The organism is Rhodococcus sp. NPDC055024, assembly GCF_053608585.1.
Map to the genome: position 1 here is coordinate 55,011 of NZ_JBSGVT010000004.1, position 57,511 is coordinate 112,521.

The 57,511-nt window shown below is 63.7% G+C and carries 56 protein-coding genes and 1 riboswitch (2 of these 57 only partly in view); of the genes, 26 read left to right on the top strand and 30 right to left on the bottom strand.

What is annotated here, in order from left to right:
• Positions 1-752 carry the 5' portion of an alpha/beta hydrolase gene (locus ACWF6P_RS11010; RefSeq protein ID WP_452621046.1) on the bottom strand. It extends 190 nt beyond the left edge of the window, so 752 of the gene's 942 nt are visible here — the first part of the coding sequence; its start codon is at positions 750-752; its stop codon lies beyond the left edge, outside the window.
• Positions 753-867: 115 nt separating this feature from the next.
• On the opposite strand from ACWF6P_RS11010, the gene ACWF6P_RS11015 reads away from it, so the two are divergent.
• The 6 genes from ACWF6P_RS11015 (at position 868) to ACWF6P_RS11040 (ending at position 6,927) form a co-directional block, all read left to right on the top strand.
• Positions 868-1,575 (top strand): hypothetical protein, encoded by a 708-nt coding sequence (locus ACWF6P_RS11015; protein ID WP_452621047.1) that lies wholly within the window; start codon positions 868-870, stop codon positions 1,573-1,575.
• Positions 1,575-2,048, top strand: coding sequence for an RDD family protein (locus ACWF6P_RS11020; protein ID WP_283305840.1), 474 nt, complete (start codon positions 1,575-1,577; stop codon positions 2,046-2,048). The genes ACWF6P_RS11015 and ACWF6P_RS11020 overlap by 1 nt, the downstream gene beginning before the upstream one ends.
• Complete coding sequence (locus ACWF6P_RS11025) at positions 2,045-2,392, top strand: YidH family protein (RefSeq protein WP_230816265.1); 348 nt, start codon at positions 2,045-2,047, stop codon at positions 2,390-2,392. Before ACWF6P_RS11020 ends, ACWF6P_RS11025 begins: the two co-directional genes overlap by 4 nt.
• A gap of 94 nt (positions 2,393-2,486) precedes the next feature.
• On the top strand, positions 2,487-3,500 hold the full coding sequence (gene fgd / locus ACWF6P_RS11030) for a glucose-6-phosphate dehydrogenase (coenzyme-F420) (protein WP_003944371.1): 1,014 nt from the start codon (positions 2,487-2,489) through the stop codon (positions 3,498-3,500).
• A gap of 146 nt (positions 3,501-3,646) precedes the next feature.
• Complete coding sequence (gene pta / locus ACWF6P_RS11035; protein WP_317552592.1) at positions 3,647-5,725, top strand: phosphate acetyltransferase; 2,079 nt, start codon at positions 3,647-3,649, stop codon at positions 5,723-5,725.
• 2 nt (positions 5,726-5,727) lie between these two features.
• The gene (locus ACWF6P_RS11040; protein ID WP_378537304.1) at positions 5,728-6,927 is read left to right on the top strand and encodes an acetate kinase; all 1,200 of its coding nucleotides are present in this window, start codon (positions 5,728-5,730) and stop codon (positions 6,925-6,927) included.
• Positions 6,928-6,959: 32 nt separating this feature from the next.
• Here the strand turns inward: ACWF6P_RS11040 and ACWF6P_RS11045 are convergent, their stop codons facing one another.
• From ACWF6P_RS11045 to ACWF6P_RS11055, 3 genes are read right to left on the bottom strand one after another with little or no spacing between them, the layout of a single operon-like run.
• Complete coding sequence (locus ACWF6P_RS11045) at positions 6,960-9,287, bottom strand: tetratricopeptide repeat protein (RefSeq protein ID WP_452621048.1); 2,328 nt, start codon at positions 9,285-9,287, stop codon at positions 6,960-6,962.
• Between the two features lie 7 nt (positions 9,288-9,294).
• Entirely contained in the window at positions 9,295-10,299 is a 1,005-nt protein-coding gene (locus ACWF6P_RS11050) for a glutamate ABC transporter substrate-binding protein (RefSeq protein ID WP_452621049.1), read from the bottom strand.
• On the bottom strand, positions 10,296-11,657 hold the full coding sequence (locus ACWF6P_RS11055) for a hypothetical protein (protein WP_378447026.1): 1,362 nt from the start codon (positions 11,655-11,657) through the stop codon (positions 10,296-10,298). The genes ACWF6P_RS11050 and ACWF6P_RS11055 overlap by 4 nt, the downstream gene beginning before the upstream one ends.
• 161 nt (positions 11,658-11,818) lie before the next feature.
• On the opposite strand from ACWF6P_RS11055, the gene ACWF6P_RS11060 reads away from it, so the two are divergent.
• Positions 11,819-12,415: an NUDIX hydrolase gene (locus ACWF6P_RS11060; RefSeq protein WP_452621050.1), complete on the top strand. Its 597-nt coding sequence runs from the start codon at positions 11,819-11,821 to the stop codon at positions 12,413-12,415.
• Between the two features lie 92 nt (positions 12,416-12,507).
• On the opposite strand, the gene ACWF6P_RS11065 is transcribed toward ACWF6P_RS11060, so the two are convergent.
• Together ACWF6P_RS11065 and thiE are read right to left on the bottom strand one after the other, a co-directional pair.
• A complete protein-coding gene (locus tag ACWF6P_RS11065) occupies positions 12,508-12,639 on the bottom strand; it encodes a hypothetical protein (protein WP_003944354.1) in 132 nt (43 codons plus the stop codon).
• Between the two features lie 248 nt (positions 12,640-12,887).
• Positions 12,888-13,583, bottom strand: a complete 696-nt coding sequence (gene thiE, locus ACWF6P_RS11070) for a thiamine phosphate synthase (protein WP_003944422.1) — start codon at positions 13,581-13,583, stop codon at positions 12,888-12,890.
• Between the two features lie 26 nt (positions 13,584-13,609).
• Positions 13,610-13,756, top strand: a riboswitch (TPP riboswitch).
• Between thiE and thiO the strand changes: the two genes are divergently transcribed.
• From thiO to ACWF6P_RS11105, 7 genes are all read left to right on the top strand, one after another.
• Positions 13,756-14,835 carry a glycine oxidase ThiO gene (gene thiO, locus ACWF6P_RS11075; protein ID WP_452621051.1) on the top strand — a complete coding sequence of 360 codons (1,080 nt, stop codon included), beginning with the start codon at positions 13,756-13,758 and terminating at the stop codon, positions 14,833-14,835. It overlaps the preceding riboswitch by 1 nt.
• A complete protein-coding gene (gene thiS / locus ACWF6P_RS11080; protein WP_452621052.1) occupies positions 14,832-15,047 on the top strand; it encodes a sulfur carrier protein ThiS in 216 nt (71 codons plus the stop codon). The genes thiO and thiS overlap by 4 nt, the downstream gene beginning before the upstream one ends.
• Positions 15,040-15,792 carry a thiazole synthase gene (thiG, locus tag ACWF6P_RS11085; protein WP_007726857.1) on the top strand — a complete coding sequence of 251 codons (753 nt, stop codon included), beginning with the start codon at positions 15,040-15,042 and terminating at the stop codon, positions 15,790-15,792. Before thiS ends, thiG begins: the two co-directional genes overlap by 8 nt.
• A gap of 128 nt (positions 15,793-15,920) precedes the next feature.
• The gene (locus tag ACWF6P_RS11090) at positions 15,921-16,910 is read left to right on the top strand and encodes an ABC transporter ATP-binding protein (protein ID WP_378537322.1); all 990 of its coding nucleotides are present in this window, start codon (positions 15,921-15,923) and stop codon (positions 16,908-16,910) included.
• Positions 16,910-17,680, top strand: coding sequence for an ABC transporter permease (locus ACWF6P_RS11095; protein ID WP_378537325.1), 771 nt, complete (start codon positions 16,910-16,912; stop codon positions 17,678-17,680). Before ACWF6P_RS11090 ends, ACWF6P_RS11095 begins: the two co-directional genes overlap by 1 nt.
• 132 nt (positions 17,681-17,812) lie before the next feature.
• Complete coding sequence (locus tag ACWF6P_RS11100; RefSeq protein WP_452621053.1) at positions 17,813-19,264, top strand: M20/M25/M40 family metallo-hydrolase; 1,452 nt, start codon at positions 17,813-17,815, stop codon at positions 19,262-19,264.
• Positions 19,265-19,401: 137 nt separating this feature from the next.
• Complete coding sequence (locus ACWF6P_RS11105; RefSeq protein WP_452621054.1) at positions 19,402-20,253, top strand: adenylate/guanylate cyclase domain-containing protein; 852 nt, start codon at positions 19,402-19,404, stop codon at positions 20,251-20,253.
• A 17-nt stretch (positions 20,254-20,270) separates the two neighbouring features.
• On the opposite strand, the gene thiD is transcribed toward ACWF6P_RS11105, so the two are convergent.
• The gene (gene thiD / locus ACWF6P_RS11110) at positions 20,271-21,113 is read right to left on the bottom strand and encodes a bifunctional hydroxymethylpyrimidine kinase/phosphomethylpyrimidine kinase (RefSeq protein ID WP_003945044.1); all 843 of its coding nucleotides are present in this window, start codon (positions 21,111-21,113) and stop codon (positions 20,271-20,273) included.
• Between the two features lie 167 nt (positions 21,114-21,280).
• On the opposite strand from thiD, the gene ACWF6P_RS11115 reads away from it, so the two are divergent.
• Positions 21,281-21,712, top strand: coding sequence for a GNAT family N-acetyltransferase (locus ACWF6P_RS11115; RefSeq protein WP_317552580.1), 432 nt, complete (start codon positions 21,281-21,283; stop codon positions 21,710-21,712).
• A 44-nt stretch (positions 21,713-21,756) separates the two neighbouring features.
• Here ACWF6P_RS11115 and ACWF6P_RS11120 read toward each other — a convergent pair whose 3' ends face one another.
• Genes ACWF6P_RS11120 through ACWF6P_RS11130 form a run of 3 tightly spaced genes read right to left on the bottom strand, consistent with a single transcriptional unit; the run spans position 21,757 to position 24,125 of the window.
• Entirely contained in the window at positions 21,757-22,557 is an 801-nt protein-coding gene (locus ACWF6P_RS11120; RefSeq protein ID WP_452621055.1) for an exodeoxyribonuclease III, read from the bottom strand.
• 16 nt (positions 22,558-22,573) lie between these two features.
• Positions 22,574-23,515, bottom strand: coding sequence for an N-acetylglutamate synthase, CG3035 family (locus tag ACWF6P_RS11125; protein WP_452621234.1), 942 nt, complete (start codon positions 23,513-23,515; stop codon positions 22,574-22,576).
• Positions 23,516-23,525: 10 nt separating this feature from the next.
• Positions 23,526-24,125, bottom strand: coding sequence for a peptide deformylase (locus ACWF6P_RS11130; protein ID WP_230816827.1), 600 nt, complete (start codon positions 24,123-24,125; stop codon positions 23,526-23,528).
• Between the two features lie 244 nt (positions 24,126-24,369).
• Between ACWF6P_RS11130 and ACWF6P_RS11135 the strand changes: the two genes are divergently transcribed.
• The 5 genes from ACWF6P_RS11135 (at position 24,370) to ACWF6P_RS11155 (ending at position 28,856) form a co-directional block, all read left to right on the top strand.
• Positions 24,370-24,720, top strand: a complete 351-nt coding sequence (locus tag ACWF6P_RS11135) for a DUF3263 domain-containing protein (protein WP_378447035.1) — start codon at positions 24,370-24,372, stop codon at positions 24,718-24,720.
• Between the two features lie 53 nt (positions 24,721-24,773).
• Positions 24,774-25,370 carry a LytR C-terminal domain-containing protein gene (locus ACWF6P_RS11140; RefSeq protein WP_452621056.1) on the top strand — a complete coding sequence of 199 codons (597 nt, stop codon included), beginning with the start codon at positions 24,774-24,776 and terminating at the stop codon, positions 25,368-25,370.
• Positions 25,371-25,465: 95 nt separating this feature from the next.
• Positions 25,466-26,167, top strand: a complete 702-nt coding sequence (gene sodC, locus ACWF6P_RS11145) for a superoxide dismutase[Cu-Zn] (RefSeq protein WP_007730117.1) — start codon at positions 25,466-25,468, stop codon at positions 26,165-26,167.
• Between the two features lie 89 nt (positions 26,168-26,256).
• Positions 26,257-27,381 carry a glutamate--cysteine ligase gene (locus ACWF6P_RS11150; protein WP_452621057.1) on the top strand — a complete coding sequence of 375 codons (1,125 nt, stop codon included), beginning with the start codon at positions 26,257-26,259 and terminating at the stop codon, positions 27,379-27,381.
• Positions 27,382-27,488: 107 nt separating this feature from the next.
• Positions 27,489-28,856, top strand: coding sequence for a DUF5933 domain-containing protein (locus tag ACWF6P_RS11155; protein ID WP_452621058.1), 1,368 nt, complete (start codon positions 27,489-27,491; stop codon positions 28,854-28,856).
• Here ACWF6P_RS11155 and mnhG read toward each other — a convergent pair.
• The 6 genes from mnhG to ACWF6P_RS11185 are packed head-to-tail and all read right to left on the bottom strand — an operon-like array spanning position 28,822 to position 35,161.
• Complete coding sequence (mnhG, locus tag ACWF6P_RS11160; protein ID WP_452621059.1) at positions 28,822-29,166, bottom strand: monovalent cation/H(+) antiporter subunit G; 345 nt, start codon at positions 29,164-29,166, stop codon at positions 28,822-28,824. The two genes, ACWF6P_RS11155 and mnhG, sit on opposite strands and share 35 nt — an antisense overlap.
• Positions 29,163-29,432, bottom strand: a complete 270-nt coding sequence (locus ACWF6P_RS11165; protein WP_003945061.1) for a monovalent cation/H+ antiporter complex subunit F — start codon at positions 29,430-29,432, stop codon at positions 29,163-29,165. Before ACWF6P_RS11165 ends, mnhG begins: the two co-directional genes overlap by 4 nt.
• A complete protein-coding gene (locus ACWF6P_RS11170) occupies positions 29,429-30,001 on the bottom strand; it encodes a Na+/H+ antiporter subunit E (RefSeq protein WP_050655100.1) in 573 nt (190 codons plus the stop codon). The genes ACWF6P_RS11165 and ACWF6P_RS11170 overlap by 4 nt, the downstream gene beginning before the upstream one ends.
• The gene (locus tag ACWF6P_RS11175; RefSeq protein ID WP_452621060.1) at positions 29,998-31,698 is read right to left on the bottom strand and encodes a Na+/H+ antiporter subunit D; all 1,701 of its coding nucleotides are present in this window, start codon (positions 31,696-31,698) and stop codon (positions 29,998-30,000) included. Before ACWF6P_RS11175 ends, ACWF6P_RS11170 begins: the two co-directional genes overlap by 4 nt.
• On the bottom strand, positions 31,695-32,327 hold the full coding sequence (locus ACWF6P_RS11180) for a Na(+)/H(+) antiporter subunit C (RefSeq protein WP_452621061.1): 633 nt from the start codon (positions 32,325-32,327) through the stop codon (positions 31,695-31,697). Before ACWF6P_RS11180 ends, ACWF6P_RS11175 begins: the two co-directional genes overlap by 4 nt.
• Positions 32,324-35,161, bottom strand: coding sequence for a Na+/H+ antiporter subunit A (locus ACWF6P_RS11185; RefSeq protein ID WP_452621062.1), 2,838 nt, complete (start codon positions 35,159-35,161; stop codon positions 32,324-32,326). Before ACWF6P_RS11185 ends, ACWF6P_RS11180 begins: the two co-directional genes overlap by 4 nt.
• A gap of 190 nt (positions 35,162-35,351) precedes the next feature.
• Here ACWF6P_RS11185 and ACWF6P_RS11190 point away from each other — a divergent pair, with 190 nt between their 5' ends.
• Positions 35,352-35,777, top strand: coding sequence for an NUDIX hydrolase (locus ACWF6P_RS11190; RefSeq protein ID WP_452621063.1), 426 nt, complete (start codon positions 35,352-35,354; stop codon positions 35,775-35,777).
• Here the strand turns inward: ACWF6P_RS11190 and ACWF6P_RS11195 are convergent.
• The 4 genes from ACWF6P_RS11195 to ACWF6P_RS11210 are packed head-to-tail and all read right to left on the bottom strand — an operon-like array spanning position 35,734 to position 40,648.
• A complete protein-coding gene (locus ACWF6P_RS11195; protein ID WP_452621064.1) occupies positions 35,734-37,113 on the bottom strand; it encodes a hypothetical protein in 1,380 nt (459 codons plus the stop codon). The genes ACWF6P_RS11190 and ACWF6P_RS11195 overlap by 44 nt on opposite strands.
• 48 nt (positions 37,114-37,161) lie before the next feature.
• A complete protein-coding gene (locus tag ACWF6P_RS11200) occupies positions 37,162-38,574 on the bottom strand; it encodes a hypothetical protein (RefSeq protein WP_452621065.1) in 1,413 nt (470 codons plus the stop codon).
• A gap of 13 nt (positions 38,575-38,587) precedes the next feature.
• Positions 38,588-40,003 carry a hypothetical protein gene (locus ACWF6P_RS11205; protein ID WP_452621066.1) on the bottom strand — a complete coding sequence of 472 codons (1,416 nt, stop codon included), beginning with the start codon at positions 40,001-40,003 and terminating at the stop codon, positions 38,588-38,590.
• A gap of 9 nt (positions 40,004-40,012) precedes the next feature.
• Positions 40,013-40,648, bottom strand: a complete 636-nt coding sequence (locus ACWF6P_RS11210) for a TetR/AcrR family transcriptional regulator (protein ID WP_378537361.1) — start codon at positions 40,646-40,648, stop codon at positions 40,013-40,015.
• A gap of 128 nt (positions 40,649-40,776) precedes the next feature.
• Between ACWF6P_RS11210 and ACWF6P_RS11215 the strand changes: the two genes are divergently transcribed.
• The 3 genes from ACWF6P_RS11215 to ACWF6P_RS11225 are packed head-to-tail and all read left to right on the top strand — an operon-like array spanning position 40,777 to position 43,866.
• Positions 40,777-42,045: a cytochrome P450 gene (locus tag ACWF6P_RS11215; RefSeq protein WP_003945041.1), complete on the top strand. Its 1,269-nt coding sequence runs from the start codon at positions 40,777-40,779 to the stop codon at positions 42,043-42,045.
• 46 nt (positions 42,046-42,091) lie between these two features.
• The gene (locus tag ACWF6P_RS11220) at positions 42,092-42,844 is read left to right on the top strand and encodes an isocitrate lyase/PEP mutase family protein (protein WP_007730096.1); all 753 of its coding nucleotides are present in this window, start codon (positions 42,092-42,094) and stop codon (positions 42,842-42,844) included.
• Between the two features lie 2 nt (positions 42,845-42,846).
• Entirely contained in the window at positions 42,847-43,866 is a 1,020-nt protein-coding gene (locus tag ACWF6P_RS11225) for a DUF2804 domain-containing protein (protein ID WP_452621067.1), read from the top strand.
• An 89-nt stretch (positions 43,867-43,955) separates the two neighbouring features.
• Here the strand turns inward: ACWF6P_RS11225 and ACWF6P_RS11230 are convergent, their stop codons facing one another.
• Positions 43,956-45,194, bottom strand: coding sequence for a DUF222 domain-containing protein (locus ACWF6P_RS11230; protein WP_452621068.1), 1,239 nt, complete (start codon positions 45,192-45,194; stop codon positions 43,956-43,958).
• A gap of 178 nt (positions 45,195-45,372) precedes the next feature.
• Between ACWF6P_RS11230 and ACWF6P_RS11235 the strand changes: the two genes are divergently transcribed.
• Positions 45,373-46,281, top strand: coding sequence for an aminoglycoside phosphotransferase family protein (locus ACWF6P_RS11235; protein WP_452621069.1), 909 nt, complete (start codon positions 45,373-45,375; stop codon positions 46,279-46,281).
• An 82-nt stretch (positions 46,282-46,363) separates the two neighbouring features.
• Here the strand turns inward: ACWF6P_RS11235 and ACWF6P_RS11240 are convergent, their stop codons facing one another.
• From ACWF6P_RS11240 to ACWF6P_RS11270, 7 genes are all read right to left on the bottom strand, one after another.
• Positions 46,364-47,986 (bottom strand): amidohydrolase, encoded by a 1,623-nt coding sequence (locus tag ACWF6P_RS11240; RefSeq protein ID WP_452621070.1) that lies wholly within the window; start codon positions 47,984-47,986, stop codon positions 46,364-46,366.
• Positions 47,987-47,995: 9 nt separating this feature from the next.
• On the bottom strand, positions 47,996-50,173 hold the full coding sequence (locus ACWF6P_RS11245; protein ID WP_452621071.1) for an AAA family ATPase: 2,178 nt from the start codon (positions 50,171-50,173) through the stop codon (positions 47,996-47,998).
• A gap of 21 nt (positions 50,174-50,194) precedes the next feature.
• On the bottom strand, positions 50,195-51,025 hold the full coding sequence (locus ACWF6P_RS11250) for a CDP-alcohol phosphatidyltransferase family protein (protein WP_452621235.1): 831 nt from the start codon (positions 51,023-51,025) through the stop codon (positions 50,195-50,197).
• Positions 51,026-51,084: 59 nt separating this feature from the next.
• A complete protein-coding gene (locus ACWF6P_RS11255) occupies positions 51,085-51,798 on the bottom strand; it encodes a phosphatidylserine decarboxylase (RefSeq protein WP_003941540.1) in 714 nt (237 codons plus the stop codon).
• Between the two features lie 71 nt (positions 51,799-51,869).
• A complete protein-coding gene (locus tag ACWF6P_RS11260; RefSeq protein ID WP_452621072.1) occupies positions 51,870-52,889 on the bottom strand; it encodes a DNA polymerase III subunit beta family protein in 1,020 nt (339 codons plus the stop codon).
• On the bottom strand, positions 52,879-53,331 hold the full coding sequence (locus tag ACWF6P_RS11265) for a hypothetical protein (RefSeq protein ID WP_007733713.1): 453 nt from the start codon (positions 53,329-53,331) through the stop codon (positions 52,879-52,881). Before ACWF6P_RS11265 ends, ACWF6P_RS11260 begins: the two co-directional genes overlap by 11 nt.
• A 34-nt stretch (positions 53,332-53,365) precedes the next feature.
• Positions 53,366-53,836, bottom strand: coding sequence for an SRPBCC family protein (locus ACWF6P_RS11270; protein ID WP_003941500.1), 471 nt, complete (start codon positions 53,834-53,836; stop codon positions 53,366-53,368).
• A gap of 189 nt (positions 53,837-54,025) precedes the next feature.
• Between ACWF6P_RS11270 and ACWF6P_RS11275 the strand changes: the two genes are divergently transcribed.
• Positions 54,026-55,417: an amino acid permease gene (locus ACWF6P_RS11275; protein ID WP_452621073.1), complete on the top strand. Its 1,392-nt coding sequence runs from the start codon at positions 54,026-54,028 to the stop codon at positions 55,415-55,417.
• Here ACWF6P_RS11275 and ACWF6P_RS11280 read toward each other — a convergent pair.
• Complete coding sequence (locus ACWF6P_RS11280) at positions 55,389-56,642, bottom strand: NAD(P)/FAD-dependent oxidoreductase (protein ID WP_452621074.1); 1,254 nt, start codon at positions 56,640-56,642, stop codon at positions 55,389-55,391. The two genes, ACWF6P_RS11275 and ACWF6P_RS11280, sit on opposite strands and share 29 nt — an antisense overlap.
• Before the next feature lie 155 nt (positions 56,643-56,797).
• Positions 56,798-57,511, bottom strand: the 3' portion of a protein-coding gene (locus ACWF6P_RS11285) for a PucR family transcriptional regulator (protein ID WP_452621075.1). Its footprint extends 432 nt past the window's final position; 714 of the gene's 1,146 nt are visible here — the last part of the coding sequence; its start codon lies beyond the right edge, outside the window — the gene reads right to left on this strand; the stop codon is at positions 56,798-56,800.

Here is a 57,511-nt window from a genome sequence, read left to right on the forward strand (position 1 = left end):
GCAGCCATCGCCAGTGAGTTGATGCCGTCGACCGGGCCGGGCAGTCCGTTGCCGGTCGAGACGAACAGTGCGGTACCGCGCAGTTTTTCGGCGTTGATCAGCGGGTCGTGCGCAGCCCACTGCGGGCTACCCCACGGCCCCCACATGTTGCCTGCGTTACCGCCGCCGAGTATCTCGACCATCGAACGCACCGCTGCCTGACCGAGCGGGTCGCCGGCGCGCGGGCAGCCGCTGTACGAGCCGACGGCGCGGTAGGTGCCGGGCGACTGGATCGCGAGGTCCAGTACCGGCCCACCGGCCATCGACACACCACCGAGCGCGTTGATGCCGGTCGTGTTGTACCGAGCGTTGACTGCAGCCGGTAGTTCCTTGGTGAGGTACGTCTGCCATTTGTTGCGCCCGAGCACCGGATCGTCGGCGTTCCAATCGGTGTACATGCTGAACTTGCCGCCGACCGGCATGACCACGTTGACGTGCTTGTCGTTGAAGAAGTCACGAACTCCGGTGTTGTTGAACCACGAAATTCCGTCCTCACCGCCGCCGACGCCGGTCAACAGATAGAACGTCGGGGCAGCGCCGCCGCCGGCCGGGGAAATCACGTCATTGGCGATCCAACGGTCCATCGAGGGGGAGTAGACGTCGATGCGACTGACCACGGAATCCGCGCTCGCAGTCGGCGCAGTGAGGCCGAGAAAGCCGGAAGCCATGGCCACCGCCATTGTCAGCCGAACCGTGAAACGACGTGTCTTCATATTTCCCCCCAGGCGCAAGCCAGACAGCGTATTTGTGCCTTCCAACAGTGGCACAATGCGAAGAAGAGTGACGAATGTCCGGGTAACAGTCCGATAAGAAGATGGAGACAATTGCGTGGGATCGCAGTCGCATCACCCCGAATCCGACGTGATTCGGCTGGCCTTCGGGCTGGCTGCGATCACTGCTGGTGCGGCGCGCAGAACCGCTGGTCTCGCCCTTGATTCGGTGCAGCGGATCCCCGTGGTGGGCGGCACTCTCGACGACGCGATCACCCAGGTCACGGCCCGTGGCACCGAAGCGATTCGTTCGACCGCGGAGTTCGCCGACTCCACCTTGCGGACGGTGATCAAAGCTGTCGTCGACGCTGCTCTGGCCGAAGTCGACATCACGAAGATCGTCGTCGACCACGTGGACATCGACAGGATCGCCGAGAACATCGACGTGGACAAGATTGCCGAGCGGGTCTCGCTCGAACCGATCATCGACCGGGTCGACGTGGACGAGATCGCAAGTCGCCTCGACGTCAAGGCGGTGATCGATCGCCTCGACCTCGACGGGATAGTCGACACCGTCGACCTCGAACGCCAGGTCAACCGCATCGACCTCGTCAAGATCGCCGATCAGGTCATTGAGGGCGTCGACCTCCCGCAGATGATTCGTGAATCGACCGGCTCACTCTCCACGGAAGCCGTGCACGGAGCGCGGGTGCAGGGCATGCAGGCGGACGACGCCGTCGCGGGATTCGTCGGGCGACTGTTCGGCCGCGATAACGCAACACCCTCACACGAGACCGATCCGGACACGAACGCAGGCGAACGCTAGTGGCCCAGGAGAGTTCCGGCCCGGCCGGCATCGTCACCCGTGGACTTGCCGGACTGATCGATCTGGGCGTCGTCCTGCTCCTGATGGGTTCCGTGTACGTGGGCTTCGCCTTCGTCCGACTGCTCTTCTCACCGCAGAGTTTCACGTTCTCGGAACCGGGAATCTTTCTGTCCACGACGGCATTTCTCGGTGTCTCGGTGGCTTATCTGACTGCCTGCTGGGCGACCACCGGCCGAACCGTCGGCTCCCTCGTGATGGGGCTCAGGGTGATCACGTCCGGGCATCGCCTCGTGCGCTGGCCGTTGGCGTTCGTCCGCGCGGTGCTCTGCGTACTCTTCGCCTTCGGGTTGTTGTGGTCGGCGGTCGATCGACGACGACGATCGTTGCAGGACATCGTTCTGCGCACCGAGGTCGTCTACGACTGGCGTCAGGACCCGGATCTGGTGGCACCGCACGGAGGTGAGCACGCATGAGCGAACCCAACCGCCCGGACGAGCGCTTCACTCTCGCCAGTGAACGCACCTTTCTCGCCTGGATGCGTAGCTCACTTGCCTTGTTGGCGGGTGGCATCGCCGTCGTCCAGCTTGTGCCGGAGTGGAGCACCGGGTGGGTCCGCACGGCGCTCGGTCTGATCTTGATCGCACTCTCGGCGGCAGCAGCCTTGGTAGGTATGCGACGCTGGCTACAGGTGAAGAAGGCGCTCGAGGACGGAGCCGCGATGCCGGAACCGCACGCACTGTGGCTGTTTGCCCTGGCGTTGGCGGGGGTTGCCGTCGCAGCCGGTATCGCGACAGTGGTCACCAGCCTTGCTCGCTGAGATACGCAGAGAAGTCCTTGCGGTGTCTGGATAGTCTGCAAAGAACGAGAAGCATGTCAGAGAAGTAACGAAACAGACGACAAGGGAGTGCACGGTGGCGCAGGAACTCAAGCTCGGATACAAGGCTTCGGCTGAGCAATTCGGCCCTCGCGAACTGGTAGAGCTGGCAGTTCTGGCCGAGCAGCACGGCATGGATTCCGTTGCGGTGAGCGATCATTTCCAGCCGTGGCGCCACAACGGTGGACACGCGCCGTTCTCGCTCGCCTGGATGACGGCCGTCGGTGAGCGCACCGAGCGTGTGCAGATCGGCACGTCCGTGATGACGCCGACGTTCCGCTACAACCCGGCTGTCATCGCTCAGGCGTTCGCGACGATGGGATGTCTCTACCCGGGCCGCATCATGCTCGGCGTCGGCAGCGGCGAGGCTCTCAACGAAATCGCGACCGGCTTCCAGGGCGAGTGGCCCGAGTTCAAGGAACGGTTTGCGCGGCTGCGTGAGTCCGTGCGGTTGATGCGTGAGCTGTGGCTCGGCGATCGCGTCGACTTCGAAGGCGAATACTTCACCACTCGCGGCGCCTCGATCTACGACGTTCCCGAGGGCGGGATTCCCGTCTACATCGCGGCCGGTGGACCGGTTGTCGCCCGGTACGCGGGACGGGCCGGCGACGGCTTCATCTGCACCTCGGGCAAGGGCATGGAGCTCTACACCGAGAAGCTGCTTCCGGCAGTCGCCGAGGGTGCAGCCAAGGCCGAGCGCGACGTCGCAGACATCGACAAGATGATCGAGATCAAGATCAGCTACGACACCGACCCGGAGGCTGCGCTCGAGAACACGCGCTTCTGGGCGCCGCTGTCCCTGACACCGGAGCAGAAGCACAGCATCGAGGATCCGATCGAAATGGAAGCTGCTGCCGACGCTCTGCCCATCGAGCAGGTGGCCAAGCGCTGGATCGTCGCTTCCGATCCCGACGACGCTGTCGAGCAGGTCAAGGCCTACGTCGACGCCGGCCTGAACCACCTGGTGTTCCACGCACCGGGCCATGATCAGCGCCGCTTCCTCGAACTGTTCGAGCGCGACCTCGCGCCGCGCCTGCGCGCTCTGGGCTGATCCTCGAGATCAACTGAACGGTGTCTGCCACTCGACGTGTGGCGGGCACCGTTCGTCTTTCTCGTAGCTGCCGGTTGTCGGCACGAGCGTGAGCGTGGCCACGATCAGTGGCAGGGTGGGCGGCGGCCCACACTAGGCTGTTGGGCATGCCAGAAGCGCCCGCTGCCGTGTCGAGTGTCTACGTCGCCTCTCCTGAAGGTGACACCGGAAAATCCACCATCGCGCTCGGCGTGCTGCAGATGCTGTGTGCGACCGTCGCCCGGGTCGGTGTCTTCCGCCCGATCGCCCGCTCGACCGAGGAAACCGACTACATCCTCGAACTCCTGCTCGAGCACACCACCGCCGATCTCTCCTACGCCGACGCACTCGGCGTCACCTACGAGCAGGTTCACGCAGACCCTGAAGCTGCGCTGGCCGACATCGTCGCGAAGTACCACACCGTGGCCGAGCAGTGCGACGCCGTCGTCATCATCGGCAGTGACTACACCGACGTCGCCAGCCCCAGCGAACTGAGCTTCAACGCCCGCATCGCCGTGAACCTCGGCGCCCCGGTTCTATTGGCGGTACGCGGCGCTCGGCGCAGCGTCGAGGAGGTCGCTCAGCTCGCGCACCTGTGCGCTGCAGAGTTGGCCGCCAACCATGCTCATCTGCTCGCCGTCGTCGCCAACCGTTGCGATCCCGACAAGCTCGACGAGGTCACCGCAGCGCTGTCCGACATCGGTGTTCCGACGTGGAGCCTGCCGGAGATTCCGCTGCTCGTCTCACCCACGATGGCCGAGTTGATGGAGGCCACCGGCGGCGAGTTGTATTCGGGTGACCCGGAACTGCTGCACCGCGAGGCACTGAAGGTGATGGTGGGCGGCATGACCGCCGAGCACATCCTCGAGCGTCTCGTCGAGGGCATGGTCGTGATCGCACCGGGCGACCGCTCGGACGTCCTGCTCGCGTTGCTCAATGCGCATGAGGCGGAGGGATTTCCGTCGCTCGCGGGCATCATCATGAACGGCGGGATCACGCCGCACCCGGCCATCGCGGCGTTGATGGCCGGCCTCAAACAGCGTCTTCCCATCCTCACTACAACCCTCGGTACTTTCGACACCGCAAGCGCCGCAGCCCAAACCCGCGGACGCGTGGCCGTCGGTTCGCAGCGAAAGGTCGACACCGCGCTGAGCTTGATGGAACAGCGTGTCGACGCCGACGTCCTGATGGACCGACTGGCGCTGCCGATTCCGTCGGTCGTGACCCCACAGATGTTCGAGTACAAGCTGATCGACCGCGCTCGACGCGACCGCAAGCACATCGTCCTGCCGGAGGGTGACGACGACCGGATCCTGCGTGCTGCCGGTCGACTGCTTCAACGCCAGGTTGCCGATCTGACGATCCTCGGCGACGAACCGAGTGTGCGTCGACGCGCGGCGGAACTCGGCGTGGACATCAGTGGCGCACAGGTACTCGCACCGGCGCAGTCCGAGTACACCGAGCGCTTCGCACAGGAGTACACCGCGCTGCGTGCACACAAGGGCATGACCATCGAGCGGGCCCGCGAGGTGATCGCCGACATCTCGTACTTCGGAACGATGATGGTGCACTTGGGTATTGCCGACGGCATGGTCTCCGGCGCCGCCCACACCACCGCTCACACGATCCGGCCCTCCTTCGAGATCATCAAGACAGCCCCCGGCGTCTCGACGGTCTCGAGTATCTTCCTGATGTGCCTGGCCGACCGCGTTCTCTCCTACGGCGACTGCGCCGTGGTTCCAGATCCGACGTCGGAGCAGTTGGCGGACATCGCGATCTCGTCGGCACAGACGGCGTCGCAGTTCGGGATCGATCCGCGTATCGCGATGCTCTCGTACTCCACCGGCGATTCGGGTAGCGGAGCCGACGTCGACAAGGTTCGTAGCGCGACCGCTTTGGTGCGCGAGCGTCGCCCGGACCTGTTGGTGGAAGGGCCCATTCAGTACGACGCCGCTGTCGAGCAGAGTGTGGCCGACAAGAAGATGCCGGATTCGTTGGTGGCGGGCAAAGCAACGGTGTTCGTGTTCCCGGACCTGAACACCGGCAACAACACGTACAAGGCAGTGCAGCGTAGCGCCGGCGCAATCGCCGTCGGCCCGGTTCTACAGGGACTGAACAAGCCGGTCAACGACCTCTCGCGTGGTGCGTTGGTCCAGGACATCGTCAACACCGTGGCTATCACGGCAATTCAGGCACAGGGAGCGTAAGAGTGAGCGACGGCACCGTACTGGTCATCAATTCCGGCTCGTCATCCATCAAATTTCAACTCGTGCATCCGGATACGGCGGAATCGGTGGCGCACGGTCTCATCGAACGCATCGGCGAACCCGACGGACACATCGTCTACAACCACCGCACCGGAGTCGAAGACCGGAGCCTTCCGATCGCCGATCACCGCGCGGGCCTGAAGATGGTGCTCGACATCGTCGCCGAGGTCGGGCGGCCGCTCAGCGAGGCCGGAATCATCGCCGTCGGTCACCGCGTCGTGCACGGTGGTGACATCTTCTATTCGCCGACGCTCATCGACGACGGCGTCGTGAAAGCTATCGCGGATCTGTCGAACCTTGCGCCGCTGCACAATCCGGCCAACGTGATCGGTATCGAGGTGGCACGCGAAGAACTGCCCGACGTTCCGCACGTAGCCGTCTTCGACACCGCGTTCTTCCATACGCTGCCCGCGGCAGCATCGACCTACGCGATCGATCGGGACGTGGCCAAGGCCAACCAGATTCGCCGGTACGGCTTCCACGGGACCTCACACGAATACGTGTCGGGCCGCGTCGCGGACTTCCTCGGCAAGGATCCGGCCGAACTGAATCAGATAGTTCTGCACCTCGGAAACGGCGCTTCGGCCTCGGCGATCAAGGGCGGCAAGGCTATCGACACCACGATGGGCCTCACCCCGCTCGAGGGTCTTGTCATGGGCACTCGCAGCGGCGACATCGATCCAGGCATCATCTTGCACCTCAACCGCAACTCGGGAATGAAGGTCGACGAGATCGACGACCTCCTCAACCGTCGTTCCGGTTTGAAGGGACTCTCCGGAGTCAACGATTTCCGCGCTCTGCTCGCACTGATCGAGGGCGGCGACGAAGACGCAAAACTCGCGTATGACGTCTACGTGCATATGCTGCGTAAGTACATCGGTGCCTTCATCGTTCAACTCGGCGGCGTCGACGTCATCACCTTCACCGGCGGCGTCGGGGAGAACAACATCGACGTACGACGCGACAGCCTGGCCGGGCTTTCCCGTCTCGGTATCGAGGTTGATCCGGCTCTCAACGAGGCGAAGAGTCGCGACGAGCGTCGTATCTCCGCATCCTCGTCGGCCGTCGAGGTACTCGTGGTCCCCACGAACGAGGAATTGGCGATCGCCCGTGCGGCAGAGGCTTTGGTGGCCGCGCTGTAGGTCCGGCAACACTGTAGTTCTCGGGGCGTCCGTCAGAAATTGCTGCGGGGACGCACCGCATTCGCCCGGTCCACGAGGGCGTAGCGGTGCGTGCGGGAAGTCGTGGCGCGGGCGAGGGCGCGAAGGCAGGCCTCGGCTCCCGTACGCAGACCCTGCTCGGTGAAGGGTAGATCGAGGATGGGTTCGAGTTCGGTGTGCGAGCGGTTGCCGTAGCGAATCCAGTCGAGTGCCGTGCCCAACACCAGGGTTCGCATCTGCAGGCTTCGGCTCTCCTCGGCCGGTAGCGCCCGAACGCGACGGGCGGCTTCCCGCAGAGTCGATTCGTCGAGTTCGGCGATCGGAACCCCGGACAGCATCGTCAGAGCACTCGACATCCGTGCGACGTTGTAGTGCCGGGAGGATGTGGGCACTTCGTCGAGGGCGGCGATCGCGGCCTTCTTGTTGCCGTGATCGGCGAGTTGGCGAGCGAGCCCGAATGCAGCGCTCACGTAGTTCCGTTCGGTCCGCCAGACGGTGCGGTAGTACTTCTCGGAGAAGCGGCACCACTGGTCCGGGTCGTCGCTCTCCCAGTGCTGGAGAATCAGTTCTGCGGTCGCTGCCAACGCCAGCTTGGGTGCGGCCTCGCCGGGCAGCGCGGTGAGGACTGTCTCGAAGTGACTGAAAGCGGGCTCGAATCGGTCCAGTTGTAACGCTGCAAGTCCTCGGTACCACTCGATCTTCCAGTGGTCCCCGATGTTCTGCTGGAGTTCACCCAGAACAGTCAGTGCGGTTTCCGGATCACCGAGATCGAGATGAGCCTTGGCCTCGGCCAGTCGAACCTCGCCCGAGAGGGAGGCCGCGGGTGTGCCGGATGTTCGGTCGATTCCGTTCTCGCGGGCGTGTTTCAACGCGTCGAGAGTCTGCGACGGCTCACTGTGAACGGCTGCCGCCAGCAACGGCGCACTTGGATCGGTGGGGTCGACCAGCGGAATAGGAAGGGCGTGCGCGACTTCGCGCGGATCGAGAGCGGCGTCGTGGCTGACACCGTCGACGTACACATCGGTTTGCCCGACCAACTCGTCGGTGCCGAAAGACGTTCGCTGCCTACTGAACACGAGCGAGAGTCCAGGATTCTCCTGCCCGGTCTGCTCCGCGAGGATTTCTCGCAGAACACCGGTGAGCTGGCCCGCGATCTCCTCGGCGGACTGAAATCGCTTCTTCGGGTCCGGGTCGGTGGCGCGCAGCAGTAGGCGGTGGAAGAACTCGTGGTCTCGCAGCAGTGGTTCGTCCTCGGGTTCGGGGAGGCCGTCGAGATACCGTCCGTGCTTCGAGGGCATGTCGAGAGTGAGAACCGCGAGTGTTCTTCCGACGGTGAAGATGTCGGACGCAATAGTCGGGCCGGTCTCGATGATCTCCGGTGCTTGATAGCCGGCAGTGCCGTACAGGTATCCGTAATCTTCGATTCCGGACACGGCGCCGAGGTCGATCAGCTTCAACTGATCCTCGGTGACCATCACGTTCTCGGGTTTGAGGTCGTTGTACGCCAGGCCGGTGGAATGCAGATAGCTCAGCGCCGGAAGGATTTCCAGTACGTAGCCGATCGCCTGCTCGATCGGCATGTGCTTGCCGTCCGGGAACTCGGCCAGCACCTCGCGCAACGATCGTCCGCCCACGTACTCCATGACGATGTACCCCATGGGTGTGCCGTCCGGGCGCGGATGCTCGACGAAATTGAAGATCTTGACGATGCTGGGGTTGGCGACCTCGGCGAGGAACTGACGCTCGGCCACCGCGACGGCCTGCGCTTCGGAATCACCGAAATGCAAGAGCCCTTTGAGGACAACCCACCTGTCGCTGACGTTCCGATCGATCGCGAGGTAGATCCATCCCAAACCGCCGTGCGCGATCGGCCCCTGAACCTCGTACTGACCCGACACCAGTTCGCCCTCTTCGAGGAGTGGGCGGAAGTCGAAAGTGGAACCGCACTTCGGGCAGGTTCCGTGTTGAGTTGCCTTGGTGCTTGCACTCTTACGGCCGACCGGTTCGTTGCATTTCCAACAGAACCGTTTGCGCTCGGGGACCGTCGGGTCACTCATCACCGCGGATGCCGGGTCGATCTGCGGGACGGGAGGAACCTCGACCAGGCCGCCGCCTAGGCGCAGCTTTCGTCCCGACCGGCTGCGGCGAGATCGGGTGGAGCGGCCGGTGGGGGAGGAGGACGCGGACGGCGTAGTACCCCGCATCTGGGCCGACGTCGGTTCGAGACGTTCGTAGGCGCCGGTGGCTTCGGGCTCGGGACGTTCGTAGGCGCCGGTGGCTTCGGGCTCGGGGCGCATGGAAGCCTGGGTGGCGTCGGGATCGGGGCCGGTGTCTTCAGTCATGTCAGCCTCAATCCCGGTAGACGGCCGGCGGGGGACCGGGTGACGGACCGAGGACACTGAGCCAGCGGTCGTAGATGCGGTTCCAGGTCCCGTCGCCCCGGATCCGATCCAGTGTTCCGTTGACGAATCGGACCAGATCGGGGTTGTCCTTGTTGACGCCGATTCCGTAGGGTTCGACGCCCAGTGATCCGCCGACCATCATCAGGTACGGATCCTGCGAGGCGAGGCCGGCGAGAATCGTGTCGTCGGTGCTGATCGCGTCCACCTGCCCCTGCTGCAGGACGACCAGGCAGTCGGACCACATCGGGACCGTCACGACAGTGGCTTCCGGTTGGAGCTGCTGGATTCGAGTGGCCGACGTCGTTCCCCGCGCAGCGCAGACCCGTTTGCCTGCGAGGTCGTCGATGCCGCGGACGGGCGATCCCTGTAAGACCTGAATTCGTTGCTCGGCGGAGAAGTACTGCGTCGAGAAGTCGACCTTCTCGCGCCGGTCACACGTGATGGTCATGGTTTTGACGACCACGTCGACCATCGATTCCTGCAGCGCAGCGATCCGGTCGTCCGACGTCAGGATCCGGTACTCGATCTTCTCCGGGTCGCCGAGCAGATCACGGGCGATCTCGCGGGCGATGTCCACGTCGAAACCTTCGAGGCGTCCGGTGGCGGGATCGCGAAAGCTCATGAGATTGGAACCGGTGTCCAGGCCCACGATCAGACGCCCGCGCGCTCGGATGGCGTCGAGGCTCGGGGTGGGTGGCCGCGGCGATGCGTCGGCGGGGGTCGGCCGCAGGCTTGCCGTGAGGTTGGTGCACGAGGCGGTGGTCGTCGGCGTCGGGCTGGGAGCGATCGTGGCTTCTGCGGGTAGCGGCGGTTCCGTGTACGACGTGGCGGCTGAGTTGTTCAGGTCTTCGACTCGGTTCGCACCGCACCCAGCGAGTAGCAGCGTGGCCGCCGCAACAATCGCGATGCATGCAACCGGGCCCTTCCGCTGTATTCCTGCTGTTCCAGTCACTGGTACTCCCGCAGTCGGGGCCAGAATCCGATGAAGATTCCGGCTACACCGAGAACTGCCAATACAGTCATGCCCGGTGCGGAGGCCGCCAACACACGTGAGGCGTACGAGACGTCGGATCGCAGATTTGTACGCGAATCCACGATTCCCTGCCAGAGTTCGTGATCGAGCTTTCCGTACTCTGCGGCCGAATCCTGTTCTCCGGCGCCGATGGTGATGGCTGCGGCGGACGTGAAGTCGCCGTTTCCGAGACGGTCGTACATGCGTGTGTGCGCAGCCACCCACTGCTGGCGCGAGTCGAGTGCGGCGGTCAGCACTTCGCTGTTCACTCGGGCGCGATCATCGTCTTGCAGGCGCTCGAGGATGTCGCGCAGAGCGTCGACCTTGCGGGTGAACGTCACGTTGTCCTCGGCGGTTGAATCCCGCCTCGCCAGGGTGAGAGTTTCGACGGTGCGTGCTTGCTGCGCCATGATTCGCGCTTCGGTCAGTTCGTGCAGTGGCTCGGCGCCCGCGTCGAGAGCGCGCCCGGTGGCCAGCGCGGAGACCAGTCCGACTGTGAGCAGCCACAGCAGCGCTGCCGCGACCGCGAGCGAGGCGAGGATCAACCCGAGATTGAAGCGTCGGCGACTCTTGCGGGAGAAGTACACCTGCACCGCGACCAACGCACACAGGACAAGGACGAATGCCACGATGGGCCACCACGGTGGAGTCTCGAAATCGCGCTGTACCTGGGAAACCAGAGTCTCCTGCGACGCGTGCAGTTGCTGAGCCATCGGCAGCAGCGAGGTTTGCATCAACTGCGAGGCCTCGCTCAAATACGCTGCCCCGACGGGGTTTCCGACGCGATTGTTTGCCCGTGCAGTTTCGACCAATCCGGTGTAGACGGACAGATCGGTCGAGATGGTGGTCAACGCGCTGTGGCCGGCGAGATCCGTCGAGTCGAGGCCGGCCGATGCCTGCACGATCTCCGCCGACGCCTCACCGATCGACTGTGTGTATCGGTCGCGTACGTCGGCGGGTTCGAGGCCGCCGGAGATGAAGGCAGTGGCCGCGGCGGCGTCTGCCAACGACAGCGCGCTGTAGAGATTCTGGGCGGAGTTGGCGAGTGGTTCGGTTTCTACGAGGAGGAGGTCGAGATTTGCCTGACGGTTCTCGATCGCTGCAGTGGCGAGAAGTCCGGCGATCAGGGTGATCGCGATCAGGATCAGTCCGATGACGGTCAGCCGACCAGGTGTGGACGACATGAATGCCTGGAGTTCGCGCCGCAGAAGTGCCTGCTCGTCCTCCGCCGACACTGTCGTGGCCTCGGAGGGTGGCAGCGACCGGGGTTCGATGGACGGGACGACACGGTCGACCATCGAGCACCTCACTTCGCTGCTGTACGCGGGCTACCGAGAAATGATGTCGCCGAGAAATGATTCAGGGCATCTTCGCGAGCATATAAGCATCACCTACACCTGGAGCAGATTGAAACGGTTAGTGTGGGACAACGGCGAGAGCAGGCGGAGCGAGGTAGTCGATGCGTGGTGACGGTGACGGTTGGTCCATCGGGCCGGACGGTACGCGGCATTGGGGTAAGCACGGTGCCGCCGGGCTGCTCTTGCGGGCCCCCGATTCGGACGGATCGCCCATGGTCCTGCTGCAGCACCGTGCTGCGTGGAGCCATCAGGGCGGAACGTGGGCACTGCCCGGCGGAGCGCGGGACTCACACGAGAGCACGACGCACGCCGCGGTCCGGGAGGCTCACGAAGAAGCAGGTATCGCCGAGGACGCCGTCCGCGTTCGCGGAGAGGTAGTCACCATGCGCGCCGAGAGCGGGTGGACTTACACCACCGTCGTAGCTGACGCGGCGCATCCACTGTCGACGGTTGCCAACGGTGAGAGCACCGAGTTGCGGTGGGTCCGTGAAGCCGACGTCGACTCGCTGCCACTGCATCCGGGATTCGGTTCCTCGTGGCCCGAACTCCGGACTGCGCCGGTTGTGTCGGTGGACGCCGATCCGCACACCGTCGTGCTCGAGGACGGCGGATTCGGATGGTTGTCAGGTAGCTCCCCCGAAGACAGCGACCAGAACCTGTCCGAGGCGAGCAGGACGGCGAGCAGTACACAGTCGTAGCACTCGAGTTTCAACTGTTCGTACACAGCAGAAGGGCCGGACTCCGCGGGAGTCCGGCCCTTCGGTGTTTCGGTCGTCGACCGAAACGAGGCTCAGCTGAGCGAGTTCAGCGCCGTGATGAAGCTGACCGCGGTGATACCGAGCTTGAGCAGCTCGCTGATCTTGCCGAGGTTCAGGTCTTCGAGCGATTCGGTGCTGAGCGAGCCGGTGTCGAGGGATCCCATTTAGTGCTCCTAGGTTCAGTTAGTAACTGGAGGTAAACTACAACAAACCGAATGGGATGTGACACGCAATCGAAGCAACTGTGAGCAAGATCACTTAATCCGACTTTTCGGACATCCAATCGCACCTAGGAACTGGGGGTTTGTTGTCTGATCGGACAACTTCCGTTCATGTTTCACGCGAGGCGTGCTGACCCGTAACTGTGCGGATTTGTCCCGGCAAACAGTTGACGGTCGCCAGTTACCGGTTTTCAGCGTCCGGCGACTGCCGCGGCGAGGCGTTGCGCGGCCGCCTGGGGATCCGATGCTTGCGTGATTGCACGCACGACGACGATGCGAGTGGCGCCGGCATCGAGAAGCTCTGGCAGGCGTTCCTCGTCGATGCCGCCGATCGCGAACCAGGGTCGCGGCGGTGCGGCGTCGGCAGTCGACCGAACCAGTTCCAGGCCGGAAGCACTTCGATTCGGTTTGGTCGGTGTCGCCCAGACCGGCCCGGTGCAGAAGTAGTCGACGCCCTCTTCGATGGCGGCCAGACTCGCCTGTGCGCGACTGCTCGTCGAACGGCCGATGACGACGTCTTCGCCGACAACAGTTCGCGCGTAGGGGACGGGGATGTCGTTCTGGCCGAGGTGGAGGATGTCGGCACCGGAAGCCATTGCGAGATCCGCGCGGTCGTTGACGGCCAACAATGCGCCGTGGCGCCGTGCTGCAGTTGCGAGAATACCCAGCGCTACCAGTTCGTCCTTGGCCTCGAGCGGGCCGAACTCGCGCTCACCGGCAGAGCCTTTGTCGCGCAGTTGGATGATGTCGACTCCGCCGGACAATGCTGCCTCGGCGAACTGCGCGAGGTCGCCTTTCTCGCGGCGCGCGTCGGTGCACAGGTACAGCCGTGCTGCTGCCAGGCGCTCGCGCCGGTCGATGTCGTTACTGGGATGTGTGGGGTGCACGGAGCAAACGGTAGCCTCTAGGGAGCAAGGTTCGACACGGGAGTCCTGAAACGTCGTCGTCACTTTTTGTCGTGACTGCGAGGTTCGTAGGGCTGAGAGGGGATCGCGACCAGATCCCGACCGTCAGACCTGACCCGGATCATGCCGGCGCAGGAAGTGGAGGTGGAGTTTCGTGAATACACACGCTCGTACGGTGTCGGTGGTCGGCGGCGGTGTCATCGGTCTCGCCATAGCGTGGCGCGCAGCCCGCGACGGTTGGACTGTTCGGTTGTACGACCCGTCCATCGGATCAGGGGCTTCGTGGGTGGCGGGCGGAATGCTTGCCCCACTGTCCGAAGGCTGGCCGGGTGAGGAAACAGCGTTGACCGTCGGCGCGGCCTCCCTGGAGCGGTGGCCGACGTTCGGTGAAGAGCTCGGAAAATTCGGTCCCTCGGTCTTCACCGCGGACAGCTCGCTGACGGTCGCTCTCGATGCTGCCGACGCGCAGGACCTGCAGACCATCGCCGAATGGGTGAGCTCGCAGGGCCATGAACTCGAAATCCTCGGTCGCGCCCGCATCCGTGAACTCGAACCGATGCTCGGCCGCGGCATCCGGTCGGGACTCATGGCTGTCGGTGAGTCCGCCGTCGACAACAGACTTCTGCTGGAGGCCTTGCAGAAGGCTTGTGCGGAATCCGGCGTCGAATTGATCGCGCGTGCCGTCGACGACCTTGCCGAACTCGATACCGATCAGATAGTGCTCACCGCCGGTATCGCGTCACCCAAGCTGTGGCCCGGACTGCCGGTGCGGCCGGTCAAGGGTGAGATCCTTCGCCTGCGCGGCAGGCCTGGGGTCACCCCGGCGCCCAGCCGTACAATCCGCGGAAGTGTCCACGGACGACCCGCGTATCTCGTCCCGCGCGGCGACGGAATCGTCGTCGGCGCAACACAATACGAGTCCGGTGAGGACACTCAGGTCACCATGGCGGGAGTGCGGGATCTGATCAACGACGCCGAGGCGCTGATGCCCGCGATCGGCGAATACGAACTCTACGAATGTGCGGCAGGCCTGCGTCCGATGACGCCGGACAACCTGCCGTTGATCGGGCGCGTGTCCGATCGTGTTGTTGTCTCCACCGGGCACGGCCGCAACGGCGTTCTACTGACGCCCGTCACCGCCGATGCAACGCTCGCGTTGTTGAACGGCACATCTTTGGTCGAGGTAAAAGGAACCGAACCCGAGCGGTTCGCAGTAGCTAAGGAAAATTCATGAGTGAGAAGGTCCCGATCGGGATCACCGTCAACGGCGAAGATCTCGAGTTCGATCGAGCAGTCACGGTGACCGAACTACTGACGCACCTCGAGTTGCCCAGCAAGGGCATCGCCGTCGCCGTCGACGGTGCACTGTTTCCGCGCGGGCGTTGGGACGAATCCGTCGGACGTGGTTGGGAAATCGAGATCCTCACGGCGGTGCAGGGTGGCTGAGCAGGATCTTCTCACCATTGCGGGCCGTAGTTTTGGTTCCCGGCTCATCACCGGGACAGGCGGCGCGGCCAACCTCGCGGTGCTCGAAGAAGCTCTGGTGGCCTCCGGCACCGAACTGACCACCGTCGCGATGCGGCGAGTCGACGCGGCCGGCGGCACCGGGGTACTGGACCTGCTCCGCCGCCTCGGAATCGAACCGCTCCCGAACACCGCCGGTTGTCGCGGCGCCGCTGAAGCAGTGCTGACGGCGCAGCTGGCACGGGAAGCGCTCGAGACGAACTGGGTGAAACTCGAAGTCATCGCCGACGAGCGGACGCTGCTGCCCGATGCGATCGAACTAGTCTCCGCCGCAGAACAGTTGGTGGACGACGGTTTCACCGTCCTGCCGTACACCACGGACGATCCGGTTCTGGCGCTTCGCCTCGAAGAGGTCGGCTGCGCGGCAGTCATGCCGCTCGGTTCACCCATCGGCACCGGGCTTGGTATCGCGAATCCGCACAACATCGAGATGATCGTCGAGCGCGCCGGCGTGCCCGTCATCCTCGACGCCGGAATCGGAACGGCCAGCGACGCCACCCTTGCCATGGAGTTGGGCTGCGACGCAGTCCTACTTGCGACAGCAGTGACGCGCGCCAAGAATCCCGCACTGATGGCGTCGGCGATGCGGCACGCAGTGGTAGCCGGTTTCGAGGCGCGTCACGCCGGCCGGATTCCCAAGCGGTTCTGGGCCCAAGCGTCGTCCTGACGGACCATTTCCGGGTGTTTTCTCAGGGTTGTGCCTGGATTGTCCGGCTTCGTGTCCTACCTGAGTACCACTCGGAACTAGACCTGTGGCCGATGTGCTGGTCACGCCGGTAGGGCAAAGTTCTCCTCATGATTGAACTGAGGGGATTGACCAAGGTTTACGGACCGACGAAAGCGGTGGACGATTTGTCGTTCACGGTCAAGCCGGGCATCGTCACGGGCTTTCTGGGCCCGAACGGTGCAGGCAAGTCGACGACGATGCGGATGATCCTGGGTTTGGATCAGCCGACGTCGGGTGCGGCGTTGATCGACGGCAAGCCGTACCGAGAGCTCAAGACACCGTTGCGGACGGTGGGCGCGTTGCTGGATGCGAAGTGGGTGCACCCCAATCGCAGTGCGCGGGCGCATCTGCAGTGGATGGCCGCCTCGAACGGGATCCCGAAGTCCCGCGTCGACGAGGTGCTCGGGTTGGTCGGGTTGTCCGAGGTGGCGGGCAAGAAGGCCGGCGGGTTCTCGCTCGGCATGTCGCAGCGCCTCGGGTTGGCGGGTGCGTTGTTGGGTGATCCGAAGGTGTTGTTGTTCGACGAGCCGGTGAACGGTCTCGATCCGGAGGGCATTGTCTGGATTCGTAAGTTCATGCAGCGGTTGGCGGCGGAGGGTCGCACCGTGCTGGTGTCGAGTCACCTCCTGTCGGAGATGGCGTTGACGGCGGAGCAGTTGGTGGTGATCGGTCGGGGTCGGTTGATTTCGGATTCGACTGTGGCGGAGTTCGTGGATCGTTCGTCGGAGTCGACGGTGCGCGTGCGTAGTCCTCAGCTCGATGCGTTGCGCAGTGTGTTGCTCTCGCAAGGGTTGACGGTGCGTGAAGACGGTTCCGGTGTTGCGCCGGCACTGGTGGTGGTGGATTCGACTACCGATGTGATCGGTGGTTTGGCTGGTTCGCAGGGAATCGTGTTGTACGAGTTGGCGTCCCAGCAGGGGTCGCTCGAGGATGCGTTCATGAAGTTGACCGGAGACGATGTCCAGTACCACGCATCCGGTATCGATCCGGGCGCTGGTGCACACCAAGCAAATGCACACCAGGCAAACACACAGCAGGCTATGGGAGGTGCACTGTAATGGCTGTTCTCAGTGCTGAACGTATCAAGATCACCACGACCAAGTCGCCGCTGTGGTGCTCGGTCATCATCGTCGTGCTCGCGCTCGGCTTCGCGGCAATCATGGGCGCCGTTGCCAAGTCGGCTCTGACGTCTTCGGACGTCCAGGGAGCACCCGACCTCGACACCGCCGTCGCCACGGCCGGCATCTCGGGTTTCGGAATCATGGTTCTCATGATCATGGCGGCCCTCGCGGTCACCAGTGAGTACCGCTTCGGGACCATCCGCACCACCTTCCAGGCAGTTCCGAACCGTGCCTCGGTTCTGATCGCCAAGGCCGGCCTCATCGGTGCCTTCGGTGCTGTGCTGACGTTTGTCCTCGCCTTCGGTGCGTACGCCATGGCCAAAGCCATCGCCGGTACCGAGGCGAGTGCCGGGTTGACCTTGTCGAGCGGCAGTGACTGGCGCGCGATCTACGGCATTCCGGTTTACGCCTTCCTGTGCGTGATCCTCGCCGTCGGCGTCGGATCGATCATCCGTCAGTCGGCCGGCGCTATTGCGTTGCTCCTGCTCTGGCCGCTGCTCATCGAGAGTCTGTTCGGACTGTTCGGCAGCTTCGGCGAGAAGATCACTCCGTTCCTGCCGTTCGCGAACGCAAACCACTTCCTGAGCGCGAGCAGCGGTGGCGTTGACTTCCACTGGGGACCCTGGGGCAGCCTGATTTACTTCGCGGCCTTCGTTCTGGTGATTTTCGGAGCAAGTATCGTCATCGTGAATCGTCGCGACGCCTGATCTTGTCGCTCCCTCGGTAGGTGTTGTCGGGAGACCTACGGAGAGCCAGGAGTGACAGCAGAGTAGGGACCCAGTACGAAAAACCATTCGTACTGGGTCCCTTTCCTGTGCTTCGGCCGATATCCTCCGAAGATGAGACTCTTCGGTGTGGTTGTGGTCGCAATGGCTGGAGCACTCGTGGTGAGTGGATGCTCGTCGGGAAGTGAAGCGGCCGTCCCGACAGACCCGGTGGCATTCTCCGAGACCGTCACGGTCGACGCCGTGACCGGGCATCTGGAGCAACTCGAGAAGATCGCCGCTAACAACGACGGCAATCGATCGGCCGGAACCCCCGGTTACGACGCCAGTGTCGACTACGTGGCAAACCTGCTCGAAGACAAGGGTTTCGACGTCAGCACCCCGGAATTCGATTTCAGCTCCTTCGATCCCGGGACCGAATCCCTGAAAGCCGCTGACGGCTCCGATGTTCCGGTGCGGGCGTTGACGTATTCGACGTCCACGGGACCGACCGGGATCACGGCGCGTCTGGTGGCGATTCCCGCCGACGAGACCCCCGGTTGCGAGGCCACAGACTACGACGGCCGCGACGTGAACGGTGCCATCGTGCTGGTCACCCGTGGAGTGTGCCCGTTCGGCGACAAGCAAAAGATCGCCGCAGACCGCGGCGCGGCAGCGTTGCTGGTTGCGAACAACGAGGACGCAATGCTGGGCGGGGCTACCTTGGGTGAACCCGAAGACGCCCGCATCCCGACGGGCGGGGTGAGTAAGGCGTCGGGCGAGGCTCTTGCCGCAGCGCCCGGAGACCTCACGCTGATTCTCGACACGTCGACGGAAACGACGAAGTCGCGCAACGTGATTGCGCAGACCAAGACCGGCGCGACCGACAACGTGGTTGTCGTGGGCGCCCACCTCGACAGCGTGCCGGAAGGTCCCGGAATCAACGACAACGGAAGCGGTACCGCAGCCGTACTGGAAACCGCGTTGCAGATGGGAAGCTCACCGAGCATCGAAAATGCCGTGCGCTTCGCCTTCTGGGGAGCGGAAGAAGTGGGATTGGTCGGCTCCACTCGCTACGTCGAGGGCCTGAGCGATCAGGAACGGGCCGACATCGCCCTGTACCTGAATTTCGACATGCTTGGTTCTCCCAACGCCGGATACCTGGCTTATGACGGCGACAACTCGGATGCCGTGGGGGAGGAGCCCGGGCCGGAGGGCTCGGCGGGCATCGAGCGCACTTTCGTCGATTTTCTCGCCGGGCGGGGGATTGCGGCGGACGGAACGGACTTCGACGGACGCTCCGACTACGGCCCGTTCATCGAGATCGGGATCCCGGCGGGTGGAGTGTTCAGCGGCGCCGACGAACGCAAGACGCCGGCACAGGCGGAGAAGTGGGGCGGAGAAGCGGAGGAGACCTTCGACCCGAATTACCACAGTGCCCAAGACAACCTCGCGAACATCGATCGCGAAGCGCTCGCTGCCAATGCTTCTGCAGTAGCCTTCGGAGTTGCGACGTATGCCCAGGACTTGAGCGGGCCCAACGGAGTGCCCGTCGGCGATGCCCGGACACAGGCCAGAACCGAATGATCGACTGACCGAATGATCGACTGACCGAATGATCGACTGACCGAATGATCGACTGCTCGATTGCGCGAGCGACCAGGAGGCCACTGTGCGAGAACCGCGGCAGCACACTGTCTGTAACTCTGAGTTACGCTTGAGTTATGGCTGATCTGTCCCCGGAGAGCACCGACACGACAGGTGCTTCTTCCTCCTCGGTTCGAGGCGTCGTCGACGTCGTCTTGAATTCTGCGGCAGAACTGAACCGTCGACAGCAGCTCATCGATGCGCTACGGCGGCTCAGGCGGGCATTACCCGGCGATCCCGGGTTCGGGGACCCGCTCTCGCTCGCCGGCCCCGGCGGTGCCCGCGCCGTGGCCCGCGTCGCTGACAGATTGCTCGATCAGAAACCGGCAGCCACTCGCGAAGTGAGCCTCGGAGCACTGCAGGTATGGCAGGCAGCGCTGGAAAAGATGGGCCGCGGCCGCGGAGATCAAGAACTGACCATCGTCTTCACCGATCTGGTCGGCTTCTCCACCTGGTCGCTCGAAGCCGGTGACGCTGCCACGCTGACACTTCTGCGCGCGGTGGCGCAGGCCGTGGAAACTCCGATCACCGACAACGGCGGACACGTCGTCAAACGGATGGGCGACGGCCTGATGGCGGTGTTCATTCGCCCGGATGCGGCCTTGAAGGCGGTGTTCAACGCACAGGACGCGCTCGCGGGAGTCGACCTCGACGGATATACCCCACGCATGCGCGTCGGCCTCCACACGGGAACTCCGCGTCAGATCGGCGACGACTGGCTCGGTGTCGACGTAACCATTGCCGCCCGGATGATGGGCTTGGGCGGCGACGGCAACGTCATGATGTCGGCGACAACCCTCGAGGAACTCGAAGCCGGCACCCTCGAGGATCTCGATCTCACGATTCGGCCATGGCGGCGAGGGTTTTTCGCCACCACGCCCAACGGAGTTCCCGTCGATCTGGGAATCTGGCGCGTACGACGGAATTAGTGCACTGGACCCGAGCGCTAGACCTGGAGTCGCCAGAGTGGGGACACCGGACCGTGGCCGGCGCCTAGATCGTACGACGCCTCGAGGCACTTGGTCACCCACTCCTTGCCGAATGCCACTGCATCCGGAACGGAATAGCCGTGTGCGAGAGCGCAAGTGATCGCAGCAGCCAGTGTGTCACCACCGCCGTGATCGTTGCCGGTGTCGATCCGGGCACTGCTGAATTCGAGGAAACGGTCGCCGTCGAACAGCAGGTCGGTGGACAACTCCGACGTACGAAGGTGACCGCCCTTGACGATGGACCACTGAGCGCCGAGCGCATGCAGCGCTTCTGCCGCTTGGCGGGCGCTCTTGTCGTCGACGACCTCGATGCCGGTGATCAAGCGGACCTCGTCGAGGTTCGGAGTGACCACAGTGGCGGCCGGAATCAAGGTGTTGCGGACCGCGTCGAGTGCTTCTTCGTGCAGCAGCGGATCGCCGTGCATCGACGCGCACACCGGGTCGACCACGAGCGGAATCGGTCGATCGCGCCCGATCCCAACCTCGGCGGCCACCGCGGCCACGGCTTCGATGATCGTCGTCGATGCCAGCATTCCCGTCTTCGCTGCGCCGACACCGATGTCCGAGACCACGACGCGTACCTGGTCGGCGACGATCTCCGGCGGAATCTCGTGGAAACCGCTGACGCCCACCGAATTCTGGACCGTCACAGCGGCGACGGCCACGCAGGCGTGCACACCGCACATTGCCATCGTGCGGGAATCGGCTTGAATACCGGCTCCACCGCCGGAATCGGTTCCGGCGATGGTCAATGCCCGAATCGGGGTCTGTCCGGCGGGGGTCAGGGGCAGCAGCTTCACGACGACGAGCCTACCGATCGGACCTGGGGAAACGGCAGCTCGGTCCACCCCTCGCACGAACGACCGCGCGAACGACCGCGCGAACTGCGATTGCGATCCGGTCGCTTCCGGTGCAAAAATTGGTCGAATCCGGGACAGCGTCGTCGGTAGCTGATTCTATGAGTGGCATGGATCACAGTTATGGAGAGCGTGCGAACGCAGCTGTCGCCGATCGCGCAGGTGCACATCGTGCCGTGGAGGTCGCCGCAATGAACGACATCGAAAATTCGAAAACCGGAACCTCACCGGAAGTCACGCTCGTGGACAATCCGTCGCACGAACGATTCGAACTGCTCTCCGGCGACGAGTTGGTCGGCATCCTCGGGTACCGCGACGAGGACGAGATTCTGGGCAGCGGAGCCGAAGCCGGCGACGTGGTCGCGTACATGCACACCGTCGTCAAGGAAGAGTACGGCGGGCAGGGGCTGGCAGCGGTACTCGTGCAGTTCGCGATGGACTGTGCCCGTGACCGTGAATGGTCGGTACGGCCCGTGTGCACCTACGTTCAGCGGTACCTCGGCGAGCATCCCGAGTATCTGGAACTGCTCGTCGAAGACTGACCACCCGCAACTATAAACAGACGATCAGGCTCCGAGATCGACGCTTACCCGAGATTTACGATCACCGGAGCGTGATCGCTGGCGCCCTTGCCTTTTCGCTCGTTCCGATCGATCTCGGCTGCCTCGACGCGGGCCGCGAATGCCGGTGAACCGAGGATGAAGTCGATTCGCATGCCCTGCTTCTTCGGGAAGCGAAGCTGCGTGTAGTCCCAGTACGTGTACACACCGGGGCCGGGGGTGTACGGGCGGACGACGTCCGCGAACCCGGATTCGGTGAACGCCGTGAAGGCCGCTCGCTCCGGCTCCGACGTGTGGGTCTTGCCCTCGAAGAATGCGGGATCCCACACGTCGTCGTCCGTGGGAGCGACGTTCCAGTCGCCGACCAGGGCGATCTGCGCGTCGGGATCCTGCTTGAGCCAGCCCTCCGCGTCGTCGCGCAGCTTGGCCAGCCAATCCAGCTTGTAGGCGTAATGCGGGTCTTCGAGCTCACGGCCGTTGGGGACGTACAGGCTCCACACCCGCACACCGCCGCAGGTCGCACCGATCGCACGTGCCTCGCGGACCGGGTCTGCCTCGGGATCCTTGTCGAATCCGGGCTGATCCTCGAATCCGATCTGCACGTCGTCCAAGCCGACGCGGGAAGCGATGGCGACACCGTTCCACTGGCTCAACCCGACGTGGGCGACCTCGTAGCCGATTTCCTTGAAGCGTTCGTACGGAAACTGCTCGTCCTTGCACTTGGTTTCCTGCATTGCCAGGACGTCGACGTCGGATCGACCGAGCCAGTCGACGATCCTGTCGGTACGGGCACGGACGGAGTTGACGTTCCAGGTAGCGATGCGCACGAGGGCAAGCCTAGCGTCAGCCGCCGACAGGATCGGTGGCGTATCGGTAGCGGTGGTGTTCGACGAACCCGAGCCGCTCGTAGAGCGCGATCGCCGCGGAGTTCCCGGCCGAAACCTGAAGGTACGCGTGCGTCGCACCGTTCTCGCGACCCCAGGAGAGAAGATCCCCGCAGATCAGCGACCCGATTCCGTGACGACGGTGTTCGGGGTCGACGTGAATACCGGTGAGCCCGATCCAGCGCTTGTGGTCGGGCGCCTCGGTGAGCGCAGCGCGACCGATGGCGAGCGTCGTATCGGTGTTTCCGATCGCGGCGAAAGTTGCGCTGCCCACTACAGCGGTGAGAACCGCCTCGACGTGTGTGGGATCGGCGTTGGCGTCGTACATCGACAGCCAATTGTGGTCGGGGCGGTCGGCGAAAGACGTGACCGGAGGGCCGAGCGGCAGCGTGACGTTGCCCAGATCGGCCGCCATCACGATGGTTTCCTTCTCGCAGGTCCACCCGCCCGGAGCGGTGCCGAGCCGATCGGGGAGGAGCAGCAGGGCCGGCAGATCGCGGTCACCGAACCACTGGCGTATCCGTTCGAGAGTGCTCACGTCGAATCCGGCCACCGTCCCCGAACCGCCGAGCGGCAAAGCCGAATTTGCGCGGCCCGTGAACCCGTGACCGGCGCGCAGCAACCAACCGTCGATCCAGGCCTGTTCGACCCCCGGCCATGCCGCCGCGGCAGCCGTTTCGAGATTTCGAATCTCGCCGATGCGAATCGGGCGGGCCGAGAGAGTCTTGAGTGCAATCACCTGATCAGCGGAGACCTGGACAAGACGACCGTCGCCGGCGCGGACGGCGATGGGATCGGCGCCCTCGAGGATGCCGATGACGTCGGTCATGGGATGCGAGTAGCCGGGTGGGAGCTTGTATCGCAAGACCACCCGGCTACCGATCGAAATGTTGCCGTTCAGAGCAGAATTCTCAGTCTTCGTAATCGTCGTCGTCGTGACCGAACGGATCGTCGACGGTGCCCGGCGTCCACGTCAGACCGGGCTTGCCCCAACCGGAACGCTTGATGATCTTCTTGGCGGCGCGCGCGTTGCGGCCGATCAGCACGTCCGTGTAGAGGAAGCCGTCGAGATGGCCCGTCTCGTGCTGGAGCATCCGTGCGAAGAATCCGGTGCCCTCGACCTCGATCGGGTTGCCGTCGGCGTCGGTGCCGGTGACCTTCGCCCAATCGGCGCGGCCCGTCGGGAACTGCTCGCCGGGGACGGAAAGGCAACCCTCGAAGTCTTCGTCCGGGTCGGGCATCGTCTGGGGGATTTCGGAGGTCTCGAGTACCGGGTTGACGACGACACCGCGTCGACGCTCGCTGGTGCGGTCGTCACCGGGGCAGTCGTAGACGAAGACTCGGAGTGAAACACCGACCTGATTGGCCGCCAGACCGACGCCGTTGGCGGCGTCCATCGTCTCGTACATGTCTGCGATCAGTTCGGCGATCTCGGCCGGGGACTGAGTGACCGGCTCTGTCGCCTTGTGCAGTACCGGGTCGCCGACGATTCGGATGGGGAGGATAGCCATGCGGACAAGGATAGTGCGGCGCGCCCGCGTAGTTATCACGGCCCGCACACTCGATCATGGTTCAATGGTTGCTGAAGAACAGCGATGTAATTCGTTGCTCGGTCGGAACGTGGGCCGCGGGGGAAATTGTGAGTTACCTTCGGGCCAGGGGACCGGGAAACTCACGGCCGCGAGAATTCGGTCGGAAAAAGAACACCGGGCATACGAGTCTCGCTGACGCCGAGCACAGCAGTCGAGGAGTGACATGGACGGCGCAACCGCGCGTAGTCGGAACCAGTCCGAAGGCACTGGCGCCGACGATTCGGTAGTAGATACAGCAGGCATGCACGAGGTCGGCGACGACGGCCTCACCCGCCGGGAACACGACATCCTCTCCTTCGAGCGCCAGTGGTGGAAGTACGCCGGTGCGAAGGAAGAAGCCATCAAGGAGTTGTTCGACATGTCGGCAACCCGCTACTACCAGGTTCTCAATGCTTTGGTCGATCGCCCCGAATCCTTGGCGGCTGATCCCATGCTGGTCAAGCGCCTGCGTCGTCTGCGTGCCAGCCGTCAGAAGGCCAGGGCCGCCCGTCGCCTCGGCTTCGAGGTCACCTGAATCACGCGTACATATGATCGGGCTGTCCACGTACTGGCGATAAGGTCGACATCGTGAGTACCCCGAAAGAGCAGCCGTCCGGACCTCCGCTTCGCGCAATCGCCATGGTGTTGATCGCTCTCGCGATCGTGTTCATCGGTCTCGGAGCAGCCTCTCTCGGTGGATCGGGCGACGGTGGATCGGGCGACGAGAACACTGCAGCAGAGCAGACCGATTCTTCGGCGCCTGCCACGACGAGTGCTCCCGCGGCGGCCCCTGCCACCTCCAAGCCGGCAGCGACGACGCAACCCGCTTCGGGCGATACCACCACCACGTCGCGACCTTCGGGAACTGCGACGACCACGACTTCCAGCTCCGCGAGCGGCACCGACACGTCGAATGTCAGCGTTCGAGTTCTCAACAACAGCACCGTCTCCGGTCTGGCAGCAGGCACTGCCGAGGAGTTGACGGCAGCAGGTTGGAACGTCGAGGAGACGGGTAACTACAGCGAGGGCACCGTCAGTACGACGACGGTGTATTACGGATCGTCCGCGGCGGAGAAGGCAGCGGCGCAGAAGATCGCAGCTGAACTCGGAGTCACCGCAGAACCTCGATTCGCCGGCATCGCGAACGCGTCACCTGGCGTGATCGTGATCGTGACCTCCAACTGACCGGTCGTGAAGGTGGAACTGACCCGTCGGTTCCAGCTACTACACACGCCGTTATGATCAGAAGCACTTTCTCGCCACCTCAAAGGAGCGGTTCGATGGCCCCCAGCAGCACCCGGCGTATGTCCTGGCGCGTCGTTGCCCCTGTAGTCGCGATTGCCGCTTTCGGCTTGACCGCTTGCAGTAACAGCGAAGAGCCCAGCAGCGTCCCCGGCACGACTCCTCCGGTGTGGACCGGTGCAGCCGATCCCAGCGCGCACGAAAGCGCGGGCGGCCACGGTTCCGAGACGGCTCACGCCGGCGCTTCTGCCGAGACGGTCACCGCAACACTGAACGGCACCGACGGCGCCAAGGTCGGAACGGTCACGTTCGCCCAGGAAGGTAGCGACGTCAAGGTCACCCTCGACGCCAAGGGCCTGACCCCCGGATTCCACGGATTCCACGTTCACCAGGTTGCCAAGTGCGAGACCAATTCCGTAGCTCCCAGCGGCGGAGAGCCGGGTAACTTCCTCTCGGCAGGCGGACACTTCCAGGCCGAGGGCCACACCGGCCATCCGGCCAGCGGCGACCTCACTTCGGTTCAGGTCCTCGAAGACGGCACTGCCACGCTGGTCACCACCACCGACGCATTCACCGTCGACGAACTGGTCGCGAACGGCGGAACTTCCGTCATGATCCACGCCGGTGCGGACAACTTCGGCAACATCCCGACGCGTTACGCGCCGGCACCGGATCAGCAGACCCTCGACACCGGTGACGCAGGCGGACGCGTTGCTTGCGGTGTCATCACCAAGAGCTGACAACTCACCTGAGTTTTGCATCACTTCCGGCGACTACCACGCAGTAGCCAGCACGGTGTTTTTACCGACACTGTGATTGGATTCTCTGCGTGGTAGTTCCATTTCCAGGTTCGCCGCGCCCGACGCTGGGCGTGGAGTGGGAGATCGCGCTGGTCGATCGCGAGACCAGAGATCTCTCCAATACAGCAGCCGAGGTGTTTTCGGCGGTCGAAGAGCTTGCCGGCTCGGAAACCCCGCACATCACCAAGGAACTACTGCGAAATACCGTCGAACTCGTCACGGGTATTCACTCGACGGTCGGCGAGGCGATGAGTGATCTCGACAGGTCACTGGATCTGCTTCGCCGCGCGGCGAATCCGCTCGGCGTCGATCTCATCAGCGCGGGCACGCACCCGTTCGCGCAATGGTCGACGCAGTTGGTCACACGGACCCCCGACTACGACGAACTCATCGAACGCACGCAGTGGTGGGGCCGGCAGATGCTGATCTGGGGCGTGCACGTTCACGTGGGTGTCTCGTCCGCGGACCGCGTGTTCCCCATCATCAACGCGCTGCTGCAGCGCTATCCGCACCTGCTGGCACTGTCGGCGTCCTCGCCGATGTGGGCCGGTGTGGATACGGGATATGCGTCCAATCGCGCGTTGATGTTCCAGCAGCTGCCCACCGCAGGCCTTCCGTACCAGTTCGAGAACTGGGCCGAATACGAGTCGTTCATCGACGACCAGATGAAGACCGGTGTGATCACCAAGATCGGTGGCATGCACTGGGACATCCGCCCCGCACCGAAGTGGGGAACCATCGAGGTCCGGGTGTTCGACGGCGTCTCGACGCGCGCAGAACTGGGCGCACTGGTTGCTCTGGTCCACTGCCTCATCGTCGACCTGGACCGCAGACTGAGCGCCGGTGAGACTCTGCCGAACATGCAGCCGTGGCACGTCAAGGAAAACAAGTGGCGCGCAGCAAGATACGGACTGGATGCCGAGATCATCCTCGACTCCGAAGCGAACGAGTGCCTCGTCACTGACGATCTGGATCGCCTGCTCGACGACTTGGCGCCGATTGCGGTCTCACTCGGGTGCGCGGACGAGTTGGCGTCGGTAGCGGACATTCCCCGTCGTGGCGCGTCCTACCAGCGTCAACGCCGTGTTGCGGAAGCGACGGGCGGCGATCTGGTCGCGGTCGTCGACGCCCTGGTCGCAGAGTTGGGCACCTAACAGCCTCAAGGCTAGAAGGGCTGTTTCGCGCGCTGGAAATCCGGGCATACCAACCGTTTGTCCAGTGGGTGTCCATATTCGGTTCACACGCCGTTTACTATTGTCCGGTGTTGATAGACAGTTGGTCCCAACGAGGGGACGCACCCGGACAGTCGGATCGTTCGTGGTCGAGTTCTCATCGAGTCCTTCTGATCGGCACAGCAGCATTGACCGTGCTGGTCCTGGGCGTGCAGGCGTTCGCGTCGTACAAGGGCTATCTCGGTCCGGTGGAAAGCCTGTTCGGTGACTACTTCCTCGTTCCCCGATCCGCGACGATGCCCTGGGTTGGCCTCGCTCTCGCACTGGTCGGACTGAACAACAAGGAGCGCATCTACGCGGTATCCGCGGCCGTCGTGATCGACGTGGTCGTCGGCGCGATCCGCTGGTTCTCCGGTGGGCCGCTGACGATGGGCACCGGCGGCACCTGGGTGCTGACGGCCATCGCGGTGTACGCGGTGTGGAAGTTGTCCGGTGAGCGTCGACTCAGCGTTCTGCACGGCGTTGCGCTGGGCGCGTTGCTCATCATCGCGGCCAAGGTTGCCGAGACGTGGCTGGAGATCACCATTCTCGTCGGCACCGATGTGTGGGACGAGTACGTTTTCCTCGCCGACCAGGCTCTCGGGAACCCGTCGTGGGTGATGGGCCAGATCGTCGACGCCATGGGCCCCGTCGGCGCCGCAGCGCTCGACTGGATCTACGTCGAACTGCCGGTAGCGGTGATCGTTGTCGCGCTCTATCAAGTACGCAAGGGATGGCCGTCGCATCACCTGCTGCGTACGTTCCTGCTCATCGGGTTGATCGGCCCGATCTTCTACGTCCTGTTCCCGGTGGTCGGTCCGGTGTTCGCCTTCGGTCCGCGTGGTTTCGGATTCCAGATCGGTGACTACTGGCCGAACATCGTGCCCAACTTCGACTTCGCGTCACCGTCGTCGCTGCCGTTCGACGACGCCGCGCCACGAAACTGCATGCCGAGCCTGCACACCGCGTGGGCAGTCGCGTTGTTCATCCACTCTCGCAGCGGGCCGTGGTGGATTCGCAGCCTGGGATCGTTCTGGCTCGTCGCGACCCTGACGGCGACGCTCGGTTTCGGATTCCACTACGGCGTCGACCTCATTGCCGGTGCGGTTCTGTGCTTGACGCTCGATGCGGCGCTGCGGGATCCGGAGCGCGGCTGGGGTTGGTTCCGAGTGCGTCTGTTGATCGGTGGCTCGGCACTGCTCGCGGGGTTGTTGCTCTCGTACCGATTCGCTTCGGTGCAGATGGCCGAGTACCCGGCGATCTTCGGTCCGCTACTGATGGCTGTTCTGGTTCTCATGTCGGTGGCGTACTTCGCCACCTTCTTCGCCCGCCCCGGAACCGCTCTTGCAGTGTGGGGCGAGCGCGACGGTGAGTGGGATGTCGCTACCGGAGAGAGTCCGGGTCTTCCAGTTCGTTGATCTTCATGAGGTCGTCCTCCTCGCGCTGTTCGCGGTAGGCGACGCGTCCGACACTGTGCGCGATGACGGGGGCCGTTAGCAACGTGAAGATGCCGACCAGTATCAGCATCCAGATGTCGACGCTTCCGCGAAGCAGGAACACGGCGCCCATCAGAACCAGGACGAGGCCGACCACCTGAGGCTTGGTGGCCGCGTGCATACGGCGCAGGGTGTCGGGGAATCGAACGATTCCCACCGCGGCGGTCAGCGCGAGCAGCGCGCCCAGGAAGATGGAGATTGCCCCGATCGTGTCGAGGATGTTGCCGATCACTGGTCACTCACCCGGAAGCGTGCGACGGACACCGAACCGATGAAGCCGACCAGTGCCAGCGCGACGATCGCGGGAACGATGGTCGTGTCTTTGCTGTACGCGGCCCAGACCGCGAGCCCACACATCGAGACCGCAATGATCGTGTCCAGGGCGACGAGGCGGTCGAGTGAGCTCGGCCCGTCGAGCAATCGGAACGTGGTCAGTACGGCGGCGATCAGGAGAATCACTCCCGAAATGATCAAGATCGTGGTGATGAACCCGTTCATGGTCGGTCCTCCTGCCGGGGTGCATCGAATTCGTAGTCGCGCTGGTGCCACGGGCTGGGCTGCCAGTCCGAATCACGTTCGAACGACGCGATGAACAACCTCTCGAGATCCTCCACCGAGCGGTAGAACGCGCTGACGGCTTTCTGCGAGCCGACGTCGAGCACGTGGACGTAGACGATGCGCCGGTTCTGGTCGATCTCGAGAACCATGGTGCCCGGGATCAGGTTCAGAACGTCGATGCACAGCGTGAGAACCAGGTCCGACTTGATCCCGAGTTGGTACCGCAGAACTCCGGTGACCGGCGGCGGTGACGGACGGATCGCCAGCCAAGCGACCTGGATACTCGATTGGATCGCGTAATACACGATCATCCACAGCAGACGCAGGATCGAGAGCAGATGGACCCGGCCCTCCACCGGTACGCGGGGGAGGGGAAGCAGGACCATGATGATCAGGCCGACGGCGAGTCCGCCGAAGATGTTGCCGAAACTGATGTTGCCCCACAACAGGATCCACACGACCATCAGCCACAGCAGGATCCCGACGCGGAGTACCTGTTCGCGTTTCATCGCGGAGCCTCCTCGGTGTTCGGGGTCTCGGTGTTCGGGGCATCGGTACTGGGAGCTTTTGCAGGGTCGTCTGCAGCGACGGGAGCTTCGTCGACCGGAACGGGTCGGTGGTTGCCGAGAACCGCGTCGATGTAGATGGACCGGTCCTGCAGATCCTTCGCCGCTCGGTCGCTGATGTCGATGATCCGGCCCGCGAATACCGTCAGCCCCAGGCCGACGATGACGAGCCCGACCGTCGGAATCAGCATGAAGATCGGAATCTTGCCGACGTCCTCGCGGTCGACGAACGCGATGTCCTCTTCGGATTCGTCGATCAACGCTGACGGGCTGACGTCGGCGAGGTCACCTTCGGGCGCGTCGGCACGGGCTCGCCAGAATGCCTTGGTCCACACGCGGGCGACCGCGTAGAGCGTCAGCAAGCTGGTGATCGTGCCGCCGGCGACGAGGATCCAGGCCAGCGCGCTGGCGTCGGACGCACCGGCTTGCAGGAGTGCGACCTTGCCGATGAAGCCCGAGAACGGTGGGATACCACCGAGGTTCAGGGCCGGGATCAGGAAGACGATTGCGAGGATCGGGCTGGCCGCCGCGAGACCACCGAGACGGCGCAGCGACGACGACCCGGCTTGTCGTTCGATCAGACCAACCACGAGGAAGAGAGTCGTCTGCACGATGATGTGGTGGGCGACGTAGTAGATCGCGCCCGACAGACCGGACGTCGTGGACAGCGCGATACCGAAGATCATGTAACCGATATGGCTGACCAGGGTGAACGAGAGCAGACGTTTGATGTCGCTCTGCGCGATGGCACCCATGATGCCGACCACCATCGTCAGCAGGCCACACACCATCAATACGTTGTCGAGTTCTCCTTGCGGGAACAGCAGCGAGTGCGCCCGGATGATCGCGTACACACCGACCTTGGTGAGCAACCCCGCGAAGACGGCGGTAATCGGTGCGGGCGCGGTCGGATACGAGTCCGGGAGCCACGCCGACAGCGGGAAGACCGCAGCCTTGATGCCGAACGCCACGAGGAGGACACCGAAGATGGCGGTGCGTGTTCCTGGCGGAATGTTGTCGAAGCGCAGGGCCATGTCGGCCATGTTGAGGGTGCCGGTCGCCGCGTAGGCGAAGGCGATGCCTGCCAGGAAGATCAGCGAAGACACCATCGAGACCATCACGTACGAGATGCCGGCCCGGACGCGGTCGGCGCTGGCACCGAGCGTCAGGAGCACGAAACTCGCGGCGAGCAGGACCTCGAACCCGACATACAGGTTGAAGAGGTCACCGGCGAGGAACGCGTTGGAGATACCGGCAGTCAACGCCAGATAGGTCGGCAGGAAGATCGAGACCGGCTGGGCCTCGCTGCCGTCGCGAATACCCTGACCGATCGCGTAGATCATGACGGCGAGCAGTACCACCGACGAGACCACCAGCATCATCGCCGAGAGACGGTCGACCACGAGTGTGATGCCGATGGGCGAATCCCAGCCGCCGACCTGAACCGCGGTCGTACCGTCGCGGTCTGCGAGGTAGAGAAGCAGGCCCGACACCGCGACGACGCCGACGAGCGCGATCAGTGTGATCACGCGCTGGAAACGAGGACGTCGGCCGACGACCAGCGTCGCAGCTGCGGCCAGCATCGGGATCAGAACGGGCAGGGGCGCAAGGGCTCCCATCAGGTTGTCCGAGATGGTCATGCGCCTCCACCTCCCTCGATCTTGGTCTGGCGAGCGTCTTTGCGCCGCTTCTCGGATTCCTTCTTACGAGCAAGGTCGGTGGCCCAGTCGGGTACCGGTTCGTCCTCGAAGTCGCCGTCGTGGAGGTCGTCGTAGCATTCGATGTCCTCGAGGTTGACCAATTGTTCGAGGGGAATAGGGTTGCCGTCCTTGTCGAATGCGTCGCCGCCGATGCTCGGGGCACCGGTGAGCGGGTCGTCGGAGCGGTCGTGGTCGGGAGCGTCGGCCGGCAGGCGACGCTTGAGAACCTTGGTGTCCTCGGGATCGTCCTCGACGGCGTCGGCGGTGTTGATCCTGAAAGACCGGTACGCCAGTGCCAGAACGAAGCCGGCGATACCCATCGTGATCACGATGGCCGTCAGGATCATGCCCTGCGCGAGCGGATCCGCTATCTCCTCGTGGACCGAATCTCGGCCGACGATGGGCGGATTCCCGTCCGATCCACCGACGGTCAGGATCAAGAGGTTGATGGCGTTACCGAATAGAAGTAGACCGAGGAGCATCCGGGTGATGCTTCGTTCGATCAGGAGGTAGACACCGGCCGACGTGAGGACGCCGATCAGGATCAGCATTCCGATGTTTGCGCTCATGGTGCTTTCACCTCGATTTCTGCGTCGAGGCGGGCGCCGAGACTTCGGAGTACGTCCAGGACCAGGCCGACCACGATGAGGTAGACGCCCAGGTCGAAGAACAGTGCGGTGACCAGTTTGACGTGGCCGATGAGCGGGAGGGTGAACTCGAAGACGGCCGAAGAGAGTGCCGGGGCGCCGAGGAACAGCGACACCAGGGCGGTGCCCGCGGCCAGCGCCAAACCGAGGCCGAGAATCTTGCCCGCGTCGATGGGTACGGCTTCACCGAGTTCGTAGCGGCCACCGGCGAGGTAACGAAGTACCAGTGCCAGGCCCGCCGTCAGGCCGCCGGCGAAACCGCCGCCGGGAGCATTGTGGCCGGAGAAGAAGAAGTAGATCGACAACACCATGATGGTTGGGAAGATCAACCTCGTGGTGACCTCCAGAACCAGCGAACGGTGTCGCGGATCGATCAGGTCTCCGCCGCGCAACCACGTCGTGTCAGAGTTGGCGGCCGCCTTGTCGACGATGACGGAGGGTGCATCGGCGACGCGAGGTGCAATGCCGAAGCGGCGGTTGCGGAACACGAGGCTGGCGACGCCTGTTGCAGCGACCAGCAGCACCGAGATCTCACCGAGGGTGTCCCATGCGCGGATGTCGACGAGTAGGACGTTGACGACGTTCTTGCCGTTGCCCAGGTCGTAGGCCGCGTCGGGAAGCAGTTCGTAGATCGGACGGGTGTTCCGGGCATTCGTTGCGAAGGCCGCGATGGTCGTGACGGTGATACCGACGGCCACGGCGAGTGCAGCACGTGGCCACTTGAAGCCGATTGCCTTGCTCTCGTCGACCTCGGCGGGGAGCTTGCGGAGGACCAGCACGAAGATCACCAGTGTCAGCGTCTCGACGAGGAACTGGGTCAGCGCGAGGTCGGGTGCACCGTGCAGCGCGAACAACACACCGCAGCCGTAGCCGGTGAGCCCGACGAGGATGACGCTGGCGAGTCGGTTGCGCATCAGAGTCGCGGCGATGGCGGCCGAAACCATCATCAGCGCGATAGTGAACTGGATCGGCGAATCCCACATCCGAAGGTCGACTCCGCCGTCCTTGGTGTCGATGATCAGCAGGAACAGCGGCACCACGACCAGCGTGACGAGAATCGTCGACTGGGTGCGGGGGAGCGAACCACGCTGAGTGGCGCCGGTCAGGCGCATCGAGAGGGTGTCCATGCCGCGCAGGGTCGCGTCGTAGATACGGTCGGCGTTGCCGAGCGGCGGGTGCTCGAAGTGCAGGCGGCTGATCTGACGCTGCGCGATGTAGAGCGCGACGCCGCCCGCGATGACGATGCAGGTCAGCAGCAGCGGAGTGTTGAATCCGTGCCACAGCGCGAGGTGGTAATCGGCGTGCGGTCCGGGAGCCAGTGTGGTGGAGTACGGCGTCAGCAGCTTCTCGAGTTGGGGCGAGAGAATGCCGGCGGCCAGACCGAGAACAGCGAGTAGGCCGGGCGCGAACAGGAACAGCCAACCAGGCTTGTGCATCTTGCTCACGGCCGGACTTGGCTTGCTCAGGGTCTTGCGTCCGAAGGCGCCCCAGATGAAGCGGACGCTGTAGCCGACCGTCAGGATCGAGCCCAACACGATCACCGTGACGACGGCGATGGACGACCAGTGCCCGAGCGCGTTCGTTTCGAGCACCGATTCGAGTGCGGCTTCCTTGCCGACAAATCCGAGGAGTGGTGGCAGACCGGCCATGCTGGCGGCAGCGAGGCTCGCAATGATCGCGAGAGCTGGTGCCGCCTTACCCAGGTGAGCTAGTTTGCGCAGGTCACGGGTGCCGGTGGTGTGATCGATGATGCCCACCACCATGAAGAGCGCGGCCTTGAACATCGCGTGCGCCACGACCATCGTCATGCCGGCGAGGGCGGCGTCACGCGTGCCGATGCCGACCAGGACCATCATGAAGCCGAGTTGGCTGACGGTTCCGAAGGCAAGGACGAGTTTGAGGTCGTACGCGCGCATGGCTCGCCAACCGGCGAGGATCATCGACAGCAGACCCAAACTGATGATGGTGATGCGCCACGGCGGCGAATCGGCGTAACCGGGAGCCAGGCGCGCAACCAGGTAGATACCGGCCTTGACCATCGCGGCAGCATGGAGATAACCGCTGACGGGGGTGGGCGCGGCCATTGCACCGGGCAGCCAGAAGTGCAGCGGCACGATTGCCGATTTGGAGAGCGCACCGATCAGGATCAGAACGATCGCGACGGACGGGAGCCAACCCGTCGGCGGGTTCGCGACCAGTTCGGACAGGTTGTAGCTGCCGCCGACCTGGCCGAGGATGATCATGCCGACCAACATCGCCAGACCACCGGCGGTGGTGACGAGCAGTGCCTGGGTTGCGGCGCGGCGACTGGTGGCGCGCTCGGCGTAGTGACCGACCAGCAGGAACGACAGGACCGTCGTCAGTTCCCAGAACACGTAGAGAAGCAGCATGTTGTCGCTGGTCACGAGCCCGAACATGGCACCCGCGAAGGCGACCATCTCGGCGGCGAAGATACCGAGTCGAGGTTCGTCGTCGTTGAAGTAGCGGGCGCAGTAGATCAGGATCAGCGTGCCGACGCCCAGGACGAGCACGGCCATGATGGCCGAAAGCGCGTCGAATCTGAAGTCGATGTCCATCGACAGGCCAGGGACCCAGGTGATGTGCAGCGTCTCGACGGTGCCCCATTTGTCGATGACCCAGCCGAGGCTGGCGAGGGGGACTATCGCGAGGGGGAAGAAGCCGTTTCGCCCTAACCTGCGCACCACAAGCGGAGCCAAGAGGGCGGCAACGGCATGGGCAAGCAAGATAGCGAGCAAAAGGCACTCCGTCGTGTTGTCAGCGGGCGGCGGGGTGTCCGAACAAAATCGAACCTATCGGATTAACGAGACAATTCACCTAGTCGGAGAGGTTGTCTTTGCGTACATATTACCGGGCGTGGCAGTTTCGATGTGCAGCGAGTCGATTCGGACATCTTCAGCACTGGCTGATACACGTAGGTTGGACGACGTGAATTCGCCGACTCCCACCACGATCATCCGTACCGCTGCTCTCGCGCACATTCGTGACCGCAAGCTGATCCAGACCCGCTCCGTGGGCAAGACCGCGTTCTACATGGCCGGCGGAAAGATCGACCCGGGCGAGACACCCGAGCAGGCGCTGCACCGCGAAATTCGGGAGGAACTCGACGTCGATCTGGTCGACGGAACGGTCACGTTCCTCGACGTCTTCGAGGCTCACGCTTTCGGACATTCCGCGGACACCGGGCTGCACATGAGTTGCTATCTGGCGGAGATGGCCGGAGACCCGCACCCGACCAGCGAGATCGCCGAGTTCCGATACTTCACGCTCTCCGAGTACGCGGCGATGGACGAGGTGGCGCCGGGATCGCTCAAAGTGTTCCATCGCCTGGCGTCGATGGATCTGATCGACTGATCGACGGAGGAACGGATCGTGTGATCCGGCCCAATCGCAGACTCGTGTAGGCGCAGACGGCCACGATGATCAGCGCGACGGCGTCGAGTATCAGGATGTCGGTCGAGATCTCGAACGGGCCGACCGTAGTGATGCCGTTGAAGGGCTTGTTCTCGTCCAGCGGGGTGTACGCCGTCCATCCGTAGTCGAACTGCGGATAGACGAGCAGGGCCAGCGCCGTCGGGCCGAAGATGACACCGAGTCCGACGAGGGCTCGTGACGCTCCGGTCCGCGGTGGTTCCCGGTACATCGCGCTGGCGATCGCGTAGGTGACGACCGCTGCGGTGAAGGCGACAAGAAGATCGCTGATCGTGAGAAGGTCACCGATCTTCGGCGAAGGCGACGTGGCATAGCTGACTATCCCGGCGACCGTCACCGTCAGGAGCAATCCGTAGCCGACAACGCGCGACGGCGCGAGAGCCCCGATTGCTGCCGCGGCAACGATGACGACACCGATCACGACGGCGGTCGAGGCCGGGGTTTTCGACCACTCCATCGCCTCGGTTGCCGGACGGTTCGCCGAGACCGCTGCCAGAGTTGCGACGGCAGCGGTACACATCAGCAGGATCCGACTGCCGTCGCCCAACACCCGCGCGCAGATCACCGTGATCACCAGAGCGACGAGTAGGAGGGGCACCGCTGCCGTGACGGTGGTGATGTCGAACCACCAATTTGCCGCGACGCCGAAGAGAGTGAGCACCGCCGCGATCGTCACCGGCCGAACGGCCATCCGTTCTTTGGGGTGGTCCTTGTCGAAATCGTGGAACCAGAATGCGGCGACACACGCGGCGGTCAATGCCAGTGCGATCAGTGTTGCCGCCAGCACTGGTGGTTGAAACTGGTTGGTGTTGTCGGCGATGTAGTCCGCGTACCGCCGAGGAATTGCATCGTCGTCGAGGAGCGAATCCGAGACATGCACGGCAACAATCGTTCCCGCGACCGAAGCGGCTCGGACCCGGGGAGCGGCAGCAACCGTGACCGCGCCGACAGCGACTCCCGCACCGACGGGCGAGAGTGCTTCGAAGTTGTGATCGTAGAGTCCGGGCAGTTCGAGAAGGAGCCCACCGAATGCCGTCATGGCAGCGGTCCGTAACCGGCAACGTGCCATCATCGCGGCTGTCCCGACCGCGACGACAGCCAAGACGCCGGCACCGATGGTCGAGATCGACCAGAACCGGTCACCCGTCGAAATCGACGTCGACTGGCTGTTGACGAAGGGCGCCAAAGCGACGACGGTGACGACGAATGCCGTCACACCACTCAGTGCGACGAGCAGCGTCCTGCGGGCGATGGGCACTGCTCCAAAATAGTCAATCCGGTACCAGTTGCACCGCAATAGGAGGTCTCAGTCCGGTGACGGTGTGTCAACGGGGTTGCGGCGGCGGAGCGCGATACCGGTGGCGACGACAACTACACACATCAGGAGTGCGGTACCGACGGAACGAGGTGGCGCCTCGTACGCGTAGGCAATCGTCGAGGCTTCTGCCCGATACGCTGCGCCGGGTTCGATCGCGTCGATGTAGCCGCGCAGTGCGGAGTCTTGCTGGAAGTACGTCGAGGGTGGATCGGGCCGGAGGTACGTTGACGACACAGTCTCGATGTCGTGCTGCCCGATCGACATGAAGACCAGGGCAGTGAATGGAATGGTCAACCCCAGCGCCCCGATGACGGGATTCGAGGGCAAGACGGATCCGAGCAATAGCCCCGATCCGACGCCTAGCGCGACGATCCGGAGCAACAGGGCCACTTCGTGATCGCCGCTGAAGATCAACTCGGACAACGGGATCGAAGCCAGGAGCGCCAGACCCACGATCCTGCGATCTCGGTGTCGAGAACGTCTCAACCCGACGACGACCGCGATGACCGCGAGGGCAGTGATCACCAACGGCGAGGTTCGGTCACCGTTGAGAAAGAAGCGGTCGGTCAGATCGGCGAACACCGTCGTGGCGGCCGCCGCAACGGCGGTTGCAGCCCAGAGGAATCCGCCGCTGTCTGAAGTTGCGTCGAGTTTCCTCGTACAGAACCAGGTCAGGGTGAGGACGGCGACGGTGGACGCGATCATGACCAGCCAACCCGAAAACGTCGACGGGTCCTCTTGCCGGTCGACGACCGAACTGAGAATCCGTTGGGTGACGGCGAGGCCGGGCACAACCGCCAGAGCGGTTGCGGCAATGCCCGGTTCGCTTTTACCGATCCCCGATTCGGGATCAACGTTGATGGCGCACGCTACTGCGCAGATCAGCGTCAGCCACAGAAGTGCCCAGGCGGGTTCACCGATGGACGACGTGCTGACGGGTATCAAATCTCCGGTGGACGATTGCGCGGCCAACCACGTCGACACCACGCCCACGATCAGCAGGTTGCGACCGATGCGACTGTCCCACGAGGCGGCGACCGCGCCACCCAGGATGAGTCCTGCTGCAATGGTTTTGGCAAAACCCAGAACGCTCAGCAGATCGAGACCAAGTTCTTCGGGGACGACGTATCTGATCAGAATCAGCACGACGACGCCCACGTACACAAATGCCCACGCGCGCTTTCGAGAACCGCGGTGCTGGAGATAGGCGCAGGCTGCCACGACGACGATGGCGCCGACCACGACGCTGGTGGATTGGCTGCTGATCCATTGGTCGACCTTCGACTGCGGCTCGGTGACAGGCCATCTCATGCGGGCTGGGCTCGTCAGCGCCACGGCCGCAAGGATTCCCGAGAGAAAGGCCGCAAGGGCGACGGTGCATGACCGGACATCGATGGTCATCGGTCTGTCCTGATCAGGCGGTCTCGGTCGGTTCCGGTAACTCGACTGGCGGATGTGAAGGTCGTCGGAGGATCGCCGCGCCGCAGAAGCCGATGATCAGGGTGAAGAGTACCGCTGCGCCGACGGTCTGAGCGGTGACGTAGTCGACGGTGATGCCGATGCCGCGTCCGAATAATCCTCCGTCGCCGTGGGGAGAGACCGCGTCGATGTCGAGCTGGCCTTGGATGTATATCGACGTCATCATCGGTGGGAAAGAGAGCTGATCGGTGAGGATGGCGATCGACGAGAAGGTCATCGCGGCAAAGGGAATGGCGAGTCCGAGTGTGGCGTCGACCAAGCTGCCGGGAGCCAGGGAACCGAACAGCAGCCCAGCGGCGAGGCCCAGCGCGGCAATCTTCAGCGCGATTGACCAGACACCGTGCGCGGAGTCGAAGGGCAGTAGTTCTGACAGTGGTACCGCAACGAGAACGGCGATGGGAACGAGGTGTGGCACCTGCTTGTGCAGTCTCAATCCGACGGCGACCGGCAGGGCTGCGAAAAGCACCAGTACCCAAGGGGACTTCAGGTCTCCCCAGTGACCGGAACCCTTCGCGATGTCGACGAACAATGGAGCCGAAGCAGCTGCCAACGCGGTTGCCGCCCAGAGGAACTTGCCACCAGCGCCGGAGGTGTCGCCGAGACGGTAGGCGGCGATCCACGTCAACGCGAGCGCAGCACCTGCCGCCAAAACCATGACGATCCAGGCGGTTGCCTCGGACGCGTATTGCTGGCGGTCGATCACGGCGCCGAGCACGCGATGCCCGATCGCCAGCGCGGTGATCACCACGAGCGCGATACGGATTTCGCCCGCGTCGGGCTTGCGGATCCGGAAGCCGGCCTGCGCGGTGACTGCGCAGGCGATCGCTGCCGCGGCCGTGACGCCGATCAGCCACCACGACGGCTCACCCACCGAAGACGTCGTCATCCTGGCTGTCCCACCGGCGAACGTGCGGATCGCGAGGAAGGTGGCAAGCATGCCGAGGAGTGTGGCGTTCTTCGTGGCAGTGCGATCCCAACTGACGGCAACCACGCAGCCCAGAATAGTGCCGGCTGCAACACTTTTGACGATGATCAAGGCGATCAGCAGGTCCAGTGACGCGACCTCGGGTACGACTGCCCGAATGATCGCGATGACGGCGACCCCGACGGTGATCGCGATCCAGGCCGCCCGACGGGACCCGCGACGCTGTGAAAGGGCGCAGGCAAGCACGGCAACTACGGCGCCGAGTCCGACAGCAGTGGGTCCACTGCTGATCCAGCGATCCACTTCCGATGGGGAGGCGACGATGGCCCAGTCACGAAGAACTGGATTGGTCAGGGCCAGCGCAGCGAGTATCGCGGACAGGAGCGCAGCGACGGTGGTGAGGATCGCTCGAGGATCGAGTGGCATCGGGCCAACCTATCGCGGCGCCGCAACATCGGTAGCGGGCGGCGTGAGTGCCGGAAACCAGATGTCGGTGAGAACGTCTGCTGCGACGTCCGCACCCGCGGTGATTGCGCCCTGCTCGGCCCAGCGAATGAAGAAACGCTCGATTTGTGTGAGCAGGAGCTCTACTCGGAGTTTTGCTTCGTCATGCCGGTCCTGCGGCCACCGGGCCAGGTACGACGGCATCGCGTTGGGCAGTGCGGAGATGCCTTCGCGGGCCAGTGTGCGGAACTCGGGTTCGAGGACCATGGCTTCGTCCCACGCCCGCATCATGTGGTGGTGATCGCGGCACCAGTCGAGAGCGCGTGCGATCCAGCCGGCGAATTCTTCGCGCGAACCGGAGTCGAGTACATGGTCGAGATCCTGGAATATGGCGAGGGTGCTGGATACGACAGTGTTCGAGCCGAGGGCCTTGAGAATGTCGATCTTTCCGGGAAAGTGCAGGTAGAAGGTGGCTCGGCTACAGCCGACCCGGCCCGCGATGTCTTCCACGGTGACAGCCGCGTATCCGCGTTCGGTGAAGAGCGCGCCGGCGGCGTCCACGAGGTCTGCGCGGGTTCGCTGCTTCTGCTTCTCTCGCAGCGTCAGTCTGCCGGAGGTATCTGTCATTACCGGGATCCTAGTGCCGCGGGGGCTCTTGCGGGACGGTTGCACGAGACTCCCCGTCTTTCACTTGACAGGCCGTTAGCGAAAGCTACTCTGTGGTGTAGCGCACATTCGACCGATCAGAGGACGCCATGACCATCTCGGACACAACACGCACGCCTGACCTGCCGGCCGGATTCGACGTCACCGATCCTGCTGTCCTTGGGGAGCGGATCCCTTTCGAGGAGTTCGCCGAACTGCGTCGCAACGCACCCGTGTGGTGGTGTGAGCAGCCGCCGACGGTCGGCGGATTCCAGGACGAGGGCTACTGGGTGGTCTCGCGTCACGCTGACGTCAAAGAGGTCAGCCAGCGCAGCGACGTGTTCTCGAGCTGGGAGAACACCGCGATCGCGCGTTTCGCCGACGACATGCCTCGCGAGGCCGTCGAGATGCTCCGCCATCTTCTGCTCAACAAGGATGCGCCGGAGCACACCAAGCTCCGCAAGCTGATTTCGAAGCTGTTCACGCCGCGCGCGATCAACGGCATGCGCGACGAGTTGGATCGTCGTGCGCGGAGCATCGTCGACACCGCTGTGAGCGAAGGCCCGGGCGACTTCGTGAAGCAGGTTGCCAGTGAGCTGCCGCTCCAGGCGATCGCGGATCTGATCGGTGTGCCGCAGGACGATCGAGACAAGCTGTTCAAGTGGTCCAACGAGATGATGGGCTACGACGACCCGGAATACCAGGGTGATCCGGCAGTCGCGTCCACCGAAGTCCTCGGATACGCGTACCAAATGGCAGACGCGCGTCGTACCTGCCCGGCAGACGACATCGTCACCACACTGGTCCAGGCGGATATCGACGGCGACTCTTTGAGCCCGGAGGAGTTCGGGTTCTTCGTGTTGATCCTGGCGGTGGCGGGGAACGAGACCACCCGCAACGCCATCACGCACGGAATGATCGCGTTCCTGGACAACCCCGAGCAGTGGGAGCTGTACAAGAAAGAACGTCCCAAGACGACGGCCGACGAGATCGTCCGTTGGGCGACACCCGTCACCGCCTTCCAGCGCACCGCGCTCGAGGACACGGAATTGGCAGGAGTGTCGATCAAGAAGGGGCAGCGCGTGGTGATGCTGTACAGCTCCGCGAACTTCGACGAGGACGTCTTCGAGAACCCGATGACGTTCGACATCACTCGTAACCCCAATCCGCACTTGGGCTTCGGTGGAACGGGCGCGCACTTCTGCATCGGTGCCAACCTCGCTCGTATGGAGATCGACTTGATGTTCAACGCGATTGCCGACAACGTCCCGGACATCACCAAGATCGGTGATCCGCGCCGTCTGCGCTCGGGTTGGATCAACGGCATCAAGGAGTTCCAGGTCGATTACAAGAGCACAGGCTGCCCGGTCGCTCACTAGAGTCGGTAGGTGAGAGCTACACCCCACGATCTCGAGGAGCCACCGCATGACTTCGATCAACGACAAGGCAACTGCTCTACTGGCGTTGCACCAGCCAGGCAACCCGGTCATTCTCCCCACAGTCTGGGACGCGTGGTCGGCGAATCTTGCGGTGGCTGCAGGTTTTGCAGCCCTGACGGTGGGCAGCCACCCGGTTTCCGATTCCATCGGCAAGCCGGACAACGAAGGCATTACCTTCGACGAGCTTCTGCACCGGATCAAGCAGATCACCGGTGCGGTCGACGCCCCGATCTCGGTGGACATCGAGGGTGGCTACGGGCTCGAGCCGGCAGTTCTCATCGACGGGCTGATCGATGCCGGCGCTGTCGGACTCAACATCGAGGACACCGTCCACAGTGAAGGCGGACGCTTGCGAGAGGCGCAAGAGCACGCCGACTTCGTGGGTGGGCTTCGTCAGGCCGCCGACGCCGCCGGAGTCCACGTTGTCGTCAACGCACGTACCGACCTGTTCGTGAAGCAGGTCGGTGACGAGTCCGATCGCGTCGATCGCGCCATCGCACGCCTCAAGTTGGCAGCCGATGCCGGTGCCGACGTTCTCTACCCCGTCGGGCGTCACGACGACGCGACCCAGCGCCGCTTGACGTCCGAACTCCCACTTCCGATCAATGCGATCGGAATCCCGGATCAGGACGATCCGGCAAGTTTCGGTCCGCTCGGAGTGGCGCGTGTGAGCTTCGGTCCGTTCTTCCAGATGGCCTTGGCCAACCGTGCAAACGAGATCTTGGGACGCTGGAAGTAAGAATGCAGACACTGATGTCGCCCGGCCCGCTTCTCGACGATCGCGGACATCTGGTCGAGACGGGTTGGGCCTCATCGGAGATTCGCAAGTTTCGACGCTCCGCGATCACCGCCCCGAAGTTCCGGATCAAAGAGTGGGACTACTACTGCGTTCTCACGGCGGATTACGGCATCGCGTTGACCGTCGCCGACAACGGGTATATGGGCTTGCTCGGGGTCTCCTGGCTCGATTTCCGAACACCACACGAGATCACCGAAAACGTGATGCTGCCCTTCCCGATGGGAAGGCTCGGTCTGCCCGAAAGTGCGGACGACGGTGATGTGGTGGTGTCGAAAGGTAAGGCTCGGTTCGAGTTTCGCCATGTAGACGGCGGGCGTCACCTGATCGTCGACTATCCGGCTTTCGACGGTGGACGAGGTCTAAGTGCCGATCTGTTCCTGGCGAGTCCTGCTGATGACCGGATGGTGATTGCCACACCGTTTCCGAAGGCGCCCCGGTCGTTTTACTACAACCAGAAAATCAACTGCCTTCCCGCTGCCGGGACCGTGCGAATCGGGAGCGACGACTTCACATTTCGCTCGGAAGACTCGTTCGGCGTTCTCGATTGGGGCAGGGGAGTCTGGACTTACGACAACACCTGGTACTGGGGTTCTGCATCCGGACTGGTGAGCGGCGAGCGGTTCGGATTCAACATCGGTTACGGCTTCGGGGACACTACGGCGGCCAGTGAGAACATCGTGTTTGTCGGCGGCCGGGCGCACAAACTGGACAGGATCGACTTCGATATCCCGCAGGGAACGTACGACGGCGCCCCGTGGACTTTCTCGAGCAGCGATGGTCGCTTCGAGATGACTTTCGAGCCGGTTATCGACCGTGCCGCGACTTTCGACGTCGGGGTGTTGCGTTCGATTCAGCATCAGGTGTTCGGAAAGTTTTCCGGCACAGTGATCCTCGATGACCGTTCGCCTCTGGTGGTTCGAGATCTCCTCGGATTTGCCGAGGAGGTTCGGAACCGCTGGTAAGCCGTATGTCTCCGCGAAGGTGTCGGGAACGCAGCACGAGCACCGGGGCATGGTTGTGCCCCGGTGCTCGCGTCTTCAGTTGTGGAGGTTCACGCCGCTGTCGGTGGACTGTTCCCACCGATCGGCTGCTGATACGGATCGATCGACATCGGCGGATAGAACACCGTCTTCCGATCCGGGCCTATCTCCACTCGCCACTCGGTGTGATGCAGTGTCCGATGATGGTGACCACACAGCAAGATCAGATTGTCGAGATCCGTTGGGCCACCATCACCCCAGTGAACAATATGATGAGCATCGCACCAGCCCGAGGGAGTCCCACACCCCGGAAACGCGCAACCGCCATCACGCACCGCAAGAGCCCGCCTCTGCGGAACCGTCGCCGTTCGCACTTCCTTACCGCACGCGAGCGGAACACCATTCTCATCCAACAAAATCCGAGTGACCGTGCAATCACACGCCAACATCCGTGCGGTATCGATGCTGATCGGGCCCACCCAATCCGTCCACGCAAATCCCAGTTCCTCCGTCGACGGCAGGAGGTCTTTCAAAGCCTGCAGATCCGTCATGTCTTTTGCGCTGGCCGTGACAGTGATGTGCGGTTTCACCCCGCCCTCGATCGGACCCAACCCCGCTCGCTCATACCTCCGCAGTAATTCGCAGAACCCGTCCGCCCGCCGCAATGCCGGAGTACGAGTGTCCTTGACGCCGTCCTTCTCCGGCGTCGGCGCCGACAAACTCGACAACAACGTGATCAGACGGGCCCCGTTGACGGCATCCAGATCACCTTTCACAGTCACTCTGCCGTACAAGCCTTTCGAGGCGTAGAACTCGTTGCGCTCCGAATCCTCCCCGACAGGGACGCCGTCCTCACGTTTTCCGTACTGTTTCTCGATCCGGCGGATCGCTGCCCGCACCGCATCACAATCCGCGATGTTCTTCGACGCCAACTCCAACAGGATCCTGCGGGCCTTGTCCACATCCGCCGGCGTCATGTTCTTCGGCGGATGCTGACAAAACGACGCCACCTGACGCGCCTTCAACGCATCCACATCGCCGCGGTGGAATGCATCCGCGACAACAGGTTCGAGCAACAGCAACCGCGCCAGACTGACCAGCAGGCTGCACTCACCGATCTCCAAATTCGTCGAACCGTGCAGCCACTGCGCGATCGCCCGAAAACCCTTCCCGACCACAGTCTCCCGGGAAAACATCTCCACGATCAGCAGCACCATCCGCGACTGCAACTCATGCCGCACGCGCACCAGATCGAGAACCTCACTCTTGAGGCCCTCACCATCCAGCTGCCACGCTTCCCGACTGTTCATGAAGCAATCATATTCGAACAAAGTTTCGAATACAAGACATGAAATTCGAAAACTGTTCCTATGCAATAATTTTCGACAATTCAGATTCTTGGGACTTTTTGGATCTTTATACGATTTGCGACAGACATCGGCCTCGCCCACACTGTCGCGGAATGTGCGGGAGTGGTTTGCTCATGTCATGCAGATTCGGAAGTTGCACATACTGGAACCAGACATCGATGCTGCGCTGGTGCGGCGATTGCTCTCGAGTCAGATGCCGCAGTGGGCCCATCTGCCGTTGCGTGTGGTGGAGTCGATCGGCACCGATAACGTCATGATCCGCGTAGGCGATTCACTCGTAATCCGTCTGCCCCGCACCCCAGGTGCTGCAGAGGGAATCGCAAAGGAGCAACAGTTGGTGCCGCATCTGGCTCCACACCTACCGGTCCCCGTGCCCGTTCCGGTAGGTGTGGGTGAGGCGGCCTTCGGATACCCGTGGCAATGGTCGGTGCACCCGTGGGTGCCAGGGCGAAACCCTGTGCCCGGCATAGTCGATGACCACCTGGCCATCCAGCTCGCAGACTTTGTGAACAGCCTACGTCAGATCGACACACTCGGATTGTGCCCACAGGGATCGCTGCATTCCTACCGGGCCGATCCGATTGAGCGACGTGATTCAGCGACTCGCGCGAGTATTGCAGCGTGTGGCGACCTGCTGAACGGAGCGCTGACGGAGGCGGCGTGGGAAAAGGCGCGCGACGTCATCGACTACGCAGGCCCGCCGGTGTGGATGCACTCGGATCTGCACCCGGGAAACATCCTGGTGAGCGACCGCAACCTTGCGGCCGTGATCGATTGGGGTGGAATCGCTCTCGGAGACCCGGCAATCGACTGCCTCATCGCATGGACTCTGCTGACGCCGAGCACTCGGCATACATTCCGGCTTCGTGTTGACGTGGACGAGGACACTTGGACGCGTGGCCGCGCATGGGCTCTGTCGATTGCATTGGTTGCCTTGCCGTACTACCGCGACACGAACGAGCAGATCACGGCCTGGGCGAAACATGCGATTGCCCAGGTCGTTGACGACGTCCACACCGAACTCTGAAACCACCCAGCGTCGTTTCCGTTCTCGCAACGATCCTTGGAACTCGAGCAGGGAGGGCAACTGTCTTGTCCGCGGCGACCGATCAGCCGATCGCGCTCAGGTCCCCGTACACCGTCCGGCCCTCCAGGACGGTGGCGAGCACCGTGATGTCGGCCAGCTCGGCCGGCTCGACGTCGAGGGGATTCGCCGACAGCACAACAAGATCCGCGTAGGCGCCGGGAAAGATGGACCCGATGTGATCCTCGCTGAACAGCTGCCATGCGGCGTTGACCGTATGGGCGCGCACGGCGGCGTCCACGGGGATCCGTTCCTGGGGCGCCACGACACGGCCGCTGGGTGAAAGTCTGGTGACGGCGTCCTGCATGTTCCGTAGCGGATTGGCGGGGGTGACGGGTCCGTCGTTGTGGAAGGTGAACCGTTGTCCGGCCGCCAGCGCAGATCCTGCTGCGGCCCAAACGGATCCGTATTCGGGGCCGAACAGGTCATCCACCAGAACGTCACCCCAGTAGTGCAGGTGGTCGATGAAGATGCTGACCGTGACACCCAGTTCCGCTGCGCGGACGAACTGATCCGGACGCATCGCGCCGACGTGTTCGAGACGCAGCCGGTGATCGGCCCGGGGGTGCTCCTTCAGAAGTTGCTCCCATGCGTCGAGAACCATGGTGATCGCGTCGTCACCGTGGGCGTGGCACGCCATCTGCCACCCGTTGGCGAAGTAAGCGGAACTGATGTCGTGGATCTGTTCGCCGGTGTAGTTGGCGTGCCCATGCGTGCAGGCGATCCCGAGCGCGCGGGTTGCCTCGGTATCGAGATACGGGAAACTGGTGGCGATGTTGCCGACCCACGGCGAACCGTCTGACCAGACCTTGATCCCGATCTGGCGCACCAGGTCGTTTCCGTCACCCGGCGATGCCTCGGTGGTGCGTGCGTCGTTGGACATCTCGTAGAGCCGCAGGCGGGTGGTGAGCAGTCCGGCGTCGGCTATCGCGGCCAGGGCGGGCCGCATCTTGGGGTCGAATGACAATTCGGCGATGGTGGTGATTCCCGCGGCGTTCAGCCTGGCACATTCGGCCGCCACCAGTGCGGGAAAGTCGTCGCCGATCGTGACTGCGTGGCCCGCGACTGCAAACACCGCAGGCATTTCGTACGCGGATCCGTCGAGTGCACCCGTCGCGTCGTGGCCGTACGATCCGCCGATCGGATCGTGGGTATCGCGGGTGATGCCGGCCTGCACTGCTGCCGCCGTGTTGAAATACGCGACGTGACCCGAGTTGTGCATGATCACGAGCGGGTACTCCGGTGCGACGGAGTCGAGCCAGGCGATGGTCGGGTCGGGTAGGCCTTTCTGCAGCAACGGGTCCCAGCCATTCAGAGAAGCGCCTGCAGCACCCCGCGAACGAACTGTGTCGACGACGGCCGCAACCACGGCATCTGCCTCGGCGATCGTGACAGGCCGGATGTCGACGACGTCAGGCCCGAGCACGATCGCTTCTTCCAAAGGGTGACCGTGCGGCTCGATGAACCCCGGTAGAACTGCGGCACCTCCGACGTCGACGACGCGGGTGTCCGGCCCCACCAGTTTCTCGACGTCCGTCCGCGCTCCGACGGCTGTGATCCGGCCTCCCGTCACGGCGAGTGCCTGGGCGCGTGGTGAGTCCTCGTGCATGGTCACGATGTCGCCGTACAGAACCAGATCAGCAGCCATGGTCAGTCCTTATCGGTTGTCCGCGTACGCCTGTAGGTGTGCCACCTGCTCGGGATCGAGTGAGGGACGTACCTTCTCACGGGCGGTTGCCACGTCCGCGGCCGTCACGTCGGCCGCGTCCATGCTCCGGCGCATGGCGGCGAGTGCAGCCTCACGCAGGAGAGCCGAGCAGTCTGCTGCCGAGTATCCCTCGAGATCGACGGCCAGAATGTCCAAATCGACATCTTCGGCGAGCGGTACCGACTTGCCGGAAGCGCGCAGAATCGCTTTGCGAGCCTCCGCATCCGGCGGCGGTACGAATACGAGACGTTCGAGTCTGCCGGGGCGCAGGAGAGCAGGGTCGATCAGATCCGGTCGGTTGGTGGCGCCCAACACCACGACGTCGCGTAGCGGCTCGACGCCGTCGAGTTCGGTCAGCAACGCGGCTACGACGCGATCCGACACCCCGGAGTCGGAGCTTTGACCGCGACGCGGGGCGAGGGCGTCGATTTCGTCGAGGAAGATCAACGAGGGCGCCGAATCGCGTGCGCGCTGGAACAACTCGCGTACGGCCTTTTCGGAGGCGCCGACCCACTTGTCCATCAGCTCCGCACCTTTGACGGCGTGGACGCTGAGGTGACCCGAGCTGGCAAGGGCGCGAACGAGATACGTCTTACCGCAGCCGGGAGGGCCGTAGAGGAGCACGCCGCGGGGCGGGTCGACTCCGAGGCGCGCGAAGGAGTCGGGGTGCTGCAGTGGCCACAGCACTGCTTCGGTGAGCGCCTGTTTGGTTTCGACCATGTCGCCGACGTCGTCGAGGGTGACGCTGCCGATCGACAGTTCTTCGGTACTCGAACGGGACAGTGGCCGAATCACTTCGAGGGCACCGACGAGATCTTCCTGCGTGATCTCCGGAGAATCACCGGATTTTGACGCCCGTGTCGCCGCTCGCAAAGCAGCTTCGCGGCAGAGCGCCGCGAGGTCGGCGACCACGAATCCGGGTGCGCGCGAGGCGATGGCGTCGAGTTCGAGGGTTCCGGTGGGCACGCGGCGGAGCAGGAGTTCGAGCAGGGCCTTGCGGGTTGCGCCGTCCGGCAGGGTAAGTGCGAGTTCTCGATCGCAGAGATCCTGGCCGCGAAGGCGCGCGTCGACAGTCTCCGGATGGGCGGAGGTCGCGACGAATGCCACGCCGGGGGTGGCGACGGCGCTGCGCAGTTGTTCGAGAATCAGCGCGGACACCGGTTCGGCTGTGGCAGGAAGTAGAGCGTCGATGTCACTGATCAGCAGTACACCACCGCCGCGCACGGCAGCAACGGCGTCGACGATTCGCTGCAGGCGGGTATTCGCCTCGGTGGCACCGACTCCCGGGCCGTCGAGTTCGACCAGGTTGCGCGAGGACAGGACCGAGCGGGCAAGCGTGGCTTTGCCCACGCCGGCGGGGCCGGTGACGAGGACGCCGAGGTGCGGGGAGGCGCCGAGCGTACGGAGCAGTTCTGGTTCGTCGAGTGCCAGGCCGAGCCACTCGGTCAGCTTGGCTGCCTGCGCCTGCGCGCCGACGAGGTGATCCAGCGGAACCGACGGTGCGGGTTCGATCGTGACGGCAGCGGAACCGGAAACACGCGCACTCGGCGTCAGCGAACCCGCTGAGCCGGAACCCCAGTTGACTGCCGAGTTCGGCTGGACGCTGACCGGACCACCGGCAGGCTCGACGGCCGTGACGGTGAGCAGTTCGGATGTCCACGCGACGCCGAAGGTGCGGGAAAGCGCTTGGGTGGCTTCGGAAGTGCTCGTACCCGGACCGAGATCGCGGGGGAGGAGCGAGACCGTGTCGCCGACGCTGACGACCTTGCCCAGAAGGGCCTGTCGCAGAACCGTCGAACTGATCGAATTTGTCGCCATGGACGATCCGGTGACGGAGACGGATCGCGCTCCGTACACCGTCACCGGACCGACCACGACGGAAGAGTTCTCGGTCAGGCCGACATTCGACATGGTGACGTCGTCGAGAAGGATCGTGCCTGCCGGGGTTCCGGTGGGCGCACGGCCCGCGACGGTCGCGGTGCCGCGGGCTCCCATGAGTGCGATGGCATCCCATTCGCGGATGCCCAACGCCGCCAACGCTTCGGGGTGCAAGCGCACGACCCCGCGGCGTAGGTCGGCGGCAGAGGTATTGAGTCGAACGGTGAGGGCGAGTTCCGGCGAAGTCACCTCTCGAGAGTACGTCGTGGACTAGCGGGGTCGCCGCAATCCGAGACGAGCGGCCGAGCGGCGGCCACCGACGTTGGGTTGGCGTCGGATCGCGCGGCGTTCGGAAGGCTTGATGTCCCAGGTTTCGGGACGCGCTGCCACCCACCGTTTCGAGTGCACGGCAAACGGGATGTGCACCAGGTAGATCGCGATGAGAACGATCAGCAGGATGTACGGGTAGGTGATGAGTGCGGCCGCAGCCAACGTCACCAGTACGAGCAGGCCGGCCGCCATGTGCGGCGGCACGGATACCGACTTCATCGCCAGCGTCGGGACGCGGCTGACGATCAGTGCAGCCGAGAAGAGCGTCCACACGATGACGACGATGTGCGAGGACCACCAGCCGTCACCCCACTGAGCCGTCGCGGCCAGAGGGGTGAGGGCGATGAGTGCGCCGGCCGGGGCCGGAACGCCGACGAAGTACTCACGTGCGTACGCGGGGACGTCGTCGTCGTCGAGCAGGGTGTTGAAACGTGCGAGTCGCAACACGATGCTGACCGCGTAGATCAACGCGATGATCCAGCCGATGCTGGTGCCGTCCAGCAAGGTCACGTACAGGACCAGAGCTGGGGCCACGCCGAAGGAGATGGAGTCGGCCAGTGAGTCGAGTTCGGCGCCGATCTTGCTGGTGGCGTCGAGCAGTCGCGCGATGCGGCCGTCGAGTGAATCGAGGACGGCTGCGGCGCCGATCATCGCGAGCGAGGTACCGGGTTGTCCGTCGAGAGCGAATTTGACGGCGGACAGCCCGGCGCACAGCGCCAGGATGGTGATGACGGACGGCAGCAACCGCACCGCCTGGGTGCGTTTGGGCATCTTCGCGCCGGGTTGGGCTGCTCCCGGCTTCTTCACGGCTGACTTCATCTTCGGCGTCTTCACGGCAGTTGCGCGATAACTGTTTCAGCACCGATCGTGCGTTGTCCCGGCTCGACCAGGAGTGTGGTTCCGGCGGGGAAATACGTGTCGACGCGTGAGCCGAAACGGATCAGTCCGTACGTGTCGCCGATCGGCAAGACGTCACCGACACCGGCGTAGCAGACGATGCGGCGCGCGAGCAGTCCCGCGATCTGGACAACCGCAACGTCGTGACCATCGGCGGTTTCGATCAGCATGCTGTTGCGCTCGTTGACCTCGCTGGCGTCGGCGAGATCTGCGGAGAGGAACTTGCCTGCCTGGTGAACGACCTCTTTGACCGTTCCACCGACAGGGCTGCGCTGGACATGCACGTCGAGAACCGAGAGGAAGATGCTGACGCGCGGGCGCGGCTCGCTTCCGAGATTGAGCTCGGCGGGCGGAACGGCGTTGTCGACCAGCGCCACCTCGCCGTCGGCGGGTGCGACGACGACGCCGATGCGGTTGGGCGGCACCCGGTGCGGGTGACGGAAGAACGTGGCGCATGCGGCGGCGGTGGTCAGACCGGCTCGGCGCACCCACTTACGGTTGCGGCCCAGAGCTGCAACTCCCAGCGGGGCCAGCACGAACGGCAGGCCGGCGGGATGAAGTGGCGGAATCGCATGGCGAACCAGATCGACGATATGTCCGATCCCGGTGGGTTGCGGGGTTCCGGGGGGTGTGGGTCGGCGTGCCACAGGCTCCTCTAACTACTCGGTAGGTCTTCTGCTGGTCGCACTGACAGTACGGGCGGTAGAGCATCCATAGATTACGTGAACGCCTTCTCTCCTACAGGCTGTAGTGGCATCAGGTACGAGTAGTACCCGACACAGTCGCCCGTGCGTATCGCCAGCGGGAGCGTCGCACCGCTTACTCGGATCACCAGTTGCCGCCCCGGTTGGGCTGCGGCAGCGTCGCGCAGTCGCTGCCGGTCGACCAGTACGCGGAACCTCTCACGGGGATCCATTCCACCCGGATCCACCCGGGCACCACCGTCTTCGCCGATGCTGACGACGGCTCCGTGTCCGGTGCCGTTGAGCATGGAGGCAAGTTGGTCGCCGCTCAGTTCGACGGCGTCGTGGTGCTCGCGCAGGATTCGGTGATCGGGGAACTCGCCGTCCTCGATCAGTGGGCTGGACACCTCACCTCCCGGATACGACGCAGTCACCGTGCGCGCGGAGAAAGTCAGCGTCACGACGCCGGCGACGTCGCGCAACAATCGCGCGAAGGTGACGGGAACGACAGCGGACACCGTCAGAGCGGAGTGAACTTTCACCTCGGCGACCGCGAGCCGGAACTGATCAGTGGTGACAAACGCAGCGACGCCGTCGTGAATGTCGAGGTGGACGCCGCGAAGTATCGGGAACTCCGATTCCTCGTTCACGGCGAACAGCACGGCGTCGAGTGCGCGTCGTAGATCCCACGAGTCGATGTCCACGCCGCCGGAGATAGGTAGCGCGTCGATCAGGCGGTGGATTCGTCCCAGTTCGGCCCGGGCGTCGGCGAGACCGTCCTCGAGGTTGCGCAGATGGGCGTCGAGGCACGAATGGGGTTCCGGTCCGGTCAGGACGGCCATCATGTCGCGGATCGGAACACCGACGCGCCGCATACCGGCGATCACGCGTGCGTCGCGGAGTTGGTCGTCGGTGTACCAGCGGTAACCGGTGTGCGGATCGACGGAATGCGGGACGAGCACGCCTTCCTTGTCGTAGAACCGCAGCGCGCTGATCGGGAGCGCCGACGCCCTGGACATCTCGCCGATCGTCAAGAGGGCGGAACTAGTGGTCACGGATCAATTCTGCCCGCAGTCGCTCGATAGCGCCCCTGATCATCCGGCCGTAACCGTCGTCGGCGAGTGTGCCGACCGACGCCTCGGCCTTCGTCAGATGCTCGACGGCCTCGGCGTCGCGTCCGAGTTTGCGGTAGTCGGCAGCCAGGTTGAGGTGCAGCGATGGATAGAAACCGGCGACCTGCAGCGATGCGTGGTGTTCCTGGGCTCGCGCGTCGGTCAACGAATCTGCAGCGTCGAGGGCGCGCAGGTCCCAGCAGAGCTCTTGAGCCGGATCGTCTTGAACGTCGGCCATGTAGTGCGCGAGGGAGACGATGTGGAGCGCATCGGGGGCGGCGCTGATCTCTTCCCACACCTTCTCGAACGCAGAGCGAGCCCCGGCTCGATCGCCGGAGCTCGCCAATTCTTGTGCCTGCGCTATCTGTGTCATCACGGGATCCATGGAACGGATCCTGATGCCTCGACCAGGTCGAGGGTCAAGCAGAGGTGCGTGCAGCCGCCTCGGCCTCGCTCTTCACACGCTTCAAGGTGGCATTCATGCCTTCAACGAGCTCGACCTCGAAGTCGGCGTTTCCGCCCAGGACGGTCTTGACGAGGAACTGCGAGACCTTCGACGTTCCGGTGGGAGCCTCGCGACGCTCGGTAACTTTGGTGCCGGTAGCGGTCGGCTCGAGTTCGTAGGACCAGATCGTGCGGTTCTCCGCGATACGGAACGCCACCGACTTGTTGGGTTCGAAACGAACGACCTTCGACGACGTCGGCCAGACCAACAAGCCCTTGCGGTTGACGTTGATCGTCTTGGCACCCTCACGCACGGTCCCGCCGATCACCTTCATCACCTTGCACTGGGGGCTCCATTCGCCCATGCGCTGCAGGTCGGCGACGATTGCCCACACGTCCTGCGGTGATGCGTCGATGTCGATGCTTGCTTCGAGCGTGTTGGACACAGTCTCTCCAGTCGAGTTGATGCTACGTAAAGTTACAAACACTTTTGTCGATCGTAAGCGATCCGTCAATGGACCATGTGTGTCAGGTCACTGTACGGCCGTCCAGCAGGGTCGTGCGGGAACACGCGCGGTGGTAGCGGACAATGGTTCGCGCACGTATGACGATCCATCCGACTGGAGTACCGAGAAGTGAACAGCGACGCCGCGACGCATGATGGCCTCAAGCGAGGGCTGACAGCGCGCCACATCCGCTTCATCGCCCTCGGATCAGCCATCGGAACCGGACTGTTCTACGGCAGCGCCGAGGCCATCAAACGAGCCGGCCCGTCGGTGCTCCTGGCCTACCTGATCGGCGGTATCGCGGTCTACCTGGTGTTGCGAGCGCTCGGCGAGATGGCGGTCCGCAACCCGGTCTCGGGTTCGTTCAGCGAGTACGCGAACAAGCACCTCGGACCACTCGCCGGCTTCCTGACCGGGTGGACATACACGTTCGAGATGATCATCGTCTGTATCGCCGACGTCACCGCGTTCGGGATCTACATGCAGTTTTGGTACCAGGACGTACCGGTTTGGATCTGGGCGCTGGCGGTAGTCTTTTTCATCGGCGCGATAAACCTGTTGAGCGTCAAGGTGTTCGGCGAACTGGAATTCTGGTTCACGCTCGTGAAGATCACCGCCATCATCGCGATGATCGCCGGCGGCATCGCGATCATCGTGTTCGGATTCGGCGTTCACGACACCGATGCCGGAATCAGCCACCTCTGGTCGGACGGCGGGTTCTTCGCGACGGGCTTCGGCGGATTCGTCGCGTGTTTCGCGATCGTCATGTTCGCGTTCGGCGGCACCGAGATCATCGGTATCACCGCGGGCGAAGCCGAGGATCCGGCGCAGACCATCAGGAAAGCCGTCAACACGGTCCCGGTGCGCATCATTCTCTTCTACATCTGCACCCTCGCCGTCATCATGGCGATCATTCCGTGGCAGACCATCAACTCCGACAACAGTCCGTTCGTCCAGATCTTCGAGAACCTCGGATTGGGAACGGCCGCATCGATCCTCAACATCGTTGTCATCACCGCGGCCCTGTCCGCCATCAACAGCGACGTTTTCGGTGCGGGTCGCATGATGTTCGGAATGTCGCATGCCGGCCAGGCCCCGCAGGTGATGAAGAGAGTCTCCGCAAACGGTGTTCCGTGGATGACCGTTGTCATCATGACCGGTGCCCTGCTGGTGGGAGTACTGCTCAACTACCTGATCCCGGACCAGGTGTTCCTCGTCATCGCCTCGCTGGCGACCTTCGCCACCATTTTCGTCTGGATCATGATCCTGCTCTCGCAGTTCCGTTCCCGCGCTCAGATGAGTGCAGACGAAACAGCGGCACTGAAATTTCCAGTGCCGCTGTGGCCGTACGGTCAGATCTTCGCGATCGTGTTCCTGGCTTTTGTCATCGTGTTGCTCGGCGTCATCGCCGATACCCGAGTTGCGCTGCTCGTCGGTGCCGGATGGCTGGTTCTGCTGACGGGCGCGTACTACAAGTGGGTGAAACCGGCTGTCAGCGCAGCGGATCGAAGTGACGCATGACGGTCGGCGTCTGAGCACCGGTCATCGAGTCGGCCACCATCTTTCCTGTCAACGGACCCAGGGCGATTCCCCACATCCCGTGACCACCGGCGACGTGCACGCGCGGCGAGCGCGTGGCTCCGATCAACGGCAAGCCGTCGGTAGTGCACGGTCGTGAGCCCACCCATTCCTCTTCCCGCGCAGTCCAGTCGATGCCGCTGAGCATCGGCTTGGCCGCATCGACGATCGCCTGCACGCGGCGCGGATCCAACGGCGCGTCGGGGCTGCGGAATTCCATCATTCCGGCCACTCGGAAGCGATCGTGCAACGGCGTGCACGCAACGCGCTGGGTGGGGAAATACACAGGATTCTTGGGGAGGTGCTCGGGCTTGACGCTGAAGCTGTAGCCGCGTCCGGCCTGCACCAGTTTGCGCACGCCGAACGGTGCGGCGAGCTTGTTCAAGCGGGCACCACTCGAGATGACCACGGCGTCACCGTCGCGTGAATCACCGTGTGCACTGCGAACACTGACTCCGCCGACCCGATCGTCGATCTGCGCGACGTCGAAACCGCTGACGATTTCTCCACCGCGTTCACGAACCGCGTCCGCCAACGAGTTCACGAACAACGGGGGATCGATGAAACGCTGATTGCGCAGACGCAAACCGGCTTTCACGCCCTGACCGAGTGAAGGCTCGAGCGAATGAATCGCGTCGTAGTCGAGGAGGTCGAAGTCGACTTCGCCGCCGGCAGCTTCGACGTGATGGAACTCGTCCACCAAAGTCTGTCGGTCCTTCTCGGACGCAAACGCGGCGAGGAAAGGATCGGCAAGGCGGGTCAGCTCTCGGACGCCACCGTCGGCGAGTTCGTCGTACGCGCCCAAGGCTGTTCGGTTGACCTCGGTGTAGACCGACATCGCTTCCTGCCACTTCGACGGCGTGCAGTGGCGCGCGAACCCGACCAGGAACCGAATCAGCTTCAGATCGGTGGTCAGTGGCACGTACACCGGGGACGACGGGCTGAGCATCGCGCGCAAGCCGTATTGGAGCACTGCGGGTTCGGGCAGCGGAAGCGTCAATGCGGGGGCTAGCCAACCGGCGTTGCCCCAGCTCGCGTCGGCTGCGACGCCGTCGCGATCGACGACGGTGACCTCGACTCCACGTTCCTGCAAGAACCAGGCCGTCGACAATCCGACAACACCCGCACCGACCACGACCACACGATCGGGGCTCTGACGAGTTCCCATGACGCACTCCTTCTACAGACTCTGCTCGAACCGAGACGCCGGTCACATCCGGGTCTGTCTCAAGCATGAATCGCGGGGCCGGCAAAAGGACTGGCCGTTCGGCCATCGTCGGAGCTACCTCGTTGTGGATTCGCACAACGCGCCGCCGCGCCTGCTCAGCGAGCGAGTTTGAACTGCAGCATCAGAATCAAGCGGGTGTCGGCGTCGGTCAAGTCGACGCCGCACATCTCCTTGCCTCGACGCAAGCGGTTGCGGAGCGTGTTGGGGTGAACATGCAGTGCGGCAGAAGAATTCGCTACGTCACCGCCGTGCTCGAGAAAGGCCTTTGCCGTCGCGACCAGATCGCTGCCGTGCTGAGAGTCGTGACGTTCGAGGCTTCCGAGTGGTGTGGCGTCGCCGAGTCCGTCGATGATGTCGGCGACGTGCAGGGCGAGTACGGAGGCCAACGTGTCCCTCATTCCCGAGACGGTTCCGCCGGACCGGCCATGCCGAAGCGCTCCGAGAACATGGTCGGCGTCCGAACGTGAAAGATGTGATTCGCTCGCAGACTTCACGGTCCGGCCGACGGCTACTGCCAGGAATTCGCGACCACGGGCGCGGGTGAGGAAGTCGGCGGACAATCGGCGAGCGTTGGTCTCGTCGGCCGCGATGACAAGGTAGATGGTCTCGGACAGTTGAGCGGCAACGGCGTCGACGGCCAGAGTGTCGAGGTACAGGCTCAAGGACGCGACCAACCCCGCCGGCAGTGGTCCCGTGATTGTTCCGACGGCGACGACGGTGAGCGGGCCTGCCAACCGCAAGTCGTCTGCGGCGCGGAAAGCCGGTTCGCCACCGCCGATCAGAGCTTGGACGCGCTGGGACTGGCGACG

Excerpts from the sequence above, each read along its gene's own strand:
- ACWF6P_RS11025 (WP_230816265.1), top strand. The coding sequence starts at position 2,045 with ATGAGCGAACCCAACCGCCCGGACGAGCGCTTCACTCTCGCCAGTGAA.
- pta (WP_317552592.1), top strand. The coding sequence starts at position 3,647 with ATGCCAGAAGCGCCCGCTGCCGTGTCGAGTGTCTACGTCGCCTCTCCT.
- ACWF6P_RS11045 (WP_452621048.1), bottom strand. The coding sequence starts at position 9,287 with ATGACTGAAGACACCGGCCCCGATCCCGACGCCACCCAGGCTTCCATG.
- ACWF6P_RS11055 (WP_378447026.1), bottom strand. The coding sequence starts at position 11,657 with ATGGTCGACCGTGTCGTCCCGTCCATCGAACCCCGGTCGCTGCCACCC.
- ACWF6P_RS11060 (WP_452621050.1), top strand. The coding sequence starts at position 11,819 with ATGCGTGGTGACGGTGACGGTTGGTCCATCGGGCCGGACGGTACGCGG.
- ACWF6P_RS11065 (WP_003944354.1), bottom strand. The coding sequence starts at position 12,639 with ATGGGATCCCTCGACACCGGCTCGCTCAGCACCGAATCGCTCGAAGAC.
- thiS (WP_452621052.1), top strand. The coding sequence starts at position 14,832 with ATGAGTGAGAAGGTCCCGATCGGGATCACCGTCAACGGCGAAGATCTC.
- ACWF6P_RS11090 (WP_378537322.1), top strand. The coding sequence starts at position 15,921 with ATGATTGAACTGAGGGGATTGACCAAGGTTTACGGACCGACGAAAGCG.
- ACWF6P_RS11095 (WP_378537325.1), top strand. The coding sequence starts at position 16,910 with ATGGCTGTTCTCAGTGCTGAACGTATCAAGATCACCACGACCAAGTCG.
- ACWF6P_RS11100 (WP_452621053.1), top strand. The coding sequence starts at position 17,813 with ATGAGACTCTTCGGTGTGGTTGTGGTCGCAATGGCTGGAGCACTCGTG.
- ACWF6P_RS11105 (WP_452621054.1), top strand. The coding sequence starts at position 19,402 with ATGGCTGATCTGTCCCCGGAGAGCACCGACACGACAGGTGCTTCTTCC.
- ACWF6P_RS11115 (WP_317552580.1), top strand. The coding sequence starts at position 21,281 with ATGGATCACAGTTATGGAGAGCGTGCGAACGCAGCTGTCGCCGATCGC.
- ACWF6P_RS11130 (WP_230816827.1), bottom strand. The coding sequence starts at position 24,125 with ATGGCTATCCTCCCCATCCGAATCGTCGGCGACCCGGTACTGCACAAG.
- ACWF6P_RS11135 (WP_378447035.1), top strand. The coding sequence starts at position 24,370 with ATGGACGGCGCAACCGCGCGTAGTCGGAACCAGTCCGAAGGCACTGGC.
- sodC (WP_007730117.1), top strand. The coding sequence starts at position 25,466 with ATGGCCCCCAGCAGCACCCGGCGTATGTCCTGGCGCGTCGTTGCCCCT.
- ACWF6P_RS11165 (WP_003945061.1), bottom strand. The coding sequence starts at position 29,432 with ATGAACGGGTTCATCACCACGATCTTGATCATTTCGGGAGTGATTCTC.
- ACWF6P_RS11170 (WP_050655100.1), bottom strand. The coding sequence starts at position 30,001 with ATGAAACGCGAACAGGTACTCCGCGTCGGGATCCTGCTGTGGCTGATG.
- ACWF6P_RS11175 (WP_452621060.1), bottom strand. The coding sequence starts at position 31,698 with ATGACCATCTCGGACAACCTGATGGGAGCCCTTGCGCCCCTGCCCGTT.
- ACWF6P_RS11180 (WP_452621061.1), bottom strand. The coding sequence starts at position 32,327 with ATGAGCGCAAACATCGGAATGCTGATCCTGATCGGCGTCCTCACGTCG.
- ACWF6P_RS11200 (WP_452621065.1), bottom strand. The coding sequence starts at position 38,574 with ATGACCATCGATGTCCGGTCATGCACCGTCGCCCTTGCGGCCTTTCTC.
- ACWF6P_RS11205 (WP_452621066.1), bottom strand. The coding sequence starts at position 40,003 with ATGCCACTCGATCCTCGAGCGATCCTCACCACCGTCGCTGCGCTCCTG.
- ACWF6P_RS11210 (WP_378537361.1), bottom strand. The coding sequence starts at position 40,648 with ATGACAGATACCTCCGGCAGACTGACGCTGCGAGAGAAGCAGAAGCAG.
- ACWF6P_RS11215 (WP_003945041.1), top strand. The coding sequence starts at position 40,777 with ATGACCATCTCGGACACAACACGCACGCCTGACCTGCCGGCCGGATTC.
- ACWF6P_RS11220 (WP_007730096.1), top strand. The coding sequence starts at position 42,092 with ATGACTTCGATCAACGACAAGGCAACTGCTCTACTGGCGTTGCACCAG.
- ACWF6P_RS11225 (WP_452621067.1), top strand. The coding sequence starts at position 42,847 with ATGCAGACACTGATGTCGCCCGGCCCGCTTCTCGACGATCGCGGACAT.
- ACWF6P_RS11230 (WP_452621068.1), bottom strand. The coding sequence starts at position 45,194 with ATGAACAGTCGGGAAGCGTGGCAGCTGGATGGTGAGGGCCTCAAGAGT.
- ACWF6P_RS11235 (WP_452621069.1), top strand. The coding sequence starts at position 45,373 with ATGCAGATTCGGAAGTTGCACATACTGGAACCAGACATCGATGCTGCG.
- ACWF6P_RS11240 (WP_452621070.1), bottom strand. The coding sequence starts at position 47,986 with ATGGCTGCTGATCTGGTTCTGTACGGCGACATCGTGACCATGCACGAG.
- ACWF6P_RS11250 (WP_452621235.1), bottom strand. The coding sequence starts at position 51,025 with ATGCCCAAACGCACCCAGGCGGTGCGGTTGCTGCCGTCCGTCATCACC.
- ACWF6P_RS11265 (WP_007733713.1), bottom strand. The coding sequence starts at position 53,331 with ATGGATCCCGTGATGACACAGATAGCGCAGGCACAAGAATTGGCGAGC.
- ACWF6P_RS11280 (WP_452621074.1), bottom strand. The coding sequence starts at position 56,642 with ATGGGAACTCGTCAGAGCCCCGATCGTGTGGTCGTGGTCGGTGCGGGT.